Here is a 41,843-nt window from a genome sequence, read left to right on the forward strand (position 1 = left end):
GGCGGCTCGCGGGGCGGCGGCTGCCCGGGTCGCGGGAGCGGCCGCGGTGGCGGCCACCGCGGCGAGCGCGGCGGCCAGGACGGTGCGCCGCGGAGCGGGTCTGGTCATGGCGGTGTTCCCCTCGCTGTGAACGACGGAGTCGGTCCGGCCGCGTCGGCGGGCCCGCGGCGGATGCGCCTTACTATCGCGGCTCCTCCGGCCTTTCTGCCAGGGTTTCCGGCGCGTGCCACCGACCAACATTGGAACAGACCACTGACGCTATCCCGGCAGGACCACGAGGTCACGGCCCGTCAGGTTCAGCCGCTCGCCGGAGTTCTCGGTGCAGACCGCGATGTCCTCGATCCGGGCACCGAACCGGCCGGGGAGGTAGATGCCGGGTTCGATGGAGAACGCCATCCCTGGCTCGAGCGGGCGCTTGCTGCCCGCCACGATGTACGGCTCCTCGTGCGTCTCCAGGCCGATGCCGTGCCCCGTGCGGTGGATGAAGTGCTCGCCGTAACCGGCGCCGGCGATGATGTCGCGGCCGACGGCGTCCAGCGCCTCGGCGGTGATCCCCGGGCGCACCGCCTCGACCTGCGCGTGCTGGGCGCGCTGCAGCACGTCGTACAGCTCCCGGAAGTCGGGGTGCGGCTCGCCGACGGCGTAGGTGCGCGTCGAGTCGGAGCAGTAGCCGTCCTCGGTGGTGCCGCCGATGTCGACCACGACGGGATCGCCGGCCCGGACGAACCGGTCGGAGACCTCGTGGTGCGGGCTCGCGCCGTTGGGTCCCGAGGCGACGATGACGAAATCGACGGTGACATGGTCGGTCGCGAGGATCGCGTCCGCGATGTCGCGGGCGATCTCGCGCTCGGTGCGGCCGGGCCGCAGCCACTCGCCCATCCTGCGGTGCACCCGGTCGATCGCGGCCCCGGCCCGCCGCAGCGCCGCCACCTCGGCCGGGCTCTTGCGCATCCGCAGCTCCTGCAGCACCTCGCCGGCCAGCACCGCCTCGGCCCGCGGCAGCGCGGCGGTGAAGGCGAGCAGCTTCTCGGCCCACATGTGGTTGTCGACGGCGACCCGGCGGGCGCCGGCCGGCAGCCGGCCGGCGATCAGCTCGTAGGCGTTGTCGGTCTCGGCGAAGCCGGTGATGTCGATACCGAGGCCGCCGACGGGCGAGGCCAGCGCGGCCGGCCGCTCCAGGGCGGGGACGACGAGGAACGCGTCGCCCTCGGTGGGCACCACCAGGCAGGTGAGGCGCTCCAGCGGCAGCGCCTGATAGCCGGTGAGGTAGCGTAGATCGGCGCCCGGCGAGATGAGCAGGGCGTCCAGACCCGCGCCGGCGGCGGCCTTGCGGGCGAGTTCGAGGCGCTCGGCCGGATACAGCCCGGCGGAGTCGGCGGCGGAAGCTGAGGAGTCGGTCACGCGTCACACGGTAGACGCCCCTGGCGTCCGGCGGAGGCCGGCCGGCAGGACGCGTCGCGGCCCCGGCCGCGCCGTGCTCAGGGCTCGCTACGCTGGGCCCGATGAACGATCAAGCCGCCCCCGCCCCGAGCGACCCGCTCGCGGAGTTCGCCGCGCATCTGCGGGAGCTGCCGCCGTCGTGCGGCCCGGTCCGGATCGTCGCCGTGGACGGGCACGCCGGTTCCGGCAAGACCACGTACGCCGCCCGGCTCGCCGGCGCGCTCGGCGGGGCGCCCGTCGTCCATCTGGACGATCTGGCCACCCATGACGAGCTGTTCGCGTGGACCGGCCGGCTGCGGGAGCAGGTCCTGGAGCCGCTGGCCGCCGGCCGGACGGCACGGCACGGCGTCTACGACTGGACGCGGCGGCGCTTCGACGGCGTCCGCGAGGTGCCCCCCGCACCCGTCGTCCTCCTGGAGGGCGTCGGAAGCGGACGGGCCGCCCTCCGACCGCTGCTGTCGCACCTGCTGTGGCTCGAGGTCCCCCGTGACACGGCCAGGGACCGCGGACAGCTGCGGGACGGCCCGGAGATGAACGCGTTCTGGTCCTCCTGGATGCGCGCGCAGGACGCGCACTTCGTGTCCGATCCCTCACAGCCGTTCGCGGACCATCTGGTACTGCTGAGACCAGAGGGATACGAGATGCTTCCGGGGCCCGGGAGGCACTCCCGAACACCATGATCCCTCACGGACGGTGACCGATTACCGCCGGTGCGCTGCCACTTCCAGAAGGCCCTCACGGAGCCCTCCGGAGCGGCTTGACCGGGGGGGTGTACAGGAATTACGTTCTCAATAAGCGGTCAGTGCGGGCCGCTCCCATGATCCGAAGCCCCCGGTTGTTCCCCCGTGACCGGGGGCTTCGCTGCGTCCCGGCCCGGTCCACCGGGCCCCTGGGGCCGCCTTTTCCTCACCCACTGTCACCACCCGGAGTCCGTGCGTCGAACGGCGCGGGGCCGAGGGGACCGCTGCGCCGCTCTACGGCACCGACGTCATCGCAGGTACGATGCGAACGGGGTGCGGTGGCAGGTGGGGGCACGACTCCCATGCGCCAACTCCCGTCCCGGTCCTCAGGGTTGGGACGGGGTACAGCAGCAAGCCGCGGGGGAACGGTTGGTGGGGACCTGATGGACTTCGGGACAGAGCGCTCGGGCGCCCCCGCCGGCCTCGCCTGGCTGCGCGCCGTGGACGCCTACACCGTCGGGGCGTACGCGCAGGCCGAGGAGGAGTTCCGGGCCGCCGTCCGGCTCGATCCGGGCATGGCGGACGCCTGGCTTGGCCTGCACGCGCTGCGCGCGGACACCTCGACGGCGCTGCTGCAGATGTACCGCCACCGGGACCGCTTCGGCGAGGAGCGCCGGGCCCACCGGCGGTCGATCAACTCCTGGTACTGGCTCGGCTGGTGGGTGCAGCCGGTGCTGGAGTCGGACCGCGATCTGCTGCTCGCGCACGCCTCGCACTGGCTGGACGGCCGGCATGTCGCCGAGCTGGACCGCGCGCTGGCCGAGTGCCCGCCCGTCGACACCGACCGGCAGGTGCGCTTTCTGCACGCCTGCCGGGCCTATCTGGTCAAGGACTGGGAGCAGCTGGTCCGCAACACCGAGCCGCTGCTGGGCGATCCGGTGCTCGGCATCGAGGCGGGCCTGTTCGGCGGCATGGCCCGCGTCCGGCTGGAGCTGTGCGGGCAGGCCGAACCGCTGCTGGCCGCCGCGCTGATGCGCTGCCGCAGCGAGCAGCCGCAGCGCAAGGAGCTGCGCTACTGGCTGGCCCGCGCCTACGAGGGCACCGGCCGCACCGCCGCTGCGCTGCCGCTGTACCGGGCGGTGCACCGGGTGGACCCGGCGTTCATGGACACCGCCGCCCGGCTGGCCGCGATCAACGAGTCCGACGGGCTCGACGAGGGCGCGGGCGCCGGTCTGGCGGCCGTCTCGCTGTCCGGCCTCGGCCAGGCCTCCCCCGATGTGCTGGACGGCCCGGACTCCGCCCTGCTGACCGGCGAACCGATGGACGGCCGCGGCCCCGGCACCGAACTGGAGGAGCCCGCGCTGACGCTCGGCCCGCCGGACGACGACGTACGGGAGAAGGCCGGGGTGGCGTCCATGGCGTTGCCGCCCCCGCTGTCGATGACGGCGCCGGACCCGATGCTGCTCGGCCAGGCACTCGCCGAACTGGACCGCATGGTCGGGCTGGAGCCGGTGAAGCGGCAGGTGCGGGCGCTGTCGGCGCAACTGCGGATGGCCCGGCTGCGGGCCGGCCAGGGCCTGCCGGTGCAGCCCCCCAAGCGTCACTTCGTCTTCTCCGGCCCCTCCGGCACCGGCAAGACCACCGTGGCGCGGATACTCGGCCGGGTCTTCTACGCGCTGGGGCTGCTCGGCGGCGATCATCTCGTCGAGGCCCAGCGGTCCGACCTGGTGGGCGAGTTCCTGGGGCAGACCGCGGTCAAGGCCAACGAGCTGATCGATTCCGCGCTCGGCGGGGTGCTCTTCGTGGACGAGGCGTACGCCCTGTCCAACTCCGGCTACTCCAAGGGCGACGCCTACGGCGACGAGGCGCTCCAGGTGCTCCTCAAGCGCGCCGAGGACAACCGCGACCGCCTCGTGGTGATCCTCGCCGGCTATCCGGAGGGCATGGACCGGCTGCTGGCGGTGAACCCCGGGCTCAGCTCCCGCTTCACCACCCGGGTCGACTTCCCCAGCTACCGGCCGCTGGAGCTGACCCGGATCGGCGAGGTCCTCGCCGCGGACAACGGCGACCACTGGGACGAGGAGGCGCTGGAGGAACTGCGGGCGATCAGCGCCCATGTCGTCGACCAGGGCTGGATAGACGAGCTGGGCAACGGCCGGCTGCTGCGCACCCTGTACGAGAAGAGCTGCGCCTATCGCGATCTGCGGCTGTCGGACTACCCCGGCTCCCCCAACCGCGACGATCTGTCGACGCTGCGGCTCCCGGACCTGATGCAGGCCTACGGCGAGGTGCTGTCGGGGCGCGGCCCGGGGGTGCCGCCGGGCGAACCGGCCGAGTAGGCCGGTCCGCCACGGGTGGCGAACGCCAGGCGTCAGGTCCGTCCGGCGATCGTCGGCAGCTCGCGGTGCGCCGGGTCGCGCACCTCGCCGACCAGCATCTCCAGGACGTCCTCCAGCGCGACCAGTCCGATCGGGCGCCCGTCGGCGTCCGCGACCGCCGCGAGGTGCGACGCCGCCCGCCGCATCTGGGTGAGCGCGTCGTCCAGCGGCAGGTCGGCGCGGAGCGTCGCCATCGGGCGCCAGAGCCGCTGCGGCACCGGGTGGCTGCCGTCCTCGACGTCCAGGACGTCCTTGACGTGCAGATAGCCCAGATAGGCGCCGTCGGGGCCGGCCACCGGGAACCGTGAGTACCCGGTGTGCACGGTGAGTTCCTCGACCTGGCGCGGGGTCACCGACGGATCCACCGTGATCAGCTCGGCGGGGCGCAGCAGCACCTCGATGACCGGGCGGGTGCCCAGCTCCAGGGCGTCCTCCAGGCGTTCCTGCTCGTCGTGGTCGAGCAGCCCGGCCCGCCGGGCGTCCTCGACGAGCACCGTCAGCTCCTCGCTGGTGAAAACGGAGTCGACCTCGTCCTTCGGCTCGACCCGGAACAGCTTCAGGATCACCCGCGCGCAGCTGCCCAGTACGGTGATCACCGGCCGGAACACCCGGGCGAAGGCGACGAGTCCGGGGCTGAGCCACAGCGCGGTCTTCTCCGGGGCGGCCATCGCCAGGTTCTTCGGCACCATTTCGCCGATCACCAGGTGCAGCGAGACCACCACCGCGAGCGCCAGGACGTACCCGAGCGCGTGCGCCAGCCCCTCGGGCATCTGCGCGGCCTCGAAGAGCGGTTCCAGCAGATGGGAGATGGTCGGCTCGGCGACCGCTCCCAGGGTGAGTGAGCAGACGGTGATGCCGAACTGGGCCGCCGCCATCATGCGCGGCAGGTTCTCCAGCCCGTACAGGACGGTACGGGCCCGCCGGTGTTCCGCGGCGAGCGGTTCGATCTGGCTGCGGCGTACCGAGACCAGGGCGAACTCCGCGCCGACGAAGAAGCCGTTGGCGAGCACCAGCAGGACGGCGAAGAGCAGTTGGAGGACGCTCATCGGGCGCCCCCCTGTTCGTCCTGGGTGCCGGCACCGGGGCCGGTGCGCACGATGCGCACCCGTTCCGCCCGGTGGTGGGAGACCTCCCGCACCCGCAGCTCCCAGTCGGGCAGCACCGCGGTGTCACCGGGTTCGGGGATCCGCGCCAGCAGGTCGGCGACGAGCCCGGCGACCGTCTCGTACGGGCCCTCCGGGGCCTGCAGCCCGATCCGGGCGAGCGTGTCCACCCGGCAGCCGCCGTCGGCGTCCCAGGCCGGCAGGCCGTCCTCGGCCGCGGCCTGTGCCAGTTCCGGCAGGTCCACGGCGTCGTGCTCGTCGCGCACCTCGCCGACGAGTTCCTCGATGATGTCCTCCAGGGTCACGACACCGGCCGTGCCGCCGTACTCGTCGACGACGACGGCGATCGGCTGCTGGCTGCGCAGCAGTTGCAGCAGCTGCCGGCCCGCCAGCGTCTCGGGGACCAGCAGCGGCGAGACCGAGATCCGGCCCACCGGGGTGCGGTCGCGCAGCGGGGCGGCGACGGCGAGGGCGTTCTTGAGGTGGACCATCCCGATGATGTCGTCCAGCCGTTCCCGGTAGACCGGGAAGCGGGACAGGCCGGTGGCCCGGGTGAGGTTGAGGACGTCGGCGGCGGTGGCGGTGTCCTCCAGCGCGCTGACCCGGACCCGGGGCGTCATTACGTTGGCGGCCGTCAGGTCGCCGAGCGACAGGGTACGGACGAACAGGTCGGCGGTGTCCTGCTCCAGGGTGCCGGCCTGCGCCGAGTGCCGGGCGAGGGAGACCAGTTCGCTGGGGGTGCGGGCCGAGGCCAGCTCGTCGGCGGGCTCGACGCCGAGCATCCGCACCAGCCGGTTGGCGATCCGGTTGAGCACTTCGATGACCGGCCGGAAGGCGGTGGAGAACACCCGCTGCGGGCCGGCCACGAACCGGGCCACCTGCAGCGGGCGGGAGACCGCCCAGTTCTTGGGGACGAGCTCGCCGACGACCATCTGGACGGCCGAGGCGAGCATCATGCCGATGACGACACCGACCCCGGGGGCGGCGCGCTCGGGCAGTCCGGCCGAGGTGAGCGGGCCGGTGAGCAGCTGGGCCAGCGCCGGTTCGGCGAGCATGCCGACCACCAGCGAGGTGATGGTGATGCCCAGCTGGGTGCCGGAGAGCTGGAACGACAGCTTCCGCAGCGCGGCCACCACGCTCCGGGCCCGGCGGTCGCCCTCGGCGGCGGCGCGTTCCGCGGCCGGCCGGTCGACGGTCACCAGACCGAATTCGGCGGCGACGAAGAAGCCGTTGGCGAGGATCAGGACGAATGCCGCACACAGCAGCAACAACGAGGTGCTCATGCCGCCGCTCCGGGAATTACGGGAACTCCGCTGGAGGGAGGGGCGGCGCAGGTACTACCAGACGATTTGGACATCGTCGTTTGGGTGTCACTCCTTGGGTCGGTGGGGCCCCGCGGGCAGTCTGCGGAAGCACTGCCCGACTCCAGAGTAATCAAGAGCGGGGCTCGGTCGGCAGCCCTACCTGGTGCCGGGCTGCCCTGTGCCGCGCGCTTCGGCCAGCGCCCGCAACTGGCGGGCGGCGCGGACCGCCTGGTCCCGGCCGCCACCGGGCTGGATGCCCATCGCGGCCAGGCTGGTGCCGTCGGTGAGGTCGAGATAGACCCACGGGTCGCCGGTCCGCAGATTGACCTTGACGACCTCGGCCCATTCCAGCCGGCGGCTGGCGACCAGGTTCACCACGGTGATCCCGTCGTCGTCCGCGACCACCTTGGGCCGGCTGAGCACCGCGAGCAGCGCGAAGATCAGCAGTCCGGTGATGATCATGGTGGCCCGGTCCCCCGGGCCCCAGGGCTGCGCTCCGTCGCTGGGCATCATCAGGGCGACGGCGGTGAGCACGACGAGCAGGCCCGCCCCGACCGTCAGCAGCACCACGCGGGTGCGGACCGGACGGAAGGTGACGGGCAGCTCGGGCAGGACCGCGGCGGCGGACGGGCCGGGCTTGCCGGACATCACAGGCGCGCGGCGTGGATGCCGGTGGTGAGGATCGCGCGGGCGCCGAGCTCGTACAGCTCGTCCATGATCCGCTGGGCGTCGCGGCTGGGGACCATGGCGCGGACGGCGACCCAGCCCTCGTGGTGCAGCGGCGAGACGGTCGGCGACTCCAGGCCCGGGGTGAGGGCCACGGCCCGCTCGACCTGCTCCACGCGGATGTCGTAGTCCATCATCACGTAGCGGCGGGCGACCAGGACGCCCTGCAGCCGGCGCAGGAACTGCGCGACCTTGGGGTCCTCGCCGTCCACACCCGTACGGCGGATGACGACCGCCTCGGACTCCATGATCGGCTCGCCGAAGACCGCCAGCCCCGCGTTGCGCAGCGAGGTGCCGGTCTCGACGACGTCCGCGATGACCTGGGCGACGCCCAGCTGGATCGCGGTCTCGACGGCGCCGTCCAGGTGCACGACGGAGGCGTCGATGCCGTTGTCGGCCAGGTGCTTCTCGACGACGCCCTCGTAGGAGGTGGCGACCGTCATGCCCCCGAGGTCCTTGACCGACTCCGCCGTTCCCGGCTCCGCGGCGTAGCGGAATGTGGAGCGGGCGAAGCCGAGCTGGAGGATCTCCTCGGCGTCCGCGCCCGAGTCCAGCAGCAGGTCACGGCCGGTGATGCCGATGTCGAGCCGGCCGGAGCTGACGTAGATCGCGATGTCGCGCGGCCGCAGGTAGAAGAACTCCACGTCGTTGTCGCTGTCGACGAGGACGAGCTCCTTGGACTCCTTGCGCTGCCGGTAGCCGGCCTCATGGAGCATCGCCGACGCAGGCCCGGAGAGTGAACCCTTGTTGGGAACGGCGATGCGCAGCATGAGGACAGCTTCCTTTGCGGTTCGGGGTGTTCGGGACGCGAGCGGCGGTGCGGTGCGGGTGCCGGCTCAGAGATGAGCGTAGACGTCGTCCAGGGAGATGCCCCGGGCGACCATCATCACCTGCAGGTGGTAGAGCAGCTGGGAGATCTCCTCGGCGGTGCGGTCGGCGCCTTCGTACTCGGCGGCCATCCACACCTCGGCGGCCTCTTCGACCACCTTCTTGCCGATCGCATGCACACCGCTGCCCACCAGCTCGGCGGTGCGGGAAGTACTGGGGTCGCCGGTGGCGGCCTTGTGCTGGAGCTCGGTGAAGAGCTCCTCGAATGTCTTCTTGGCCATGGTGGCTCACACCCTACGCGGAAGTGCCGGACGCTCAGCGCCAGGGTTCGGATACTGAACGCAGGATGGTCGCGGTGGCCACCGCGGCGGTGACCGCTTCGTGGCCCTTGTCCTCGTTCGACCCGGGCAGTCCGGCCCGGTCCAGCGCCTGCTCCTCGGTGTCGCAGGTCAGCACGCCGAAGCCGACGGGCACCCCGGTGTCCACGCTGACCTGGGTGAGGCCGGCGGTGACACCGTGGCTGACGTACTCGAAGTGCGGGGTGCCACCGCGGATGATCACGCCGAGGGCGACGATCGCGTCGTAGCCGCGGCCCGCCAGCACCTTGGCGACGACCGGCAGCTCGAAGCTGCCGGGCACCCGCAGGACGGTCGGCTCGTCGATGCCCAGCTCGGCCAGGGCGCGCAGCGCGCCCTCGACCAGGCCGTCCATGACCTGAACGTGCCACTGGGCCGCGATCACTGCCACGCGCAGGTCACCGCAGTTCTTCACGGTCAGCTCGGGGGCGCCCTTACCGCTCACGTCTCTCCTCAGTTCCGGTGCTCGTCGTACTGGTCGTACGGGGTCGTACGGGGTCGTGCGGGGTGGTGCGGGTGGTAGTGCGGGTGGTTCGCCGCCGCTACTGGTTGCCGCAGGGGCTGGTCACGACCGGGTCGAGCCACGGCAGGTCGTGGCCCATCCGGTCCCGCTTGGTGCGCAGGTACCGCAGATTGTGCTCCCCCGCCACGACGGCCATCGGCTCGCGGGCGAGGACCTTCAGGCCGTGGCGGGTGAGCGCGTCGACCTTCTCCGGGTTGTTCGTCAGCAGCCGCACCGACCGCACACCGAGGTCGGTGAGCATCTGCGCGGCGGCGCCGTAGTCGCGGGCGTCGGCGGGCAGGCCCAGTTCCAGGTTGGCGTCCAGGGTGTCGCGGCCGCGCTCCTGGAGCTCGTACGCGCGCAGCTTCGACAGCAGGCCGATGCCGCGGCCCTCGTGGCCCCGCAGATAGACGACGACACCGCGGCCCTCGGAAGCCACCCTTTCGAGCGACGCCTGGAGCTGCGGTCCGCAGTCGCAGCGCTGCGAGCCGAAGACATCGCCGGTGAGGCATTCGGAGTGCACCCGCACCAGGACGTCGTCGCCGTCGGCGAGGGCGCCGGTCGCGTCGAGGTCACCGGCGATGAGCGCGATGTGCTCGATGCCGTCGGTGGTGCTGCGGTAGCCGTACGCCCGGAAGTCGCCGAAGGCGGTGGGCAGCCGGGTCGCGGCCTCGCGGCGCACGGTGGGCTCGGACGCCCGGCGGTAGGCGATCAGATCCTCTATGGAGATGATCGACAGGCCGTGCTTGCGGGCGAACGGCACCAGCTCGGGGAGCCGGGCCATGGTGCCGTCCTCACGGGCGATCTCCACGATGGCCGCGGCCGGCCGCAGTCCCGCCAGCCGCGCCAGGTCGACCCCGGCCTCGGTGTGGCCGTTGCGGACCAGGACGCCGCCCGGGCGGGCGCGCAGCGGGAAGACATGGCCGGGGCGCACGAAGTCGCCCGCTACGGAGGCGGGGTCGGCGAGCATCCGGATGGTGGTGGCCCGGTCGGCGGCGGAGATGCCGGTGGTCACGCCGTGCGCGGCGCTCGCGTCGACCGAGACGGTGAACGCGGTCTTCATCGACTCGGTGTTGGCCTCGACCATCTGCGGCAGTTCCAGCCGGTCGAGCTCCGGGACCTCCATCGGCACGCAGATCAGCCCGCGGCACTCGCTCATCATGAAGGCGACCAGCTCAGGGGTGGCCTTCTCGGCGGCGATGATGAGATCGCCCTCGTTCTCACGGTCCTCGTCGTCGACGACGACGACGGGACGGCCGGCGGCGATGTCGGCGATGGCCCGTTCGACCGGGTCGAGCGCGAGATCACCGTCGTGGTCGGCGTACCAAGTCTGCAGCGCGGTCATGCTGTGGCTCCATCCGGGACGGTCCCGCTCGGCGTCCTGTCCGTCCGGGTCTGCAGCCACCAGGCGCGCAGACCGAGGACGACCAGGACGAAGTAGATGACATAGACCAGGCCCGAGAAGGCCAGCCCGTTGTTGAAGGCGAGGGGGACACCGACCACGTCGACGGCGAGCCACGCGAACCAGAACTCCACCCAGCCACGGGCCTGGGCGACCATGGCGGTCAGCGTGCCGACGAAGATGTACGCGTCGGGCCACGGGTCCCAGGACAGCTTCGGGTAGGCGGTGAAGAGCAGCGCCAGGGCGACGGTGCCCGCGGCGGTGCCGGCCACCAGCCACGCCCGCTCGGTCCAGGTGGCGAAGCGGATGGCCAGCCGGCCCTTCGTGGCACCGCCGCGCCGCCACTGGGCCCAGCCCCACACCGCGACGGTGACGACCACGATCTGCTTGCCGATACCGCCGCTGAGGTGCGCGGAGGCGTAGGCGGCGACCAGCACGAGGCCGGAGAGCAGCTGTACCGGCCAGGTCAGCAGGGAACGCCGCCAGCCGAGCGCCAGGGCGCCCAGACCGAGCAGGTTCCCCGCCATGTCCGACCGGAGGATGTGCTGGTCGAACGCGGTGAACGCCTCGCCGTTGAGCCAGTCCAGCGCACTCATGGCGTGGTCTCCGTCCGGTTGGCGCCGAGCAGCCGCTCGACGTACTTGGCGAGTACGTCCACCTCGAGGTTGACCGGGTCGCCGGGCTGCTTGAAGCCGAGCGTGGTGAGCGCGAGGGTGGTCGGGATGAGGCTGATGGTGAAGTAGTCGGGGCCCGCGTCGACCACGGTGAGGCTGATGCCGTCGACGGTGATCGAGCCCTTCTCGACGACGTAGCGGGTCAGCTCGGCGGGCAGCGAGACCTTGACGATCTCCCAGTGCTCGGCCGGCTTGCGCTCGACGATGGTGCCGGTGCCGTCCACATGGCCCTGGACGAGGTGGCCGCCGAGCCGGCCGCCGAGCGCCATCGGGCGCTCCAGGTTGACGCGGGAGCCGGCGGCCAGCGCGCCGAGGCTGGAGCGGCTGAGCGTCTCGGCCATCACGTCGGCGGTGAACTCGCCGTCCCCGAAGTCCACGACGGTGAGACAGACGCCGTTGACGGCGATCGAGTCGCCGTGCTTGGCGCCTTCGGTGACGACAGGGCCGCGCACCCGGAAGCGGCTGGCGTCGGCCAGCTCCTCGACTGCGGTGATCTCGCCCAGTTCTTCGACGATTCCGGTGAACACTCAGTTCTCCTCGGCGTGGGGATAAGCGGTGATGCGGAGGTCGGGACCGATGCGTACCGTCTCGGTCACATCGAGCCGCAACGCCTGCGTGATGGTGGTGATTCCGGCGTCGGCCAGCGCGGTGGGTCCGGCGCCGAGCAGAACGGGTGCGAGATAGCCGACGACCTTGTCGACGGCGCCCGCGGCCACGAAGGCGCCGGCCAGGGTCGGGCCGCCCTCCAGGAGCACGGAGCGGACCCCGCGCTCGTACAGGGCGGTGAGCAGGGCGGGGATGTCCAGTCCTGGGCCGGCTGCCGCGCGGGGCAGCCGGACGGTCTCGGCGAGGCCGTCCAGGTGGGCGGTCCCGGTGTCCTGGGCGACCGCGATCAGGGTGGGCGCGGCGTCGTCCAGCACCCTGGCGCCGGGTTTGACGGTGGCGGCGGTGTCGACGACGACCCGCAGCGGCTGGGTGGCGCCGTCCAGGCCGCGCACCGCGAGGTGCGGGTCGTCGGCGCGCAGGGTGCCGGAGCCGGCGACGACGGCGTCCGCCTCGGCGCGCAGCCGGTGGACGTCGGCGCGGGACTCCGCGGAGGTGATCCAGCGGCTGGTGCCGTCGGCGGCGGCGATCCGGCCGTCGAGGGTGCTCGCGTACTTCCACACCACGAACGGGCGGCGGCGGGCGAGGGTCGTCAGCCACACCTCGTTGCCGCGGGCGGCCTCGGCGGCGAGCAGTCCGCCCTCGACGTCGACCCCCGCGGCGCGCAGGGTCGCGGCACCGCCGGTGGCGTCGGGGTTCGGGTCGGCGAACGCGTAGACGACACGGGCGATGCCGGCCTCGATGAGGGCCTGGGAGCAGGGGCCGGTCCGGCCGGTGTGGTTGCAGGGTTCGAGGGTGACCAGCGCGGTGCCGCCGCGGGCCGACTCCCCCGCCGCGCGCAGCGCGTGGACCTCGGCGTGCGGGCCGCCGGCCCGCTGGTGCCAGCCCTCACCGACGGTGCGGCCCGCGGCGTCCAGGACGACGCAGCCGACGACGGGGTTGGGGCTGGTGGAGCCGAGCCCGCGGGCGGCGAGCTCGATGGCTCGGCGCATTGCCGCGATGTGGGCCGGAACGGGGGCCACCGGGTCCTCCTGCCTCATAGGGCACGGACTCCGGGGCTGTCACGAAGGACAGGAAGCGGACGATGCACCAAGAGACGCCGAGGCCGGAAAACGGTTCGCCCGAAGGACGAGCCGACAGCAGCGGCGCACCGGTGATTGCCCGCCGCGCACTGCCTCCCATCCGGACTTTCACCGTCGGTCCAGGAATTTCACCTGGTCAACCGCCCGCTGGCTGCGGACGGGTCGCGGACTGTAACCGCCGGTTCGGAATTACACCGACCCCGGAGTGCGCAAACGTCACTGATACATCCCTCAGTCTGCCACGCCCGATCACAGCACCGGTAGAGAGGCGACTGTGCTCTGGCTCACGAGAGGGGCCGGAATACGGTCCGGGAGGGCTTCCACGGGGACGACCAGGGGTGCGGGTCACGGCGCGGGGACGAACAGGTCCTCCTGGGCGGCGTCCATGGCGGACAGCACGGCGCCGCGCAGGACCGCGCTGCCGGTGACCGTGCCGGCCCGTACGTCGGTGCTCAGCGGCGACATCAGCGGGAGCCGCTCCGCGACCCTGCCGGCCAGCGCCTCGCCGCCGGCCCGGCCGATCTCTCCGGCCAGCACCACGCAGCCGGGGTCGAGCACCGCGCAGACCGCCGCGGTGCCGATGGAGATCCGGTCGGCGAGCTCGTCCAGGAACGCTGCGTTCCGCTCCCCCGGCCCGGATCCGCGGGCCCAGCGGACGGCGGCCTCGGCCGTGTCGACGCCGTCGCCCGGGTCGGGGAAGCCGTGCCGGCGCGCGAGCGCGCAGACCGCGGCGGAGCCGGCCAGGGAGTGGAAGCCGCCCTCGCAGTCGGTGACGGACGGCAGCCGCGAGGTGCCGGGCACCGGCAGGAAGCCGATCTCGCCCGTACCGCCCGAGGCGCCGCGCCGCGGCGGGCCGTCGAGGACGACGGCCGCCCCGACGCCCGCGCCGAGCCACAGCAGGACGAAGGTGTGCTGGCCGAGGGCCGCGCCGACGCGCTGTTCCGCTATCGCGGCCAGGTTGCACTCGTTCTCCAACAGGACCGGGATGCCGAGCCGGCCGCGTACCTCGGTGACCAGGTCGCCGTGCCAGGCGGGCAGCGCGCCGGTGGCGCGGAGCTGGCCGGTGGCAGGGTCGACGAGGCCCGGCGCCCCGAAGGCGACGGTGTGCAGCGCTCCCGCGCCCGCCTCGCGGGCGGTGCGCTCCAGCAGTGCCGTCCCGCGCCGCGTCACCTCTTCCGGGTCGTCGGACGGGCCGACGGGCATGGCCGCGGTGCCGACGGTGCGGCCGAGCAGATCGGCGACGGTGATGCCGATGCTGTAGGTGCGGATGTCCACTCCGGCGATGTACGCGAGGTCGGCGACGATCGCGTAGAGCCGGGCGTTGGGACCGCGGCGGTCGTCCCCCGACGTGCCGACGACCTCGATCAGCCCGGCGTCCTGCAGCCGCTCGACCAGGTCCGCGACGCTGGGCCGGGACAGCCCGGTGAGGTTCTTGAGCTGGGCGGCGGTCAGCGGCCCCTCGCTCTGCAACAGCCCCAGCGCCAGCCGGTCGTTGATGACACGCGCCGTGCGCGGCGAGGCGGTGGGGCCGGGGAGCGCGGTGCCGTTGTGCGCGCGGGTGGCGGTCATGCCGGGATCCTTCCAGACACGGGCCGTGGAACAGGCATCCGAAAAGCCATTTCTATCAGGCAGGCTCCCTGATAGTTTACGCGCCATGACAAGTGCAGTGACGCGGAAGGCCGAACCGGGGCTCCGCCGGGCCCACATAGCCATCGCGACGGTGTTCGCCGTGCACGGCTCGGTCACCGGCAACTTCGCCACCCGGATCCCCTGGATCAAGGACCAACTGGACCTCAGCGCCGGCCAGCTCGGCCTGGCGCTGGTCTTCCCGGCGATCGGCGCGTCACTGGCGATGCCGCTGGCCGGCCGGATCATGCACCGGTTCGGCTCCCGGGCCGCGCTGCGCGGACTGCTGGCCCTGTGGTGCGCGGCACTGGCGACCCCCGCCGCCGCGCCCGGCCTGGTCTGGCTGTGCGGTCTGCTCTTCGTGTACGGCGCCACGTCCGGCATGGCCGACGTGGCGATGAACGCGCTGGGCGTCGACGTCGAACAGCGCAAGGGAAAGTCGATCATGTCGGGGCTGCACGGCATGTGGAGCGCCGGCACCCTGGCGGGCTCGGCGATCGGCGTGGCCGCCGCGCACGGCGGCGTCGACGCCCGGCTGCATCTGGCGGTCGCGGCCGCGGTACTGGTGCCGCTCGGCTACCTCGCCTGCGCGGGCGCTCCCGACATCCACCCGGAACTGGAGGCGGAGGCGCCGCCGCGGTTCGCCCTGCCGCCGCGCTCCGCTCTGGTCATCGGGGCGATCGGCTTCTGCGCGGTCTTCGCGGAGGGCGCGAGCATGGACTGGTGCGCGGTCTACCTCCGCGATGTCACCGGCGCCTCGGCCGGTGTCGCCGCGGCCAGTTACACGGCCTTCGCCTGCACCATGGCCGCGACCCGGCTCGCCGGGGACGCGGTGGTCCGGCGGCTCGGCCCGGTGCGGACGGTGCGGGCCGGCGGCCTGCTCGCCGTCGTGGGCGGGCTGTTGGTGGTCGCGGCCGACGCACAGCCGCTGGCCATCACCGGCTTCGCGCTGCTCGGGGTGGGCATCGCGGTCGTCGTGCCGCTCTGCTTCGCCGCGGCCGGGCACGCCGGCCCGGTGCCCAGCCAGGCAATCGCCGGAGTCGCGACCGTGACGTACACCTCGGGACTGGTGGCCCCGGCCGCCATCGGGGTCATCGCCAACGCCAGTTCCCTGACGGCGTCGTTCGGCCTCGTGACGCTGCTCGCGGCGGGACTCGTGGTGGGCGCGGGAGTGCTGCGCCCGGCCGCCGGACGGGCTGTTTCCGCCCCGTCCGGCGGGTGAGCGAGGGCTCAGCCGGTGATCGAGTCCAGCTGCTCGGCCGCGGGGCGCAGCGCCCACAGGTCGCCGCCCGGCGGGGCCTGGAGCGCGGGCACCGCCGCGCGGGCCTTCGGGTCCCCGGCGTCGGCGGCGGCATGCACGATGTCGCTCGCCGCGTAGGCCCGGAAGTCCAGTTCCGGGTGCGGCCAGGGCACCTTGCCGGTCGCGGCGGGCAGCAGGTAGTCGACCGCGGCGGAGAGCCGCTGCCCGGCCGGACCCCGGTAGGACCACAGGTTCACACCGACGTGCCGGCCGATCGCCGCGAGCCGGGTGAACGCCACCAGGTTGAAGGTGGAGTAGTGCCAGCTGCGGGTGCGGGAGATCTCGCCCGGCTGGCTGCCGTCAGCGGCGATCTGCGGATCGATCCGCCCGGCCCTGGCCTTCAGCACCGTCTGCCGGGCGAGGCCGTCGTGACCGGTGGCGAGCTGGAGCGCGGCCAGCTGCATGTCGAAGAAGGTGCCGTGGTTGTTGGCCGCCGCCGCCTCCTCCTTGCCGAAGGCGCCGCCGAGCCAGTTGCGGAAGCCCTCGTACCAGGTACGCATCCCACCACTGTCGCCCTTGGTCCAGCCGGGGGCTCCGGTGTCGAGGATCGCGGTCGCGTCGAGGACGCTGGTGAAGCCCTGGGAGAAGTCGATGATGCCGATCGCCCGGCCGTCGTACTTGCAGGGGATGATCTGCGCGTGGTCCAGGTTCGGGTTCATCCGGGTGGCCGGATCGGTGAACCAGGTACGCAGGATCTCGGCGGCGTGCCGCGAGTAGGCCGGATCGCCGGTGTAGTACCAGGCGAGGCTGAGGGTGTAGGCGGACGCGAACACCTCGCCGCGCTCGTCGTGGTCGGTGAGTTCGTCAACTTCGGGATTCCGCTGCCCGTCCTTCTGGAGGTACGGGCATCCCATCGGGTTGTCCGCGGTCTTCGGCTGGCTCGCCCACCAGTACGGGGCCTGGCTGAGGTAGTCGTGCTTGTCGCCGCCGGGCGGCGTGCGGTCCTTGTCGGTGACGGTCCACGGGCCCTGGCCCAGCCAGCCGTCGGCCTGTGTCCGCAGGTCGGCGACGGCCCGCCGCAGCGCTGGGTCGCCCTTCGCCAGCCGCCCCTTCGTCTGCCGCAGCTGCTCGCCGTCCAGCACGACGGTCCGCGGCACCTTCGCCGCGGCGCTGGTGTGTGCCGGTACGTGCGCGGGCGCCGCGGACGCGGGCGATGCCATGGGCACGAGCAGGGCGGCGAGCCCGGCCACGGTGGCGAGCAGCGCTCCACGGCTCCTACGTCTTCCGCTCATCAAAGACTCCCATCACATACATGAATGGTGTTCACACTGACGATCGTGTGAGCGTAGGGCAGCCGCTTCGGCCTGACAACGCCTGGCGCAGGATTCATGGATGTGACCGACAGGGGGCGAAATGCCCCGCGCGGCACCGGTTCCCGCGACCGCCCGCCGGGCAGGTACCAATCAATGAACGGAAACCCCGCAACCCCCGCTTTACGCTAGATTGCCCATTCTCGGCAGCGGGATCCCCGCCTCGCCGACCGGATCATGACTTCCCCTCTCTTTGCTGCGGCTATACCAAGGAGGCGACCGCGACCGTGCCCGAGAAATGGGTCAGCGTCATCATTCCGGTCTACAACGCCGTTGATTATCTGGATGAATGCCTGGAATCCGTGGTTCATCAGACGATCGGAATCGACCGTATCGAGGTCGTGGTCGTCAACGACGGATCGACGGACGGCAGCGCCGAGTTGCTCGACAGCTGGGCGGTACGGCATCCGGAGATCCGGGTGCTCCACCAGGCGAATTCCGGCGCTCCCGGGGGCCCGCGCAACCGTGCCATCGACGTGGCCACCGGAGAGTTCCTCTTCTTCGCCGACCCCGACGACTACCTGGGCACCGAGGCTTTCGAGCGCATGGTCGGGGCGGCCCGCCGCGACGATTCCGATGTGGTCCTCGGACGGATCCGCGGGGTCGGCAGGTCCGCGGCCGCAGGACCGTTCCGGCAGAACGTCGCGCGGGGCGACATCTACAGCACCAAGGCGGTATGGAGCCTGACCGCGCACAAGCTGTTCCGCCGCTCGCTGGTGGCCGAGCACGGACTGCGCTTCGCGGAGGGTGTCCGGCTGGCCGAGGAGCAGATCTTCATCGTGCCCGCCTATTTCGCCGCCCGGGCGATCTCGGTGGTCGCGGACTACGACTGCTACTACCTCATGAAGCGGGAGGGATTCGCCCACCTCACCCAACAGGGTCCCGATCCCGAGCACTTCTACGCGGGCATCCGCAAGGTCCTGCAGACGGTGGTCGAGAACACCGAACCCGGCCCCCGGCGCAACAGCCTGCTCCTGCGCTGGGGTCAGGTGGAGATTCTCGGAAAGTTCGGCCGCAGTTTCCCGCGCTGGCCGGCGGACCAGCAGAAGGCCTATGTGCGGCTGGCCGCGGAACTCCTCGAGGACTTCATCCCCGAGGAGGTCCTCGCCCCGCTCTCCCCCCTCGACCAGACCCGCGGGCAATTGCTCCGCCGCGGTCAGCTGGATGAACTGATCGCTCTCGCCCGGTTCGAACAGTCCGACTGGGCGGACATCACCGAAATGGCCTGGCTGCCCGACAACCTGCGGTTCACCGCCACCCTGCGCACCCGGCTGCGGGCCACCAGCCGCCCCGGGAAACTGGAACACCATTTCGTGCTCCAGCGGGTGGGCGACGGGCACGAGGTCGTGGTGCCCACCACGGATCCGGGCGGCGTCGAGCCGGCGCTGACCTTCAGGACCGTCTTCGACGTACGCCATCTCGGCACCGAGGTCCGCAGGCCCGGAGCGTGGAAAATGCTGCTGCGGCTGTCGTACGGCGAGCAGTTCGAGGACTTCCCGGTGCGCTTTCCCGGAACGAAGCTCCCGGCGGGCGCGGCCGGCCGCCGCAGGCTCCGCTCCGGCCTCCGCCCGATGCTCGTCTGGCTCTCCCGTGACCCGGAGAGCCGGGCGGAACTGATCGTCACCAACTGGCGCGGCCTCGCCGGAATGGTCAGGCGCAAGGTCCGCAATCGGCTGTCCCGGTGAGGTGGAGCGCCGCCGCGGTCAGCCGAGGCCGCTCGGCGTGAGGTCCTGCAGCCCCACCACGCGCAGCAGCCGCAGCCGCTCGTAGGAGTCGGTGCCCGGCCGCGCCGAGTAGACGATCAGCCGCTGGTCGTGCTCGGTGCTCAGCAGGACCTCGCAGTCCAGCTCCAGCAACCCCACCACCGGATGCTGGAACCGCTTGGACGAGGAGCGCCGGACGGCCACCTCGTGGGCCTCCCACAGCCGCGCGAACTCAGCGCTGGAGGCGCGCAGTTCCGCCACCAGGCCGGCCGGCCGGGGATCGTCGGGCCGGGCCGCGAGCACCGCCCGCAGATTCGCCACCTGACCGCGCGCGAGCCCGTCCCGGTCCTCGACCGGGAACAGCTCGCGCGCCGCCGGGTCGGTGAACATCCGGCGGACGATGTTGCGCTGCCCCGGCGGGCCGGAGAACACGTCGCCGACCAGCGCGGCGGCCAGCGCGTTCTGTGCCAGTACGTCGCCGAAGTCGCTCATCACCTGCGCCGGGGTGTCGTGCAACCGGTCCAGGACCAGCAGCAGCGCGGGCCTGACATGGGCGGCGCCTTCGCGGTCGTACGCCGGGTCGCCCCGCCGGTGGGCGGGCGACGGCTCCTCCCCCGCCAGATGGAACAGATGGTCGCGCTCGTCCTCCGTCAGCCGCAGCGCCCGGGCCAGCGCGGCCAGCATCTGCCGGGACGGCCGCGGGCCGCGAGCCTGCTCCAGGCGTGCGTAGTAGTCGGCGGACATCCCCGCCAGCTGCGCGACCTCCTCGCGGCGCAGCCCCGGGGTGCGGCGGCGGGCGCCCCCGGTGAGGCCCACGTCCGCGGGGCTGAGGCGCGCGCGGCTGCGGCGCAGGAAGTCGGCGAGTTCGGTTCTGTCCACTCCTCCAGCATGCGGCCGCGGCCGGACGGTATCCAGGGACTGCTGATCCCCGGATCGACGGGTCTCTCCCGCCGCCCGTCCTTCCGCCGCACGCTGGGGCACGGCGGGCACGATCCGCCGGCAGGGCGCACACGGCGGATACGAGGAGCGGGACATGCTGACTTTGGTGACGGGTGCGACGGGCGAGGTCGGACGGCGGTTCGTCCCCCGGCTGCTGGCGCGGACGGCGCCCGGCGACGCCGTCCGGGTGCTGGTGCGGGACGAGGAGCGGGGCGCCCCCGCCGCCGCGCTCGGGGCGCAGGTCACGGTCGGCGAGCTGCGTGACCCGGAGGCGGTGCGCAAGGCGCTGGCCGGGGTGGACACGGTGCTGAACATCGCGGCGGCCTTCCGCGGCGTGCCGGACGAGGAGGCCTGGGCGGTCAACCGCGACGCCGCCCTGGAGCTGGGCCGGGGCGCCGTCGAGGCGGGCGCCGGCCGCTTCGTCCAGGTCAGCACGAACCTGGTGTACGGCGCGGGGCGCGGGCGCCCGGCGGTGGAGGACGACGAGCCGCTGCCCGGCTCCCCGATGTGGGGCGCCTACCCGGCCTCGAAGTCCGCGGCGGAGCAGGGTCTGCTGGCGCTGCACCGCGAGCACGGTCTCGATGTGCGGATCGGCCGGCTCGCCTTCGTCTACGGGGAGGGTGACCCGCATCTGGCGCAGTCCCTGCGGTGGGCGGGCGGCTGGGCCGGGCACCAACGGCTGACGATGGTGCACCACGCCGATGTCGCCCAGGGTCTGCTGCGGCTGCTGCGCGCACCGGGAGCGGCGGGGCGGGTCTACAACATCGCCGATGACACCCCGGTGTCCGCGGTCGAGCTGCACCAGCTCAACGGGGTGGAGCTGCCCGCAGGCATGGCGGGCCGGCCGCTGGACGACCCGTGGGAGGGCGTGGTGTCGACCGCCCGCATCCGCGACGAGCTGGGGTTCAGCCCCCGTTACCCCTCGGTGTGGACCGCGTGGGACGCGGGCGCGCTGTGACCGGCGGTCCGGCATCACCCGTTTCAGGGACGCACCGGCGCGCGGCCGTGCCCCGTGCCCGCCGGCTGGGACGCTGGGCACATGACGACGGTGTGGCGGACGGTCCCCGGTGACGTGGACGAAGTGGTGGCGCGGATGCGCGCGCTGGACGCCGCGCTCCCGCCGCACGACGGCGTCGCGGTGTTCAACCGGGTCTATCTCTCCGTCACCGAGGAGATGCGGCGGCTGATGTCCGCGGGGGTCTTCGACGATCCGCACGCGGCGGCCGAGTTGGACGTACGGTTCGCCGGCCGCTACCTGGCGGCGGTCGGCACGGAGTCCTCCCGGCGCCGGGCCCCCGCCTGCTGGCGTCCGCTGCTGCAGCTGCGCGGGCACCGCGGGGTTCGGCCGCTGCAGTTCGCACTCGCCGGGATCAACGCGCACATCGGCCATGACCTGGCGCTCGCGCTGGTCGACACCTGCCGGGCGCTGGACCGTGAACCCGCCACGATGGAGGGGGACTTCGAGCGGATCGGCGATGTGCTGGTGGCCATCGAGGAGCGGGTGCGCGAGGACCTCATGCCGGGGCCCGACCTGCTGGACGTCGCCGACCCGCTGACCCATCTGGTCGGTTCCTGGAGCCTGGAACGAGCGCGGGACGCGGCCTGGGCCGCGTCCCGCCTGCTCTGGTCCTTGCGGCACACCGGTGCGATGTACCGGGAGTGCGTTGACCGGCTCGACGCGGGCGTGGGGCTCGTCGGCCGGTTCCTGCTCACTCCGCTGGCCGGCCGGTGACGCGGGGCCGGGGCGGACCGGAGGTCAGCCGAACTGCTTGACGGCCTGGTAGTACGTCCAGGCGAGGCTGTTGCAGGCGGCCTTCGTCACGACGTTGTAGCCGTGCGAAGCGCACACCCGCTTGAGGTCCTCGTACAGCATGCTGTCCAGCCGGGGCTTGTTGGCGCTGAACTGTCCGGCCGCCTTGTAGTTGCGGTAGCCGAAGTCGTGGTGGGCACACCCCAGGTTGAACGGGAAGCCCAGCGGGTTGTCGGGCGACGACGAGCAGTAGTCCGTGGACCAGTCGAAGCCGTAGGCGGACCAGGCACCCTGGTTGTTGCGTGCCGAGATGAAGGCGTTGTAACTGGAGGCGCTGGTCTGGGTCCAGCTGGACAGGACCTGGGGTTTGTCGGCGGGTGCCGCCGACGCCGGAACTGCGGCGCCGGCGACGGCGATCAGGGCGGCGGCCGGAAGGGCCAGGACTACGGGCAGGCGACGGCTCATGCGCTACCTCCGGGATCCGGCGGCCCGCGTGGGGCGGGCCGCTTACTCGGAGGATTGCACCGCGAGCGGCTGGCGTCCCGCTATACGCCTCCTTAAGCCCCGGTCACGTTACGACGTCAACCCGGCCGGCCGCACGGATGCCCGGCGGCGCTCAGTCCTCGTCGAGGAAGACCGGCGCGATGTCCTCGTAGACGTCGCCAGGACCGGGGTTGGTCGCGTCGGTCCCGCCGCCGAAGTGGTGCATGACGCCCCACACCGCGTTGAGTGCCGTCTGGACCGCGCCCTCGGCCCAGCCCGCCGTCCAGGAGATGTCGTCGCCCGCGAGGAAGATGCCGCGCTTGTCCTCGGGCAGCGTGTCCTGCATGAAGTGGGTGAACAGCCGCCGCTGGTAGCGGTAGTGGCCGGGCAGGTTGGCCTTGAAGGCGCCCATGAAGTAGGGCTCGTTCTCCCACGACACGGTCACCGGGTTGCCGATGATGTGCGAGCGGATGTCGACCTTGGGGTAGATCTCACCGAGCGAGGTCAGCATGACCTCCATGCGCTCGTTGGCGCTCAGCGGCAGCCACTTGAGGCTGTCGTCGCACCAGGTGTACGACAGGCAGATGGTCGCCGGCTTGTCCGGGCCGTCGTCGAGCAGGTACGTGCCGCGGGTCATCCGGTCGGTGAGCGTCATGCTCATCACGTCGCGGCCGGTCTGCTCGTCCTTGTCCAGCCAGAACGGCCGGTCGACCGGCACGAAGAGCTTGGACGACTCCATGTAGTGGGTGCGCTCGATCGCCGTCCAGTGGTCGATCGGGAAGAGCGAGTCGTCGCAGGCGATCTTGGAGAGCAGCATCCAGGACTGCGCGGTGAAGACCGCCGCCGGATACGTCCTGATGTCGCCCGCCGCGTCGGTGACCGTGATGCGGTTGCCCGCGGTGCGGTGCAGCCGGGTGACCGCCGGGCGCGGCGTGCCGCCGTGCAGCGACGACAGCGACGTGCCCCGCTCCCAGTGCGTGAGCTTGTCCGGCTCGCGGTCCCACAGCCGCAGCGGCAGCTGCTGGCTGCCGCCGACGATGCCGTGGTGGTCGTCGTCGGCGCCGGTGTAGACGACCCGCAGGATCTCCAGGATGGAGTTGGGGAAGTCGGTGTCCCAGCCGCCGGTGCCGAAGCCGACCTGGCCGAATATCTCCCGGTGCCGGAAGGACTTGAAGGCCGGGGAGTCGCAGAGGAACCCGTAGAACGTCTGGTTGTCGAGCTTCTCGACCAGCGCGGACCAGATCTCGCGGATGACGGGGACGTCACGCTCGCGCAGGGCGCGCTGCATCGCGGAGAAGTCCGCGCCGTCCTCCAGGCACGCGTTCCAGGCGTGCATGACCTGGTGGTAGACCTCGGGCAGGTCGTCGACGGACGTGGCGTAGTGCGACTCGCCCTTGAGGTCGACGACGGTCGAGGGGGTGCCGGGCGACAGCGGGTTGGGGAACGGCCGGGTCTGCAGGCCCACCAGGTCCACGTAGTACTGGAAGGCGGTGGACGACGGCGGGAAGCGCATCGCGCCCATCTCCGCGGTCAGGTCGGCGTCGCAGCCCTCGAAGCCGACGGTGCGCAGCCGGCCGCCGATCCGGTCCGCCTCGTAGACGACGGGCTTGAGGCCCATCTTCATCAGCTCGTAGGCCGCGATGATGCCGGAGAGCCCGCCGCCGATGACCGCGACCTCGGTGCCGTGCTCGGTCGCCGGTACGGCACCGAGCCCGGCCGGGCTCGCCAGGTAGTCGTCGTAGGCGTACGGGAAGTCCGGCCCGAACATCGTGATCGGGGGCTCGGCCTGCGCCTGGACATGCTGCTCGTCATGGACCGCGGTGGGCACGGACGTCATCGGGGGGTGTCTCCTCGCGAAAAAGGGGTCAGACGAACGTCAGACGAGCGTGCCGTACAACTCGGGCCGCCGGTCGGGCAGATACGGGGTCTCGTCCCGCGCGGCCCGCAGCAGCTCCGGGTCGGCGTCGGCGATCACCAGCTCCTCACCGGTGCCGGCCCGGGCGCGGACCGTTCCGTCGGGTCCGGCCAGACAGCTGAGCCCGGTGAAGTGGAACTCGCCCTCGGCGCCGCAGCGGTTGGCGTAGGCCAGATGCAGCTGGCTTTCGTACGCGCGGGCCGGGACGAGGGTCTGTGCGACGAACTCGTACGGGCGCATCAGCGCCGTGGGGACGACGAGCAGGTCGGTGCCCGCGAGGGCATGGGCCCGGACGTTCTCCGGGAATTCGACGTCGTAGCAGATCAGCAGCCCGATCCGGGTGCCGTCGAGGTCCGCCTGGACCACGGTGGTGTCGCCGGGGGTGAAGTGCTCGCGCTCGAAGCCGCCGAACAGATGGGTCTTGCGGTAGTTCGCCAGCGCGGTGCCGTCCGGGCCGATGAGCTGCGCTGAGTTGAAGACCGCGGCGCCCGCCCGCTCGGGATAGCCGTACACGATCGCGATGCCGTGCTCGGCGGCGATCTCCGCGACGCGCAGCGCGCCCGGACCGTCGGCGGGCTCGGCCAGCCCGGGTATCCGGTCGCCGAGCGCGTACCCGGTCAGGTACATCTCGGAGGTGGCGAGCAGCCGGGCGCCGGAGGCCGCCGCCCGCCGGGCGGCGCCGTCCAGCGCGGCCAGGGCGGCGCCGGTGGAATCCGGAACGCCGCCGGGGCCTTGGTACAGCGCGATGCGCAGCGGCGGCATGGATCCTCTTCGTCGCTCGATGGTCTGTTCGGGGTCTCTTAGAAGGTACGTTTCCGGCCACCCACGCAACAAGATGTGAATCTTGCGCACCTACCAGCGATCCGTTGCGTCTCGGAGCCGGCCGGCGGCGATCTGTTGCGTATGTGGTTCAGGCCACAGCCTGGGACGGCACGGCCTAGGCCGGCGAGCCCGAGGTGTAGCGGCGCAGCAGCGGCGACAGCACCAGGACGGACTTGGTCCGCTCGACGAACGGCTCCCCGGCGATCCGTTCCAGCACCCGCTCGAAGTGCCGCACGTCGGAGGCGAAGACCTGGACGAGGGCGTCCGCCTCGCCGGTGACGGTCGAGACGGTCGCGACCTCGGAGTAGCGGGCGAGGCCGCGCAGGATGTCGCCGGGGCCGGTGTTGCGCCGGCAGTAGATCTCGACGAACGCCTCGGTCTCCCAGCCGAGCGCCGCCGGGTCCACCCGTACGGTGAAGCCGGTGATGGCGCCGGAGGCCAGCAGCCGGTCCACCCGGCGTTTGACGGCGGGGGCGGAGAGCCCGACCTGGGTGCCGATGTCGGCGTAGGAGCGGCGGGCGTCCTCGGCAAGGGCATGGACGATGCGTTCGTCGAGATCATTCAGGCGCACAGCGGGTGGTTCACACTTCTTCTCGGGCGAGCTGGGACCGGCGCATGCCGTACGTGAAGTACAGCACGAGTCCGCCGGCCATCCAGATTCCGAACCACTTCCAGGTCTGGGCGCCGAGGCTGGTCATCATCCACAGGCACAGCAGGAACCCGATGGCGGGGGTGACCGGGGAGAACGCGACGCGGAAGGTGCGCGGCAGGTCCGGCCGGGTGCGGCGCAGGATGATCACCGCGACGTTGACCAGGGCGAAGGCGAAGAGCGTACCGATGCTGGTGGCGTTGGCGAGCTCGCCGAGCGGCACCAGGGCCGCCAGGATGCCGCAGAAGAGCGAGACGATCACGGTGTTGGCGCGCGGGGTGCCGCTCTTCGGGTCGACCTTCGAGAAGATCTTGGGCACCAGGCCGTCGCGGGACATCGAGAACAGGATGCGGGTCTGTCCGTACAGCACGGTCAGCACCACGCTGGCGATCGCGATGACAGCGCCCGCGGCGAGCAGCACCGCCCAGAAGCTCTGGCCGGTGACCTGGCGGAGGATCTGCGCGAGGGCGGCGTGGGCGTCGCTGAACTGCTGCCACGGCATGGCGCCGACGGCGACCAGCGCCACCAGGCAGTACAGCACCGTGACGATGAGCAGCGACAGGATGATCGCGCGCGGCATGTCGCGCTTGGGGTTCTTGGCCTCCTCGCCTGCGGTGGAGGCGGCGTCGAAGCCGATGTAGGAGAAGAACAGCGTGGCGCCCGCGGCGCTGACGCCCGCCATGCCGAGCGGCATCAGCGGGTGGAAGTTGCCGGCCCGGATGCCGGTGAAGGCGACCGCGCAGAACAGCACCAGCGAGGCGATCTTCACGACGACCATGACGGTGTTGACGCGGGCGCTCTCCCGGGCACCCCGCAGCAGGAACGCCATGGAGAGCAGCACGACCAGCAGCGCGGGGATGTTCACGACGCCGCCCGCGCCCGGCGGGTTGGCGAACGCGTCGGGGATGGTGACCCCGATCGTGCCGTGCAGCAGCTCGTTGAGGTACTGGCCCCAGCCGACCGCGACCGCGGCGACCGACACCCCGTACTCCAGGATCAGGCACCAGCCGCAGAGCCAGGCGATGAACTCGCCCATCGTGGCGTAGGTGTAGGAGTACGAGGACCCCGAGACCGGGATGCTGCCCGCCAGTTCGGCGTAGGAGAGCGCCGAGAAGAGCGCGGTGAACCCGGCGATGACGAAGGAGATCACGACCGCGGGGCCGGCCTTGGGGACCGCCTCGCCCAGCACCACGAAGATGCCGGTGCCGAGGGTCGCCCCGATGCTGATCATCGTCAGCTGCCACATGCCGAGGGTGCGCTTCAGCTCCCCGCCGTCACCGTGGCCGCCCTCGGCGACGAGCCGGTCGACGGGCTTGCGCCGCATCAGCCTGCCGCCGAAGCCGCCGCCGGGGGTGGGGCCGCCCGGGGCGGGATCCGCCCCGGTCCGGTCGCGGGTGGACGGCGCTGCGCCAGTTCGTGCCACTGCGGGAGCTCCTTGGTCGTGCCGGCTCGGACGGCGGCGGCGAGGTCGCGGCGGCACCGTACGGGAGTGCGCGTCCCGGCGCACTACCGGTGGGAACCGCCGAGCTTGGGGTCGCCACCGCTCCACGTACAGGGCATGACCTTACGAGGTATGACGAGTGGCGGTAATGCGGGTCTATTGCGCATGTGCGGATGATCGTTGCGCGAAACCGCCGGAGTGCGCCGAATCATTGCCATCGCTGCGGCAGGTCGTTGCGTTGTCCGCTTTGTGGGGGCGAACGCGAGAGCGCCGGACCGGGCTGGAGTCCCAGCCCGTCCGGCGCTCGGCGTGCTGCGTCATCAGCTCCAGCTGGCGTGCAGGGCCTTGCCCTCGGCGTAGCCGGCGGCGCTCTGGATGCCGACGATGGCCTTCTCCTCGAACTCGGCGAGCGAGCCCGCGCCCGCGTAGGTGCACGAGCTGCGCACCCCCGCGATGATCGAGTCGATCAGGTCCTCGACGCCCGGACGCGTCGGGTCGAGGAACATCCGCGAGGTGGAGATGCCCTCCTCGAAGAGCGCCTTGCGGGCCCGGTCGTACGCGGACTCCTCGCTCGTGCGGTTGCGCACCGCGCGGGCCGAGGCCATGCCGAAGCTCTCCTTGTACAGCCGCCCTTCGGCGCTCTGCTGGAGGTCGCCCGGGGACTCGTAGGTGCCGGCGAACCAGGAGCCGACCATCACGTTGGACGCGCCCGCGGCCAGCGCCATCGCGACATCGCGCGGGTGCCGGACGCCGCCGTCGGCCCAGACGTGCTTGCCGTACTTCTTCGCCTCGGCGGCGCACTCCAGGACCGCGGAGAACTGCGGGCGGCCCACGCCGGTCATCATGCGGGTGGTGCACATGGCGCCGGGGCCCACACCGACCTTGATGATGTCCGCGCCGGCCTCGATGAGGTCGCGCACCCCCTCGGCGGCGACGATGTTGCCCGCCACGATCGGCACCTGCGGGTCGAGGGCGCGGACCGCCCTGACCGCGGTGAGCATCGACTCCTGGTGGCCGTGCGCGGTGTCGACGACGAGTGTGTCGACGCCCGCGTCGAGCAGCTGCTTGGCCTTGACCGCGACATCGCCGTTGATGCCGACGGCGGCGGCGATGCGCAGCTTGCCGTTGGCGTCGGTGGCGGGCGTGTACAGGGTGGCGCGCAGCGCGGCCTTGCGGGTCAGGATGCCGACCAGCCGGCCGTCCGCGTCCACCGCCGGGGCGAGCTTGCGGTTGGCGGCGTCGAGGCGGTTGAAGGCCTCGCGCGGGTCGATGCCGGCGTCCACGAGCAGCAGGTCGCGCGTCATCACCTCGGACAGCTGGGTGAAGCGGTCCACGCCGGTGAGGTCGTGGTCGGTGACGACGCCGACCGGCCCGCCGTCCTCGACGACGACGCCCGCGCCGTGCGCCCGCTTGGGCAGCAGCGACAGCGCGTCGGCGACGGTCTGGTGCGGAGCCAGCGTGATCGGGGTGTCGAGCACCAGGTGGCAGCTCTTGACGTACGCCACGACGTCCGCGACCACGTCGATCGGGATGTCCTGGGGGATCACGACGAGGCCACCACGGCGGGCGACCGTCTCGGCCATCCGGCGGCCGGCGATGGCGGTCATGTTCGCGACGACCAGCGGGATGGTGGTGCCGGTGCCGTCGGGGGACGCGAGGTCCACCGCCTGCCGGGACCCGACCGCGGACCGGCTGGGCACCATGAAGACATCGTCGTAGGTCAGGTCGTAAGGGGGCTTCACGTCATTGAGGAATTTCATACTGGCTGCCTCACCTGCGGTTATACGTCTGGGGCGGGTGGGGAGTCAGCACCGAACCAGCGCCGTCCAGGCTGCGGCTCCTACGCCATCATCGCCGATGCGACCAAGTTCTGGCGAACCGGCGCCCCCCGTTCTGTGCCTTCCACCAGGGGGCTCAGACCTCGTTTGTGGCTTCCTCCACGATCACGTGAAGGGGGGTGTCGGTGTGCTGCCAGAAGTCGGAGGCGTCCCGGAGGATCTGTGTGACGATGCGCCATTCGCGGGGCGAGGCGGCGGCGTACTCCTGCCAGCCCGTGACCCGCAGCCGGCGCCGGGTGGCGGCCGGGCACCAGGACAGGTCGGTGAGGCAGTCCGCCAGGGCGTCCCAGTTGCGGCCGAAGTACTCCGGCAGGGACAGCGACCGGGCGCAGCGGTCCATGAACTCGTGCCGGGTGGTGACACCGGCGAGGTCGAGCACGGTGGCCGTCACCGCAGCACCGCCTTGAAGGTCTGGTAGTGGTCGTCGGTGTAGTAGAACTCCCCGCCCTCGCCGGTGATGATCCGGCGGGCCCCGCGGTCGCGTGAGCCCGGGGTCGTGACGGTGTACTCGTGGTAGTAGCCGGACTTCTCGCGGGGCAGTTCCCTCTCGAAGTTGCTGAACACCGCCCCGTCCTTCGCGTACGGGTACGGGCCGCCCCGGTCGATCAGCGCCAGCGTGTTCCGCGCCTCGGCGGGCAGCCGGCCGGCCGCGACCGTCGCCCGTCCCGAGGCCCAGCCGGGAACGGAGGCGGTGGGGCCGTAGCCGCTGCCCGGGGACGCCGGGGAGCGCGTCGCGGTCCCGGTACCCGTCGTCCCGGTGCGCGTCCCGGTGTCCGAGGAGCAGCCGGTGAGGAGCACGACGAGGCACATCAGGAGCGCGGCGGCGGCCGCGCGCGTGGCGGACCGCAGCAGCATGCGGCCGATGCTGCCACACGGCCCCGGCCGGAGCACGGTGGCGCGCGCGGTCAGACGGTGGGCGTGACCTGGGGACTCGCGGCGTCCGGCGGACCGCTGAGGGCCAGCTGGGAGACCAGCCGGTAGCGGTCGCCGCGGTAGATGGCGTGCGTGTACTCGAAGAGCCGGCCGTGCTGGTCGCGGGTGACGCGCTCGGAGGACAGCACCGCCGCTCCGGCGCTGATGCCGAGCAGCGACGCCTGCACGGTGTCGGCGGACAGCGCCTCGTGGATCTGCTCGGCTGCGGAGGGCTCGATGCCGTAGCGCTCGCGCAGCAGGGAGTAGAAGGAGCCGCTCTCGACGTCGTCCGCGGTGGCGCCGGGCACCAGCTCGCTGAGGACGTGGATGGTCTCCAGCGCCATCGGCTCGTCGTTGACCAGCCGCTGCCGGGCCACCCGCAGCACGGGGGTGCCGGCCTCGACGCGGAGCCGGCTCCCGATGCTCATGCCGGCCGGGATCACCGAGTGGTCGAGGACGCGGCTGGTCCACGTCCCCGGGGCCGCCGGGTAGCCGGACTGATCGGCGGCCGGCGCGGTCACGATCCGCTGGGAGATCTTCGGCGTGCCGACGAACACCCCGCGCCCGTGCTCGCGCACCAGCCAGCCGTCCTTGACCAGTTCGTCCACCACGGCGCGCAACGTCGGCCGGGACGTCTCCAGTTCGACGCACAGCTGCCGTTCGGCCGGGATGGCCTGCCCCACCGCACGGGCCTCGATCAGCGAGATCAGGTGCTCGCGGATCAGATCGCGTTTTCTCAGTCCGGCAGTCATCGGGTACGCCGCTCCCGCGCAGTGAGCACACAGTGGCCAATCTTGTGCTCTCAGCTTAGGTCAGCAGACAGGTTGGCGTAAATAAACTGACCACTTATTGACCAATTGCCGCCTCCTGGTCCACCATCACCCCAGCGCCATCCCCCCACTGGTCAGGATTCCGACCACCGTCACCGGAGGCCAGCACCATGCGCAATCGCCGACTTCTCACCGCCGCCGCCGCGGCCGCCGCCTGTACAGTCGCGGCATTCACCGCCGGATCGGCCATGGGTTCTCCCGCGGGCCGTACGCCCGCCCCGGCCCACGCCGCTCCCGCCGCCGTCCCCGCCGTCCCGTCCGGTGTGCAGCTGCAGGGCTGGCTCTACCCCGGCTCCGCCGGTGAGCCGCAGTGCTCCGGCCAGGCCGAGTACGCCGACAACCGGCTCAGGAGCGGAGCACTCAAGCCCGAGTACTGGGCGGTCCAGCCCAACGGCACCCTGCTCCTGGAGACCACGGCGCAGGGCCTGTGCAACGCCTACAGCGCGGCCAACGTCACCGATCTCAAGGCGCATTCGACGTACCAGTACCCGACCGTCTCGGGCATGGACACCCCCACCGTCCGCGCCCTGGTGGGCAGTTCGGCCCGGCGCGGCCAGGCCGTCCAGCAGCTCACGGCGATGACGGTCAACGCCGGGCTGACCGGCATCGACGTCGACATGGAGGACTACTGGTCCTGGTCCACCGGCGACTTCGCCAACTACCGCACCTTCCTCACCCAGCTCGCCACATCGCTGCACGCCTCCGGCAAGCGCCTGCAGGTGGACGCCCCGGCCATGACCGAGGACGCGCCCTACTACGACTACGCGGCGGTGGTCGCGACGGGCGTCGACGAGCTCGCGATCATGGCCTACGACGACGAGTACGACTCCGACCCGGGCGGAAAGTGCAAGGCCATCACCCCGTACGCCTGGCTGAAGCAGGTCGTCCAGTACGCCCGGAGCAAGGTGCCCAACCACGACAAGCTGGTCATCGGACTGCCCTCGTACGGCTACAGCGCCCCCGCGTCGTGCGACACCTCGGCCATCGAGGGCAACATCCCGTTCAGCGTGATGCGCGGCAAGCCCGGCTGGTCGGGCAACGCGTCCACCATCGAGCAGCGCCGGGACAGCGGATCCGGCGAGATCCGCTGGACCTCGGGCGGAAAGCTCTACGACTACGTCGACCAGACGTCGATGGACCGCAAGCTGCAGGTCCTCACCGGCCTCGGCGTCACCAAGGTCTCGGTGTGGTCCCTCGGCGGGAACCCCTGGTTCACCCGCTGATCCGGCCGGACCAGGGCACGTGCGACCCCGGCGGACTACGGTCCGTCGGGGTCCGCGCGGTCCAGGGCGGGGCGCGGGGCGGCGCCGGTCGAGTACAGCAGGTGGTCGGCGGCGGCCGTGTCCGTCACCAGGCTGGTGACCAGCCCGGAGCGCAGCACGGCGTCGATCGCGGCGGCCTTGCGCAGCCCGCCCGCGATGGCCAGCACCTCGGGGATCCGGCGGAGCCGGTCCGCCTCGATGGTGATGCAGCGCTCGCCCAGGTCGCGGCCGACCCGGCGCCCCGCGGCGTCGAACAGGTGCGAGGACATCTCGGCGGCGACGCCGAGCCCCGCGTAGTGCGCGCGCTCGGCGTCGGTCAGCGCGTCATGGACGGTGGAGATGCCGGCCGCCCAGGAGCCGATCGAGACCACCGCGACGGTGACCTTGTCGAAGTACCCCATGGCGGCGGCGATTCCGCTCTGGGCGCGCAGGGTGGCGGCCGTCGCCGGGTCCGGCAGCACCATCGGCGCGTACAGCGGGTGCGCCTCACCGCCGGAGACCGCGGCGGCGGTCCGCACCGCCTCGACGGAGCCGCGCTCGGCGGTGCCCACGTCGTACACACCGGTCAGCTGGACGACGGTGCACTGCGGCAGCCGGTCCAGGGCGTTGGCCATCGTGATGATGGAGCGGCCCCAGGCCAGGCCGAGCACATCGCCCTCGGTGACCAGCTCGCCGAGCAGGTCGGCGGCGACCTTGCCCAGGTTCTCCGGGTCGGGCGCGTCGGACTGCTCCGGCGGGGTCTCGACGACGACCGCGTGCCGCAGGCCGTAGCGGGCGCGCAGCGCGTCCGAGCGCTCGGCGTCCAGCTCGGCCGGGACCCGGATCTCGATCCGTACCAGGTCACGTTCGAGGGCGGTCTCCAGCACCCGGGCCACCTTGAAGCGGCTCACGCCGAACTCCTCGGCGATCTGGATCTTGGACTTGCCCTCGAGGTAGAAACGGCGCGCCATCGCTGCGGCCTGGACCATCTCGCCGGGGCCCATGCGCACCTGTGTGCGGCCTGTGGTCACGTTGCTCTCCCCAGTTGCCCATCTGATCGGCTCCGCGCTCATCCTCGCAGATGGCGCGGTGTTACGGACGCGTAGCCGGACCGTCAGTGGGTACAGGCCGCCGTGGCCAGCTCACGCAGCCCCCGCACCGCCGCCGCCGGGTCGTCCGCACCGTAGACCGCGGAACCTGCGACGAAGACGTCCGCGCCCGCCTCGGCACACCGTTCGATGGTCCGCTCCGACACCCCGCCGTCGATCTGCAGCCACAGCTCCAGGCCGTGCTTGTCGATCAGCTGACGGGTCCGGCGGATCTTGGGCAGCATGATGTCGAGGAACGCCTGCCCGCCGAAGCCGGGCTCCACCGTCATGATCAGCAACATGTCGAGCTCGGGCAGCAGGTCCTCGTACGGCTCGATCGGGGTGGCGGGCTTGAGTGCCATCGACGCCCGCGCGCCCTTCGCCCGGATCTCCCGGGCCAGCCGCACCGGCGCGGCCGCCGCCTCGACGTGGAAGGTGACGGAACCGGCGCCCGCCTCGACATAGGCCGGGGCCCAGCGGTCCGGGTCCTGGATCATCAGATGGCAGTCGAGCGGGATGTCCGACGCCCTGCTCAGCGACTCCACGATCGGCACACCGAGCGTCAGGTTGGGCACGAAGTGGTTGTCCATGACGTCGACATGGAGCCAGTCGGCGCCTTCCACCGCCTTCGCCTCGTCGGCGAGCCGGGCGAAATCGGCGGAAAGAATACTGGGGTTGATCTGCACGCTCATATGTCCAGCAAACCAGATCCCGGAGGGTCCCCGAGCACCGCCCGTGCAAGGAACGCACCCGTTCCGTAAAATCGCGGAACGATCTCGAACACCGGTGCCATGCTGGCTCTCCAAGCACTCTCCCCACAAGGATTTCGGGAGGGCCGACAGACGAACGCAAAGCGGGGAGACTCGTCGTGGGCGGAACCGGACGGTGGGCACACCTGGTGTGCGGCCGGCGCAGCAAGTGGGTCGTACTCGTCCTGTGGCTGATTCTGCTGGTGGCGGTCTCACCGCTGGCACAGAAGCTGACGGACGAACAGAGGAACGACTCGTCGACGTGGCTTCCCGGGAGCGCGGAATCCACTCAAGTCCTCACCCTCCAGAAGGATTTCCTCCCCGACACCGCTCCAGCCGTCGTCGTATACGCCCGGCCGGGCGGCCTGACCGAGACCGACCGCGCCAAGATCGTCAAGGACACGGCGTCCCTCAAGGCCATGACGCAGCACGGCATCCTCGGCGCCCGCACCGTGGGACCGGTGCTGGAGAAGACCGGCACTCCGCGCGCGGCCCAGATCATCGTCCCGATCAGCGTGGACGCGGGCGGCTGGAACGGCCTGGCCGACGCGGTGAAGGACATCCGCGCCACCGCCGACGCGAACAGCGCCGGCCTCGATGTGCACCTCACCGGTCCTGGCGGCTACGCCTCGGACTCCGCCGAGGCGTTCCAGGGCCTCGACGGCACGCTGCTGTTCTCCGCGCTCGCGGTGGTCGTGGTGATCCTGCTGCTCACCTACCGCAGCGTGACCCTGGTCTTCCTGCCGATCATCTCCGTCATCGGCGCGCTGTTCACCGCCCAGGCGGTGATCTATCTGCTCGCCAGGCACGCCGGTCTGGTGGTCAACGCGCAGAGCGCCGGTATCCTCACCGTCCTCGTCTTCGGCGCCGGCACGGACTACGCGCTGCTGCTCGTCGCCCGGTACCGCGAGGAACTGCGCCGCCACGAGGACCGGCACGAAGCGATGGCCCTGGCCCTGCACCGGGCCGGGCCCGCGGTGCTCGCCAGTGCCTCGACTGTCGCCGTCAGCATGCTGTGCCTGATGGCCGCCGACATGAACTCGACCTCGGGGCTCGGGCCGGTCGCGGCCATCGGCGTGGCCGTCGCCCTGCTCGCGATGACCACGCTCTTCCCCGCGCTGCTCGTCATCGTCGGACGCTGGGCGTTCTGGCCCGCCGTGCCGCACATGGGATCCGACGAGCCGACCCGCAGCGGACTGTGGGCGCGGGTGGGCGGGCGTATTTCCCAGCGGCCGCGCGCGGTCTGGGCGGGCACCGCGGTGGCCCTCGCGGTGCTCTCACTGGGGCTGATCGGCCTGAAGGCGAACGGACTGACGGCCGCCCAGGGCTTCACCGGCACCCCCGACTCCGTGGTGGGCCAAGAGGTCGCGGCGCGGTACTTCCCCGCCGGCGCCGGGCAGCCGCTCGTCGTCATCGCCGACGCCGGGGCCGCGGACCAGGCGCGTACCGCCCTCGGCTCGGTCCAGGGCGTCGCGCCCGGCTCCGTCACCACCCCACCGGGCGTCCCAGCCGAGAAGAACGGCCGGGTCTATCTGGAAGCCACGATGGCTTCGGCGGCCGACAGTACGGCGGCCAAGCAGACCGTCGACCGGGCCCGTGACGCGCTGCACGCGGTGCCGGGCGCCGACGCCAAGGTCGGCGGCGGCACGGCGGTCATCCAGGACGCCAACCGTGCGACCTCGCACGACAACAAGCTCCTCATCCCGATGATCCTCGCCGTCGTGCTGTTCATCCTCGCGCTGCTGCTGCGGTCGCTGGTCGCCCCGCTGATCCTCATCGCGACCGTCGTGCTGTCCTTCGCGGCGGCGCTCGGGGCGAGCACGTTCGCCTTCCACCACCTGTTCGGGTTCGAGGGCGAGGACACCTCGTTCCCGCTGTTCGTCTTCGTGTTCCTGGTGGCGCTGGGCATCGACTACAACATCTTCCTGATGACCAGGATCCGCGAGGAGACGGCCCACTCCGGCACCCGTGCCGGAACGCTCACCGGCCTCGCGGCGACCGGTGGTGTCATCACCTCCGCGGGACTGGTCCTGGCCGGCACGTTCGCCGCGCTGGGCACTCTCCCGCTGGTCGGCTTCGCCGAGCTCGGGGTCGCGGTCGCCTTCGGCGTCCTGCTCGACACGTTCATCGTGCGGTCGATCCTGGTCTCGGCGATCACCCTCGACCTGGGTCACCACGTCTGGTGGCCCAGCAAGCTGGACGCCCCCGGCACCACACCGCCGCAGGCCACCGCCCACCAGCAGGACGACGATCTGGCACAGCGGTCCTGAGACCCGTTCGGCCGCGGGCAGCTCAGGCAGTGCGGCGCAGCAGGGCCAGGTACATGGCGTCGGTGCCGTGCAGATGCGGCCAGAGCTGGACGTCCGGGCCGTCGCCGATCGCGGGGACGCCGGACATCAGGGGGCGGGCGTCGATCCACTCGGCGGCCGGCTGCCCGTCCGTCCCCCAGCTGCCGCTGGTAGGTGCCCCCAGGCCGCGCAGCACGTCGTCGACGACGGCACGGGTCTCCGCCGGGTGCGGCGAGCAGGTGGCGTAGCCGACGACGCCGCCGACGCGGACGGCTCGCAGCGCCTCGGTGAGCAGTCCGCGCTGGAGCGTCGCGAAGCCCGCGACGTCCTCGGCCTTGCGGCGCCAGCGCGCCTCGGGGCGGCGGCGGAGCGCGCCCAGGCCGGTGCAGGGCACATCGACGAGCACCCGGTCGAAGGAGCCCTGGGCCCAGGCGGGACGGGTGCCGTCGGCGACGATCACCTGGTAGGGGCCGGGGTTGCCGGCCAGCGTGCGTTCCACCAGCCGGGCCCGGTGCGGCTGCTTCTCGGACGCGACGAGCAGGGCGCCGCGCTGCGCGGCGAGCGCGGCGAGCAGGGCGGCCTTGCCGCCGGGGCCCGCGCAGCCGTCCAGCCAGAGTGCGTCCCGGCCGTCCAGCGGAGCTGCCGCCAGCGCGGCCGCGACCAGCTGGCTGCCCTCGTCCTGTACCCCGGCCCGGCCCTCACGGACGGCTTCCACCGCGCCCGGGTCGCCGCCCTCGGCCAGCCGTACGGCGTACTGGGACCAGCGGCCGGGCTCGGTCGCCTCCGGCGGGAGCGACGCGGCCACCTCCTCGGCCGTGGAACGGCCGGGACGGGCCACCAACGTCACCTCGGGCCGCTCGTTGTCGGCCTCCAGCAGGTCCTCGATACCGGCCCGGCCGCCGCCGAGCGCGTCCCACAGCGCGGAGACGATCCAGCGCGGATGCGAGTGAACCACGGCGAGGTGCGCCTCGGGGTCGTCGTCGTACGGCGGGGCGACCTGGGCGACCCAGGCGTCGATGTCCTGCGCGGCGATCTTGCGGAGCACCGCGTTGACGAACCGGGCCCGGCCGTCGCCGAGCACGCACCGGGCCAGTTCGACGGTGGCCGAGACGGCGGCGTGCGGCGGGATGCGGGTACCGAGCAGCTGGTGCGCGCCGAGCGCGAGCACGTCCAGCACCGGCGGGTCGACCTCGCGCAGCGGCCGGTCCACACAGGCGGCGATCACGGCGTCGTAGGTGCCCTGACGGCGCAGCGTGCCGTAGACCAGTTCGGTGGCGAGGGCGGCGTCCCGGCGGTCGAACTCGCCGCCCTTCTTGACCGCTTCCGCCTCGGCGTTGCGCAGCAGCGAGGGCAGGACGAGGTTGGCGTACGCGTCGCGCTCGTCGACCGCCCGCAGCGCCTCGAAGGCGAGGATGCGGACCGGATCCCGCTGGGGCCTGCGGTAAGGCTTGCCCTTCGGCCTGCCCTGGGACTTCCCCTGCGAGGTGTTCTGCGGTCGGCTGCGCGGCTGGTCGTTCACGATCAATGTGCTCCGGACTCGGTCGGAAAAAACTGCTGCGCCCGGGCGGCGGGATGCCCCCTCCCGCGCACAGGGCGTGAACAAAGCGTACGGCCGCCGGCCCGCCGACCGCTCACCCGGGCGACCGGGGCCGGCCGCGGGACGTCGCCGTCCGGCGGGACGGCGCTCTTCGTCGGAAGGGGTGCGGGCTACGCGCCCAGGCGGGTGCCGGAGGCGAGGCGGACGCCGCGCGCCCAGTCGGCGGCGCGCATCAGCTTCTTGCCCTGCTGCTGCACCTCGCCGAGTTCCACGGCGTGGCTGCCGGTGCCCACGTACACCGCGTTCTTGGCGACGGAGAGCTCGCCGGGGGCCAGTCCCGCGAGGTCCTCGCGGCCGGGCAGCGGGGTCACGGGGCCGAGCTTGAACCGTTCGCCGTCGAGCAGCGTCCAGGCGCCGGGCGCCGGGGTGCAGCCGCGGATCAGCCGGTCGACGCGCAGCGCGGGCGCGTTCCAGTCCACCGCCGCGTCCTCGACGGTGATCTTGGGGGCGATGGTGATGCCCTCGGTGGGCTGTGTACGGGGCACCAGGCGGCCGTCCTCGATGCCGTCCATGGTCGCGGTGAGCAGCCCGGCGCCGCTGTGCGCGAGCCGGGTGAGCAGATCCCCGCTGGTGTCGGTGGGCCGGACCTCCTCGGTCACGACGCCGAAGACCGGGCCGGAGTCGAGCCCCTGCTCGATGAGGAACGTCGAGGCGCCGGTGACCTCGTCACCGGCCATCACCGCGTGCTGTACAGGAGCCGCGCCGCGCCAGGCGGGAAGCAGCGAGAAGTGCAGGTTGACCCAGCCGTGCACCGGGATCTCGAGCGCGGCCTTGGGCAGCAGCGCGCCGTACGCGACGACCGGGCAGGCGTCCGGGGCGATCTCCCGGAGCCGGGCGAGGAAGTCCTCGTCCCGCGGCTTCACGGGCTTGAGCACCTCGATGCCGGCCTCCTCGGCCCGCTGGGCGACCGGGCTGGAGACCAGCTTGCGGCCGCGGCCCGCGGTCGCGTCGGGGCGGGTGACGACGGCGACGACCTCGTGCCGGTCCGACGCCAGCAGCGCCTCCAGGGCGGGGACGGCGACCTCGGGAGTGCCTGCGAAGACGAGCCTCATCGTGGGTTCTGTGCCTCTCGTTGGCAGGGGGGACGGCCGTGGGCGGTGGTCCGCGCGGCGGGTCGGACGGCGGTCAGGGCAGCGGTCAGGGCAGCGGTTCGGGCGGCCGGACTCACAGCGCGCTGCCGAAGGTGCTGTGCGGGGAGACCTTCACCTGCGGCACGCCCAGGTCCGCCCACTCCGCCTCCCGGATCGCCTTCATCGCGGCCTTGCGTTGCTCGGCGTCGAGCCGGTCGATGAAGATGATGCCGTCGAGGTGGTCGGTCTCGTGCTGGATGCAGCGGGCCAGCAGCTGGGTGCCCTCGATGGTGACCGGGTCGCCGTACATGTTGAAGCCCTTGGCGACGACACCGTAGGAGCGGACGCAGTCGTAGGTCAGGCCGGGGAGCGACAGACAGCCCTCGGGGCCGTCCTGCTCCTCCTCGCTGAGCGTGAGGTCCGGGTTGACCAGATGCCCCAGTTCGCCGTCGACGAAGTAGGTGAAGACCCGCAGCGAGACGCCCAGTTGCGGGGCCGCGAGGCCGGCGCCCGGCGCCGCCTGCATGGTCTCGGTCAAATCCTGGACGAGGGTGCGGAGTTCCTTGTCGAAGGTGGTGACAGGCTGCGCCGTCATGCGCAGCACCGGGTCGCCGAAGAGGCGGATGGGCGTGACGGACACGGCTGGCGGGCTCCCGGGTCGGACGGATCTGGCGGCACCCCTGGGGGCACCCCCGGACGAAGTTCGGGGGATGTGGCTGTGGGGGCACCTCCCAGCGGTAGCTGGGGGCCGTCCAATTCTAGGGGCCGACCCGTTCGGGGGTGCACGCGGTCGTTCGCGCCCCCCGGAAACATCAGCACGCCCCCTGATGCGTGACTCGATGGCCCGCTGGAGCGTTGGTCAAGAGAGATTGACCGAAAAAGGGCCATCACACCACGGACACGGCCCGATCCTTATCAACGCCGGTTGGAGAGGCTTGTTGATGCCCGACCACGCAACCCATGACGCCCAGGCCCGGGCAAGCCTGCACCTACTGGTGCGGGACATCGAAAGGGTCCGCCGACAGGTGGACGCGCTACGGACCCTGACCGCCCAGCTGGGCAATGTGTACCGACCGCGGCGCAGCGGTCCCGCCGCCGGATTCGTCGTCTACGGACGCGCCCCCGCACCCACCGTGCGGCTCGCCCAGGAACTCCGCGACAGTGTGGAGACCCTGGTCACGGCGGCGGTGGAGTTCGACCGCTCGCTGGGGTTCTCCTGGGACGCGGTGGGCTCCGCCCTCGGGGTGACGAAACAGGCGGTGCACCGCCGGTACGGGGCGCGCCGCCATGCCGTCCACGGTACGGAGGACGAGTCCTCGCAGCCGGACACCACGGGGGTGCACGCCGCGGCGTCCGCTCCCCCGATGGCCGGCGTGCCGGCGGCGCGCTCGATGCCAGACCAGATGTCCGCGCCGATGTCGGGGCAGCCGGCCGGGCCGATGTCCGGGCACCTGCCCTCGCAGGGGTCCGGGCCGTTGCCCGCGCAGCTGCCGCAGCAGATGCCGGGACATGTGCCCGGACATCTGCCGGCCAACGCCCGGGAGGACGCCTTCCCCGGCGCGCTTCCCGGTCCGCGCAGCGGCTGAGCGACACCACCCGCACCACCGCACCGCACCCGCACCACCCGCACCGCTGCACCACCCGCGGTGCGTTTCCGCAGGACCAGCCGCCCCGCCGCCCGCCACGCCGACAGGTCGGACGCCGGGGCGGCGCCATGTCCAGAACCGGACCGGACGTCCTGGGTCTCTGGGGACCGGTCAGCCGATGTCCAGCGGGTCGATGCGGACCAGGACCTGATCGGTCTGCTTGAGCGCCGTACGGGCCACCTGTGCGGCCTTGAGAGCGGCGGCCAGCGCCGCCCCGCTGCCCGGCGGGACCCTGATCAGCATCCGCTCCCGGTGCTCCCCCGCCGGGGCGTCCCCGGCCCCGCGCGGTCCGCCCGGCCGGTCGCCGGACACCGGGACCGGTCCCAGGACGGCGGCCCCCTCGGGCAGCCGGGCCAGCTCGACCAGTGCGGCCACCGCCGCCGGGCTCCCGGTCACGGAGGCCATCCGCGAAACGGGTGGGAAGCCCAGTTCGGCCCGCTCGGCCAGTTCGCGGGCCGCGTGCCCGGCGGGATCCCAGCGCACCAGCGCCTGGACCGGCCGCAGCGTGGGCTCGGCCAGCACCAGCACCGTGCCGCCCTCGGTCGCGGGCCTGACCAGGGCGGCCGCGCCCGTCCAGCGGCGCAGCGTCTCCTCCCCCGCCCGCAGGTCCGGCCGGTTGAGCAGCGCCCAGCCGTCCAGCAGCAGCGCGGCCGCGTAGCCGCCCTCCGCGACCGGTTCGGCGCCCGGCGTGGAGATGACCAGCGCCGGGGTACCGGTGACGGCTCCGAGGATGCCGTCCCGTCCCGAGGTGCGGACCGGGACCTTCGGGAACGCCCGGCCGAGTTCGTCCGCGGTCCGCCGGGCGCCGACCACCTGGGCGCGCAGCCGGAACCCACCGCACTCCTGGCAGTGCCACGCCGCCTCGGGGCGGCCGCACCATCCGCACTGCGGCGCGCTGCTGCCGTCGGTCAGCTCCAGCGGTCCCGCGCACTTTCCGCACCGGGCGGGTTCCCGGCAGCGTTCGCAGGCCAGCCGCGGCACATAGCCGCGGCGCGGGACCTGGACGAGGACGGGGCCGCGCAGCAGCGCGTCCCTGGCCACCTGCCAGGCCAGGCTCGGCAGCCGGGCGGCGCGGGCCGCCCCGTCCCGCGCCTGGTCGCCGTCGCCGATGGTGCGGACGAGCGGCGCCGCCGCCCGGACCGCCTCACGGGTGGCGTCCACCGGCAGCGCCCACTGGGTCTCGACGAGCTGGGCGCCTTCGACGGTGCGGATGAGGCCGCCGAGCAGGAAGGCCGCCCGCTCCTCCGTGGCCCGCAGCAGCAGCACGTCCCGGGCGTGCGGCATGGGGGCGTGGGGCTCGGCGTGGCTGGAGTCGCCGTCGTCCCACAGCGCGACCAGGCCGAGGTCCTGCACCGGGGCGAACATCGCGGCCCGGGTGCCGACGACCGCCCGGACGGCGCCCCGGCTGACCGCCAGCCAGCGCCGGTAGCGCGCCTCGGGGCCGGCATCCGCGGTGAGCAGGACGTGGTGGCCCTCGCCGAGCAGCGCGGTGAGCGCCGCGTCGACCCGGGCGGCGGCCCGGCCGTCGGGCAGCACCGCGAGCGCGCCGCGGCCCGAGGCGAGGGTGG

The 41,843-nt window shown here is 72.4% G+C and carries 38 protein-coding genes and 1 riboswitch; of the genes, 9 read left to right on the forward strand and 29 right to left on the reverse strand.

All coding sequences use genetic code 11. The annotated features are described in order from the left end of the window. Positions 1-258 precede the first annotated feature (258 nt). Positions 259-1,401 carry a Xaa-Pro peptidase family protein gene (locus G3I60_RS39210; protein ID WP_164298276.1) on the reverse strand — a complete coding sequence of 381 codons (1,143 nt, stop codon included), beginning with the start codon at positions 1,399-1,401 and terminating at the stop codon, positions 259-261. 101 nt (positions 1,402-1,502) lie between these two features. On the opposite strand from G3I60_RS39210, the gene G3I60_RS39215 reads away from it, so the two are divergent. Together G3I60_RS39215 and G3I60_RS39220 are read left to right on the forward strand one after the other, a co-directional pair. After that, on the forward strand, positions 1,503-2,120 hold the full coding sequence (locus G3I60_RS39215; protein ID WP_164298278.1) for a uridine kinase: 618 nt from the start codon (positions 1,503-1,505) through the stop codon (positions 2,118-2,120). Between the two features lie 443 nt (positions 2,121-2,563). After that, positions 2,564-4,459, forward strand: a complete 1,896-nt coding sequence (locus G3I60_RS39220; RefSeq protein ID WP_138353031.1) for an AAA family ATPase — start codon at positions 2,564-2,566, stop codon at positions 4,457-4,459. A 32-nt stretch (positions 4,460-4,491) separates the two neighbouring features. On the opposite strand, the gene G3I60_RS39225 is transcribed toward G3I60_RS39220, so the two are convergent. From G3I60_RS39225 to G3I60_RS39275, 11 genes are all read right to left on the reverse strand, one after another. Beyond that, complete coding sequence (locus G3I60_RS39225) at positions 4,492-5,544, reverse strand: hemolysin family protein (protein WP_164298280.1); 1,053 nt, start codon at positions 5,542-5,544, stop codon at positions 4,492-4,494. Further along, the gene (locus G3I60_RS39230; RefSeq protein ID WP_164298281.1) at positions 5,541-6,884 is read right to left on the reverse strand and encodes a hemolysin family protein; all 1,344 of its coding nucleotides are present in this window, start codon (positions 6,882-6,884) and stop codon (positions 5,541-5,543) included. Before G3I60_RS39230 ends, G3I60_RS39225 begins: the two co-directional genes overlap by 4 nt. Positions 6,885-7,061: 177 nt before the next feature. Next, positions 7,062-7,553, reverse strand: coding sequence for a PH domain-containing protein (locus tag G3I60_RS39235; RefSeq protein WP_138353028.1), 492 nt, complete (start codon positions 7,551-7,553; stop codon positions 7,062-7,064). After that, entirely contained in the window at positions 7,553-8,401 is an 849-nt protein-coding gene (hisG, locus tag G3I60_RS39240) for an ATP phosphoribosyltransferase (RefSeq protein ID WP_138353027.1), read from the reverse strand. Before hisG ends, G3I60_RS39235 begins: the two co-directional genes overlap by 1 nt. Before the next feature lie 66 nt (positions 8,402-8,467). Beyond that, positions 8,468-8,740, reverse strand: a complete 273-nt coding sequence (locus tag G3I60_RS39245; protein ID WP_138353026.1) for a phosphoribosyl-ATP diphosphatase — start codon at positions 8,738-8,740, stop codon at positions 8,468-8,470. A 34-nt stretch (positions 8,741-8,774) separates the two neighbouring features. Then, positions 8,775-9,260 carry a 6,7-dimethyl-8-ribityllumazine synthase gene (gene ribH, locus G3I60_RS39250; RefSeq protein ID WP_138353025.1) on the reverse strand — a complete coding sequence of 162 codons (486 nt, stop codon included), beginning with the start codon at positions 9,258-9,260 and terminating at the stop codon, positions 8,775-8,777. A 97-nt stretch (positions 9,261-9,357) separates the two neighbouring features. Next, complete coding sequence (locus G3I60_RS39255; protein WP_138353024.1) at positions 9,358-10,662, reverse strand: bifunctional 3,4-dihydroxy-2-butanone-4-phosphate synthase/GTP cyclohydrolase II; 1,305 nt, start codon at positions 10,660-10,662, stop codon at positions 9,358-9,360. Then, positions 10,659-11,315 (reverse strand): nicotinamide mononucleotide transporter family protein, encoded by a 657-nt coding sequence (locus G3I60_RS39260; protein ID WP_138353023.1) that lies wholly within the window; start codon positions 11,313-11,315, stop codon positions 10,659-10,661. Before G3I60_RS39260 ends, G3I60_RS39255 begins: the two co-directional genes overlap by 4 nt. Beyond that, positions 11,312-11,920 (reverse strand): riboflavin synthase, encoded by a 609-nt coding sequence (locus G3I60_RS39265; protein WP_138353022.1) that lies wholly within the window; start codon positions 11,918-11,920, stop codon positions 11,312-11,314. The genes G3I60_RS39260 and G3I60_RS39265 overlap by 4 nt, the downstream gene beginning before the upstream one ends. Further along, on the reverse strand, positions 11,921-13,036 hold the full coding sequence (gene ribD, locus G3I60_RS39270) for a bifunctional diaminohydroxyphosphoribosylaminopyrimidine deaminase/5-amino-6-(5-phosphoribosylamino)uracil reductase RibD (protein ID WP_164298283.1): 1,116 nt from the start codon (positions 13,034-13,036) through the stop codon (positions 11,921-11,923). It lies immediately after the preceding gene. A 124-nt stretch (positions 13,037-13,160) separates the two neighbouring features. Continuing rightward, positions 13,161-13,291, reverse strand: a riboswitch (FMN riboswitch). Between the two features lie 132 nt (positions 13,292-13,423). Then, complete coding sequence (locus G3I60_RS39275) at positions 13,424-14,647, reverse strand: ROK family transcriptional regulator (RefSeq protein ID WP_164608358.1); 1,224 nt, start codon at positions 14,645-14,647, stop codon at positions 13,424-13,426. Positions 14,648-14,732: 85 nt separating this feature from the next. On the opposite strand from G3I60_RS39275, the gene G3I60_RS39280 reads away from it, so the two are divergent. Continuing rightward, entirely contained in the window at positions 14,733-15,926 is a 1,194-nt protein-coding gene (locus G3I60_RS39280; RefSeq protein WP_164608359.1) for an MFS transporter, read from the forward strand. A gap of 8 nt (positions 15,927-15,934) precedes the next feature. Here G3I60_RS39280 and G3I60_RS39285 read toward each other — a convergent pair whose 3' ends face one another. Beyond that, on the reverse strand, positions 15,935-17,236 hold the full coding sequence (locus G3I60_RS39285; protein ID WP_164298287.1) for an alginate lyase family protein: 1,302 nt from the start codon (positions 17,234-17,236) through the stop codon (positions 15,935-15,937). A 305-nt stretch (positions 17,237-17,541) separates the two neighbouring features. On the opposite strand from G3I60_RS39285, the gene G3I60_RS39290 reads away from it, so the two are divergent. Then, positions 17,542-18,999 carry a glycosyltransferase family 2 protein gene (locus G3I60_RS39290; protein ID WP_343241834.1) on the forward strand — a complete coding sequence of 486 codons (1,458 nt, stop codon included), beginning with the start codon at positions 17,542-17,544 and terminating at the stop codon, positions 18,997-18,999. Positions 19,000-19,017: 18 nt separating this feature from the next. On the opposite strand, the gene G3I60_RS39295 is transcribed toward G3I60_RS39290, so the two are convergent. Further along, a complete protein-coding gene (locus tag G3I60_RS39295; RefSeq protein WP_164298292.1) occupies positions 19,018-19,896 on the reverse strand; it encodes a helix-turn-helix transcriptional regulator in 879 nt (292 codons plus the stop codon). 154 nt (positions 19,897-20,050) lie between these two features. Here G3I60_RS39295 and G3I60_RS39300 point away from each other — a divergent pair, with 154 nt between their 5' ends. Continuing rightward, positions 20,051-20,914 (forward strand): NAD(P)-dependent oxidoreductase, encoded by an 864-nt coding sequence (locus tag G3I60_RS39300; RefSeq protein ID WP_164298294.1) that lies wholly within the window; start codon positions 20,051-20,053, stop codon positions 20,912-20,914. 81 nt (positions 20,915-20,995) lie between these two features. Continuing rightward, entirely contained in the window at positions 20,996-21,688 is a 693-nt protein-coding gene (locus G3I60_RS39305) for a DUF5995 family protein (protein WP_164298296.1), read from the forward strand. A gap of 24 nt (positions 21,689-21,712) precedes the next feature. Here G3I60_RS39305 and G3I60_RS39310 read toward each other — a convergent pair whose 3' ends face one another. The 9 genes from G3I60_RS39310 to G3I60_RS39350 all read right to left on the reverse strand — a co-directional run bounded on the left by G3I60_RS39310 (position 21,713) and on the right by G3I60_RS39350 (position 30,518). After that, positions 21,713-22,171: a phospholipase gene (locus G3I60_RS39310; RefSeq protein ID WP_164298298.1), complete on the reverse strand. Its 459-nt coding sequence runs from the start codon at positions 22,169-22,171 to the stop codon at positions 21,713-21,715. Positions 22,172-22,322: 151 nt separating this feature from the next. After that, the gene (locus G3I60_RS39315; RefSeq protein ID WP_138353012.1) at positions 22,323-24,026 is read right to left on the reverse strand and encodes an NAD(P)/FAD-dependent oxidoreductase; all 1,704 of its coding nucleotides are present in this window, start codon (positions 24,024-24,026) and stop codon (positions 22,323-22,325) included. 39 nt (positions 24,027-24,065) lie between these two features. Continuing rightward, complete coding sequence (locus G3I60_RS39320) at positions 24,066-24,866, reverse strand: carbon-nitrogen hydrolase family protein (protein WP_164298301.1); 801 nt, start codon at positions 24,864-24,866, stop codon at positions 24,066-24,068. Between the two features lie 175 nt (positions 24,867-25,041). Beyond that, positions 25,042-25,497, reverse strand: coding sequence for an Lrp/AsnC family transcriptional regulator (locus G3I60_RS39325; RefSeq protein WP_138353010.1), 456 nt, complete (start codon positions 25,495-25,497; stop codon positions 25,042-25,044). Positions 25,498-25,507: 10 nt separating this feature from the next. Continuing rightward, positions 25,508-26,998, reverse strand: coding sequence for an amino acid permease (locus tag G3I60_RS39330; protein ID WP_343241835.1), 1,491 nt, complete (start codon positions 26,996-26,998; stop codon positions 25,508-25,510). Positions 26,999-27,336: 338 nt separating this feature from the next. Beyond that, complete coding sequence (locus G3I60_RS39335) at positions 27,337-28,776, reverse strand: GuaB1 family IMP dehydrogenase-related protein (protein WP_164608360.1); 1,440 nt, start codon at positions 28,774-28,776, stop codon at positions 27,337-27,339. A gap of 154 nt (positions 28,777-28,930) precedes the next feature. Continuing rightward, complete coding sequence (locus tag G3I60_RS39340) at positions 28,931-29,245, reverse strand: barstar family protein (protein ID WP_343241836.1); 315 nt, start codon at positions 29,243-29,245, stop codon at positions 28,931-28,933. Further along, positions 29,242-29,709 carry a ribonuclease domain-containing protein gene (locus G3I60_RS39345; protein ID WP_164298304.1) on the reverse strand — a complete coding sequence of 156 codons (468 nt, stop codon included), beginning with the start codon at positions 29,707-29,709 and terminating at the stop codon, positions 29,242-29,244. Before G3I60_RS39345 ends, G3I60_RS39340 begins: the two co-directional genes overlap by 4 nt. 50 nt (positions 29,710-29,759) lie before the next feature. Further along, positions 29,760-30,518, reverse strand: a complete 759-nt coding sequence (locus G3I60_RS39350) for a GntR family transcriptional regulator (RefSeq protein WP_138353007.1) — start codon at positions 30,516-30,518, stop codon at positions 29,760-29,762. A 188-nt stretch (positions 30,519-30,706) separates the two neighbouring features. Between G3I60_RS39350 and G3I60_RS39355 the strand changes: the two genes are divergently transcribed. Beyond that, positions 30,707-31,819, forward strand: coding sequence for a glycosyl hydrolase family 18 protein (locus tag G3I60_RS39355; protein ID WP_239070829.1), 1,113 nt, complete (start codon positions 30,707-30,709; stop codon positions 31,817-31,819). Between the two features lie 35 nt (positions 31,820-31,854). On the opposite strand, the gene G3I60_RS39360 is transcribed toward G3I60_RS39355, so the two are convergent. Both G3I60_RS39360 and rpe read right to left on the reverse strand, forming a co-directional pair. Next, positions 31,855-32,841, reverse strand: a complete 987-nt coding sequence (locus G3I60_RS39360) for a sugar-binding transcriptional regulator (protein WP_187145265.1) — start codon at positions 32,839-32,841, stop codon at positions 31,855-31,857. A gap of 110 nt (positions 32,842-32,951) precedes the next feature. Continuing rightward, positions 32,952-33,617: a ribulose-phosphate 3-epimerase gene (rpe, locus tag G3I60_RS39365; protein WP_138353005.1), complete on the reverse strand. Its 666-nt coding sequence runs from the start codon at positions 33,615-33,617 to the stop codon at positions 32,952-32,954. Positions 33,618-33,793: 176 nt separating this feature from the next. Here rpe and G3I60_RS39370 point away from each other — a divergent pair, with 176 nt between their 5' ends. Next, complete coding sequence (locus tag G3I60_RS39370; protein WP_164298306.1) at positions 33,794-35,944, forward strand: MMPL family transporter; 2,151 nt, start codon at positions 33,794-33,796, stop codon at positions 35,942-35,944. Positions 35,945-35,966: 22 nt separating this feature from the next. On the opposite strand, the gene G3I60_RS39375 is transcribed toward G3I60_RS39370, so the two are convergent. The 3 genes from G3I60_RS39375 to def all read right to left on the reverse strand — a co-directional run bounded on the left by G3I60_RS39375 (position 35,967) and on the right by def (position 39,269). Continuing rightward, the gene (locus G3I60_RS39375; RefSeq protein ID WP_244809811.1) at positions 35,967-37,376 is read right to left on the reverse strand and encodes an RsmB/NOP family class I SAM-dependent RNA methyltransferase; all 1,410 of its coding nucleotides are present in this window, start codon (positions 37,374-37,376) and stop codon (positions 35,967-35,969) included. Between the two features lie 293 nt (positions 37,377-37,669). Next, on the reverse strand, positions 37,670-38,611 hold the full coding sequence (gene fmt, locus G3I60_RS39380; RefSeq protein ID WP_138353002.1) for a methionyl-tRNA formyltransferase: 942 nt from the start codon (positions 38,609-38,611) through the stop codon (positions 37,670-37,672). Between the two features lie 112 nt (positions 38,612-38,723). Next, positions 38,724-39,269, reverse strand: coding sequence for a peptide deformylase (def, locus tag G3I60_RS39385; protein ID WP_164298310.1), 546 nt, complete (start codon positions 39,267-39,269; stop codon positions 38,724-38,726). 301 nt (positions 39,270-39,570) lie between these two features. On the opposite strand from def, the gene G3I60_RS39390 reads away from it, so the two are divergent. After that, positions 39,571-40,215, forward strand: coding sequence for a hypothetical protein (locus G3I60_RS39390; protein WP_138353000.1), 645 nt, complete (start codon positions 39,571-39,573; stop codon positions 40,213-40,215). Positions 40,216-40,386: 171 nt separating this feature from the next. Here G3I60_RS39390 and G3I60_RS39395 read toward each other — a convergent pair. Further along, on the reverse strand, positions 40,387-41,843 hold a 1,457-nt coding region (locus G3I60_RS39395), incomplete at its 5' end, for a primosome assembly protein PriA (RefSeq protein WP_164608361.1).

Source organism: Streptomyces sp. SID13666, from assembly GCF_010548325.1.
GTDB lineage: Bacteria > Actinomycetota > Actinomycetes > Streptomycetales > Streptomycetaceae > Actinacidiphila > Actinacidiphila fildesensis.

Bases quoted from the DNA above. Each gene is read 5' to 3' on its own strand.
- G3I60_RS39215 (WP_164298278.1), top strand. From the start codon at position 1,503: ATGAACGATCAAGCCGCCCCCGCCCCGAGCGACCCGCTCGCGGAGTTC.
- G3I60_RS39355 (WP_239070829.1), top strand. From the start codon at position 30,707: ATGCGCAATCGCCGACTTCTCACCGCCGCCGCCGCGGCCGCCGCCTGT.
- G3I60_RS39255 (WP_138353024.1), bottom strand. From the start codon at position 10,662: ATGACCGCGCTGCAGACTTGGTACGCCGACCACGACGGTGATCTCGCG.
- G3I60_RS39345 (WP_164298304.1), bottom strand. From the start codon at position 29,709: ATGCTGCTGCGGTCCGCCACGCGCGCGGCCGCCGCCGCGCTCCTGATG.
- G3I60_RS39305 (WP_164298296.1), top strand. From the start codon at position 20,996: ATGACGACGGTGTGGCGGACGGTCCCCGGTGACGTGGACGAAGTGGTG.
- G3I60_RS39235 (WP_138353028.1), bottom strand. From the start codon at position 7,553: ATGTCCGGCAAGCCCGGCCCGTCCGCCGCCGCGGTCCTGCCCGAGCTG.
- fmt (WP_138353002.1), bottom strand. From the start codon at position 38,611: ATGAGGCTCGTCTTCGCAGGCACTCCCGAGGTCGCCGTCCCCGCCCTG.
- G3I60_RS39225 (WP_164298280.1), bottom strand. From the start codon at position 5,544: ATGAGCGTCCTCCAACTGCTCTTCGCCGTCCTGCTGGTGCTCGCCAAC.
- G3I60_RS39315 (WP_138353012.1), bottom strand. From the start codon at position 24,026: ATGACGTCCGTGCCCACCGCGGTCCATGACGAGCAGCATGTCCAGGCG.
- ribD (WP_164298283.1), bottom strand. From the start codon at position 13,036: ATGAGGCAGGAGGACCCGGTGGCCCCCGTTCCGGCCCACATCGCGGCA.
- G3I60_RS39260 (WP_138353023.1), bottom strand. From the start codon at position 11,315: ATGAGTGCGCTGGACTGGCTCAACGGCGAGGCGTTCACCGCGTTCGAC.
- G3I60_RS39230 (WP_164298281.1), bottom strand. From the start codon at position 6,884: ATGAGCACCTCGTTGTTGCTGCTGTGTGCGGCATTCGTCCTGATCCTC.
- G3I60_RS39220 (WP_138353031.1), top strand. From the start codon at position 2,564: ATGGACTTCGGGACAGAGCGCTCGGGCGCCCCCGCCGGCCTCGCCTGG.
- G3I60_RS39245 (WP_138353026.1), bottom strand. From the start codon at position 8,740: ATGGCCAAGAAGACATTCGAGGAGCTCTTCACCGAGCTCCAGCACAAG.
- G3I60_RS39300 (WP_164298294.1), top strand. From the start codon at position 20,051: ATGCTGACTTTGGTGACGGGTGCGACGGGCGAGGTCGGACGGCGGTTC.
- G3I60_RS39360 (WP_187145265.1), bottom strand. From the start codon at position 32,841: ATGGGCCCCGGCGAGATGGTCCAGGCCGCAGCGATGGCGCGCCGTTTC.
- rpe (WP_138353005.1), bottom strand. From the start codon at position 33,617: ATGAGCGTGCAGATCAACCCCAGTATTCTTTCCGCCGATTTCGCCCGG.
- G3I60_RS39310 (WP_164298298.1), bottom strand. From the start codon at position 22,171: ATGAGCCGTCGCCTGCCCGTAGTCCTGGCCCTTCCGGCCGCCGCCCTG.
- G3I60_RS39350 (WP_138353007.1), bottom strand. From the start codon at position 30,518: ATGACTGCCGGACTGAGAAAACGCGATCTGATCCGCGAGCACCTGATC.
- G3I60_RS39335 (WP_164608360.1), bottom strand. From the start codon at position 28,776: ATGAAATTCCTCAATGACGTGAAGCCCCCTTACGACCTGACCTACGAC.
- G3I60_RS39390 (WP_138353000.1), top strand. From the start codon at position 39,571: ATGCCCGACCACGCAACCCATGACGCCCAGGCCCGGGCAAGCCTGCAC.
- G3I60_RS39280 (WP_164608359.1), top strand. From the start codon at position 14,733: ATGACAAGTGCAGTGACGCGGAAGGCCGAACCGGGGCTCCGCCGGGCC.
- G3I60_RS39275 (WP_164608358.1), bottom strand. From the start codon at position 14,647: ATGACCGCCACCCGCGCGCACAACGGCACCGCGCTCCCCGGCCCCACC.
- G3I60_RS39320 (WP_164298301.1), bottom strand. From the start codon at position 24,866: ATGCCGCCGCTGCGCATCGCGCTGTACCAAGGCCCCGGCGGCGTTCCG.
- G3I60_RS39285 (WP_164298287.1), bottom strand. From the start codon at position 17,236: ATGAGCGGAAGACGTAGGAGCCGTGGAGCGCTGCTCGCCACCGTGGCC.
- hisG (WP_138353027.1), bottom strand. From the start codon at position 8,401: ATGCTGCGCATCGCCGTTCCCAACAAGGGTTCACTCTCCGGGCCTGCG.